A 56,973-nucleotide genomic window follows, 5' to 3' on the forward strand; every position below is an offset into this window, starting at 1 on the left:
ATTGGCGGGCCGCATGACGCAGAGCAATTCGGTTAAATCCGCCGCCAAATCTGCAATCGGCATGGCCGAAATGCTGGCCCATGAGATCAAGAACCCGCTGGCTGGTATCACTGGTGCAGCGCAGCTGTTGTCGATGAACCTCAGCCCTGAGGATCTGGAGCTGACCGACCTGATCGTCGAAGAAAGCCGCCGTATCGTGAAATTGCTGGAACAGGTGGAACAGTTCGGCAATCTGTCGGAACCAGAACGCCAAGAGGTGAATATTCACGATGTTCTGGACCGCGCGCGCCGGTCGGCGCTGTTGGGGTTTGGCGCGCATATGAAGATCGTGGAGCAGTATGACCCTTCGCTGCCGATGGCATTGGGGGATCCTGATCAACTGCTGCAGGTTATCCTCAATCTGGTGAAAAACGCATCGGAAGCGGCGGATAAGGCGGGCGGCACCATTCGGTTGCGCACGTTTTATGAACATTCTTTCCGCCTGCGTCGCGCAGATGGCACCGGCCAGTCGCTGCCGCTGCAGATCGAGATCAGTGATGACGGGCCCGGCCTGCCCGAAGACATCAAGGGCGATATTTTCGACCCCTTCGTGTCGGGTCGCGAAAATGGCACCGGTCTTGGACTGGCGCTGGTGAGCAAGATCATTTCAGACCACGACGGGTGGATTTCGGTCAATTCGGTCCCCGGTCGCACTGTATTCAAAATTTCTCTGCCGATGGCAGAAACGCCCAAGCGGCGTGCGAAAAAGGAGAGCTAGAAAATGGATGGCACCGTTCTTGTCGCGGATGATGACCGCACGATCCGCACCGTTTTGACCCAGGCGCTGACCCGCGCGGGCTGTAAGGTGCACGCCACCTCTTCGCTGACCACGCTGATGCGTTGGGTTGGTGAGGGCAAAGGTGATGTGGTGATTTCGGATGTGGTGATGCCCGACGGGAACGGTTTGGAGATGCTGCCCAAGATCGCACAGGACCGCCCAGGCCTGCCGGTGATCGTGATTTCGGCTCAAAACACCATCATGACCGCCATTCAGGCGGCCGAGGCAGAGGCCTATGATTACCTGCCCAAACCGTTTGATCTACCGGATCTGATGAAACGGACCGCCAAGGCGCTGGAGCAGAACCATCGTAGCGCCCCGGCCGCGCGTGTTGATGAGGGCGAGCGCCCGGATGAGTTGCCGTTGGTGGGTCGCACGCCTGCCATGCAGGCGCTGTATCGTCTGGTGGCGCGTGTGATGAACACCGATCTACCGGTGTTGATTGCGGGTGAAAGTGGGACAGGCAAGTCATTGATCGCGCGTGCTATTCACGATTTTTCTGATCGTCGCACGCTGCCGTTTGTGACAATCACCGCCGCGGACCTGCAGGACATCGAAGGCCCAGCACGGGTTCTGGCGCGGGTCAAGGGGGGCACCGTCCTGATTGACGAAATTGGCGATGTGGACGCCGAAGTACAGGCGCGCATTGTGCGCATGATCGACAATCCCGGGGAACATGTGCCCCGTTTTATGGCCACGAGTCAGACCGACCTGACCGAAGCGTTGGATCGTGGCGATATTCGCCAGGACCTGTACTACCGCCTCAGCGGTGCGACGCTGGTGGTGCCGTCGTTGCGTGAACGGGTTGAGGATATTCCGCTGCTTGCTGAACACTTCTTGCTGCGGGCCGAACGTGATGGTCAACCGTCGCGCCGCCTGTCTGACGATGCGGTGGAGCTGATGCGCAGCTACAGCTGGCCGGGCAATGTGCGTCAGTTGGAACATGCGGTGCGCCGTCTGGTGCTGACGTCGCGTGCGGATGAAATCACCCGCACCGAGGTCGAGATGGTGCTGGGCAACCAGCCCGAGATGGAGCCTGTACTGGGTGGTGGCGATACTGAAAAGCTGTCAGCATCGGTTGCGCGCCATTTGCGCCGGTATTTTGATCTCCATGGTGCGATGCTGCCGCCAGCGGGCTTGTATGCGCGAATCCTGCGCGAGGTTGAACTGCCATTGATCGAAATTGCCCTCGAGGCGACGGGCGGAAATCAGGCAAAATGTGCGGATTTGTTGGGGATCAACCGGAATACTCTGCGCAAGAAGATTACCGATCTGGATATTAACGTGACACGGCGCCGAAAATTGATGTAAAATCGCAACAATGGCGTGGCGCTTTGGTCTGTCGGCTTGATGGCGCCCCCATATAAAGCGGTTTGTCGCAATCAGCGACACATCAGGATGAGGGTAAGGCGTGGCCTTTCAGGCACAGCACAAACGGGTTCCCAAACTGGCGCGCGGGCGCTCTTGGGCGAAAATCAGCCGATTGCGGCGACAGCGGAGGGTGCAGAACATCGCGACCTTCTGTCTTGTGGTGTTGGCGCCGGTTCTGGTGGTGGCCACCTATCTGGTGCTGGGGCCGCTGGATCAGGGCGGATCGTCATTTTCCCTGCGGCTGATCCTGCTGGCAGATTTCGTGTATGCGCTATTGATTGCGGCCTTGGTCCTGCAGCGGATCGTGGCGCTGATTTCGGCGCGCCGGGCCAAGTCGGCGGGGTCAAAGCTGCACCTGCGCCTAACCGGCGCCTTTGCATTTTTGGCCCTGATTCCAACGGTTTCTGTGGCGATCTTTGCGGCATTGACGGTGAACATCGGGCTTGAGGGCTGGTTTTCCGATCGGGTGCGGCAGGTGGTTGGGTCCTCCCTTGCAGCGGCCGAAGCCTACGAGGAAGAACACCGTACAGACCTGACTGTTGATGTGTTGGTTCTGGCCAGCCGGATCGACGGAACGCGCCGCCAAAGTTTCTTCATGACTGATGGCGATGTGCGGGTTGTGCTGACCGAATTTCAATCCCGTATCCAGCGCGGTTTGAAAGAAGCGTATGTAATTGATGGAACAGGTGAAATTCGTGCGCGCGGTGTTCGTAGCTATCTGTTCGACTACGAAGCCCCAAGCGCTGAACAACTGCAAAGTGCCAGCGAAGAAGGTGTGCAGATCATTGCGGATTGGCCCAACAACGAATTTCGCGCCCTTGTCCGGCTAGAGGCCTTTCCAGACCGGTTCCTGTATGTCAGCCGCGAGGTTGACGGCGCGCTGCTGGGGTTGCTGGATGACACCAAGCAAACGGTGCAGGTTTATCAGCAACTCGAAAGTGAACGCGGCCGAGTTCTGTTTGAATTCGGGCTGATCTATCTGGGGTTTGCGCTGATCCTTATTCTGGCCGCGATTTGGCTGGGGCTGTGGTTCGCGGAGCGTCTGTCTGGACCAGTGGGGCGTTTGGCCGGGGCCGCGCAGCGCGTTGGTGCAGGCGATCTGGACGTGCGCGTGATTGAGGAAGAGGGCGACGACGAAATCGCCATGCTGGGGCGCTATTTCAACCAGATGACCCGCCAGTTGAAGGCACAGCGCGTAGAGCTGTTGGACAACACGGAACAGGTAGAACGCCGTCGCCGCTTGTTCGATTCCGTTCTGACCTCGGTGACATCTGGGGTGGTTGGTCTGGATGCAGAGGGACGGGTGACCTTTGTGAACCGCTCAGCAGAACGGCTGCTGGATTGGAGTGGCGAAAACCATGCAACGCTGGCTCTAGCGGTTGCTGTGCCTGAATTTTCGCCCTTGTTTGAACGCCTGACCGCTGATGGCCTGCCCACTGTACAGGGAGAGGTGAAGGTCACGCGCAATGGTCGTCTGGAAAACCTGCTGGTGCGCATGGCCACCCGCTACGGCGAGGATGGAGCGCTTGAAGGATATGTTGTGGCTTTTGATGACGTCAGCGATCTGGTCGCCGCGCAACGCATGGCAGCCTGGGGCGACGTGGCACGCCGCATCGCCCATGAGATCAAGAACCCGTTGACCCCGATCCAGTTGTCTGCCGAACGGATCAAACGCAAATTTGGCCGCCAACTGGATACAGAGAATGCCGATAGTCTGGCACAGTTGACCGAGGTTATTGTTCGTCAAACCAATGACTTGCGCCGCATTGTTGATGAATTTTCCAAATTTGCCCGGATGCCGGAACCCGATCGGCGGTCTGAGGATTTGGTGAAATTGGTACGTGACGCTGTTGTGCTTCAGCAGGCGGGCCAACCGGATGTGACGTTTGATGTCGCCCTGCCGCAGGACACGCTGTTGGCGGATCTGGACGCCACCATGATTTCGCAGGCGCTGACCAATCTAATCAAAAACGCAGGCGAAGCGATTGAAAGTTATAGGCAAAAGCAAGGCGCGCCAGAACATGTCGGGCAGATCCGCGTTGATCTGACCACCGAAGGGCGCGTTGCCACGCTGCGGATCATGGACAACGGTATTGGCCTGCCCGAAGACAGAACGCGCCTGTTTGAACCCTATGTGACGACCCGCAGCGAAGGCACCGGTCTGGGATTGCCCATCGTCAAGAAAATCATTGAGGAACACGGCGGTAGCCTGGCATTGGAAGATGCGCCCGTTTTTGATGGTTCCGCAGATGACAGCGCCCATTTTGGCGCGATGGCGGTGATCCAGTTGACGCTGACACCGCAAGTGGATGCCCACGACCCCAATTCCGAAACTTCACCAGCAGACGATGCACCTTTCGGGGCGGCGGATGCTGACGGACAGATTAAGACGTGAGGATACGATGAGCGATATTCTGATTGTTGACGACGAAAAAGACATTCGAGAGCTGATCTCGGACATTCTGCAGGATGAAGGGTTTAGCACCCGCCTTGCAGGGAACTCCGACGACGCCATGCGCGAAATCTCTGGTGAACAGCCGGGGCTGATCATTCTGGATATCTGGCTGAAGGACAGCCAGATGGACGGGATCGACATTCTGAAAGCGGTGAAGCGGGATTATCCCGATGTGCCGGTGGTGATCATCTCGGGGCACGGGAATATTGAAATTGCAGTCGCAGCGATCAAACAGGGCGCTTACGACTTCATCGAAAAACCGTTCAATATTGATCAGCTTTTGGTGGTGATCCGGCGTGCAATGGAAACGTCGCGCTTGCGTCGTGAAAACCTGGCACTGAAACGCAAGGACGGGGGCGAGGCCGAGATGATCGGCGACACCGCCGCCTTCCGCACCCTGGTCGGTCAGTTGGACAAGGTCACCAAGTCCAACGGTCGGGTAATGCTATCGGGGCCCTCAGGCGTCGGCAAAGAAGTGGCCGCGCGCTACATTCATGCCCAATCCAACCGTGCCAGCGCCCCGTTTGTTACCGTTGGCTGCGCCACGATCGAGCCGGAACGCATCGAAGAGGTTCTGTTTGGCCGCGAAAGCGCAGACCGCGGTGTTGAGCCGGGTCTGTTGGAGCGTGCCGATGGCGGCATCATCTTCTTTGACGAAGTGGCGGACATGCCGCTTGGGTCGCAGTCGAAAATTCTGCGGGTTCTGGTAGATCAACAGTTCCAGCGTGTCGGAGGCGCGGAAAAGGTCAAAGTGGACCTGCGCGTCGTGTCCTCGACCAGTCGTGATCTAGAAGCAGAGATCGCCGCTGGCACTTTCCGCGAGGAATTGTATCACCGCCTGAACGTGGTGCCGATTGCGGTGCCATCGCTGGAAGAGCGGCGCGAAGATATTCCGACATTGGCGCAACATTTCATTGCGATGTTTAACCAGACGCAGGGCCTGCCGCTGCGCGAACTGTCGCAGGATGCGGTGGCTTTGATGCAGACGATGCGCTGGCCGGGCAACGTGCGCCAGCTGCGCAACCTGATTGAACGGGTGTTGATCCTTGGCGATGGTAGCGGCCCGATTGAGGCGCGCGAACTGCCGGAAAGCAGCGACAATAGCGCACCGTCGGATCAGGTGGTGCTGACTGGCACACTGGCGACCCTGCCGCTGCGCGAAGCGCGGGAGGTGTTTGAGCGTGAATACCTGCTGACCCAGATCAACCGCTTCGGCGGCAATATCAGCCGCACCGCCAGTTTCGTCGGCATGGAGCGTTCGGCCCTGCACCGCAAACTGAAATCGCTGGGCGTTGTCACGTCTTCCAAATCCGGTGCTCGGGTTGCCTCGGTCGATAAAGAGGCGGCGGAGGCGGAGTGATTTGATCGCAGGATGGCGTTCCTGGTGGCGCTAAGCGTTTGCAGGCGCAATGTGTAGCTATTTGGTGCGCATTCACGCATAGCATTGGGGCCTGAGTGTCGTTTCAGCGAAGTGAGTTCTTTTAAGTGAATATGAGTGATATAATAAACTATTCCGGAAATACGCATGAGTTGCCGCCAAGGCCCAAGTTCATCGGGTGGTATGAGGAGACGATCCCTATTCGGGGATGTCGTCTTGACCTGGATGGCATCAAAGAATTGTACATTGAACTCAGCTCAATCAATCGCAAGTTTGGGGCCGGCGAAATCGCAGGCTTGGTGCGAGATCCTGAAATGTCTGATGCTGAATGGAACGGGTATCAAGAATATCTCTTGGAGGATGCCTTTTGCTTGGCCATCTTGATCAAAGGTGAAAATGATCAGCAGGTGTATGGGGAAAGTAGTGAAGTTTTCGAGAGTGAGGCTTTGCCAAATCCCATTAAGGCAATCTATTTCGACAATGTGAAAGCTTGGCGGAGGCACGCGCCCAACGTGGATCCACAAAATCGCATCGAAGTGTATTTGGATTTTGGAAAGCCGCCATTGTTAGATCCCACATCGGTGCTTTCAGAACCTACGCCTAATGCAAGCAACGTTAGTGTTCGCGCTGACGATATGACATATTTTCGTGCGGTTCAGAAGGTAGTTGATGATAAGCTTCTAAGTCACCGAACTTGGTATAGTGCCATACATGGCTCGTTTGCGTATGACGTTGGCATTTGGCTTGTCGCTTTGCCCGCGGGTTTGGTCATCGCCACTTTCTATATGGAGAGCCTGCTACCAGTTGGCAGTAGGTTGGAAGTCTATCGGTGGGCGTTCTTTATATATGCGCTTGGATTGACGGTTTTGGGTTATCGGTTTGTGACTGGTTATGCGAAATGGGCTTTCCCTGTTAATGTTCTAGCTGACAACAAAGATCGCAGTGTGCGGCATAGAGTTGCGCTCGGCGGGATTTTCGCGGCGTTGGGCTACAAGGCGTTTGATGCGGTGTATAGTCTGCTGCCTTTCTGACATTAACTTGCAGAGCTTTTGGTAACATGAGTGCCAGCGCCTTCCTTTAGAGAAAGGGCTGGATACTTTGTGTTCAAGGTTTTGATATCACTGAGCTTACACTCGTCCTTAACGCGGCGTGGCGACCTGTGATTGGCCGCTGGCCCCGCGCACGATGCAAGAGTTGGGCGCGATGCCGGTCATGCGCGCTGGCACGGCGACAGATTGGCCGCGTTCGCAGCGCGGCAGCGTCACCTGCGTATAGCCCTTATCGCGGATGCACTGCTCCTTAACGCGTCCGCGCAACTGTTTGTTCACATCCACGGTGTAGGGTTCTGGGTCGGTCCAGTAGTGGTCGGTGATGCAGCGATCCTTGTGGTCGCAGATCTTGCGTTCGCGTTTTACTGGCGGGTGGTAGCGGATTTCGGTTGCCACTGGCGCCTCACGCAGCGCCCTCACATCGCAACGCAACAGGTCGCGGTCGCGGTCCTCGATGGTTTTTCCGGGCTGGTGGTAGACGGTATAGTTACAGCCGCTCAGGACTGCGCCGCACAGGGCGAGCCATGCGAATCGTTGCATATTTGCCTCCTTCGTTCGCTCGCAGGGTGTCTTTTGCGGGCATGTAAGGCAATAACACGTGCATTGATAGGCGATAACAAACCACGCAGGCGGGGGGGTGACAATTCAATTGACCCCCCGCGCGCCCCATGCGAGGAAAGGCGCTGGATTGCAGGGGAACATCTGATGAAGGTCATCATCTGCGGGGCAGGGCAGGTTGGCTGGCAAATTGCCCGTCATCTGTCTGGTGAGAAAAACGACGTAACCGTGGTGGACAACAACGCCGATCTGGTGCGCCGTGCGACAGATACGCTGGATGTGCAGGGAATTGCGGGCTTTGCCTCTTATCCTGATGTGCTGGACCGCGCCGGTGCGCGTGATGCGGATATGATCATCGCCGCCACTCATTCGGATGAGGTCAACATGGTGACCTGTCAGGTGGCGCATTCGGTGTTTGCCATTCCGCGCAAAATCGCGCGCCTGCGCTCACAAAGCTATCTGACGGCGATCTATTCCGACCTATATCGCCGCGATCACATGCCGATTGACGTGGTGATCAGCCCTGAACGCGAAGTGGCAGAGGCCGCGCTGCAGCGGATCGCATCGCCGTCGGCGTTTGATACCGAGACTTTCCTGTCCGGCAAGGCGCATTTGTTGGGGATCAGCATCGAAGAAGGCTGTCCGGTGATCAACACGCCGCTGCGCCAGTTGAACGATTTGTTTTCGACCCTGCGCGCGATTGTGGTGGGCATTCGTCGCGACGGCCGGCTGTTTGCACCGGAGCCCGATGATCAGATCTTCGTCGGAGATGAGTGTTATGTCTTTACCGTGAACGAAGACATCAACCGCACGATGGAGATTTTTGGCAAAGAGACCAAGAAACAGGAACGTGTGGTAATCATTGGCGGCGGCAACGTTGGTCTGGCGGTGGCCCGTTCGTTGGAAGAGCGCGCAGATCGTGTGCGTGCCAAAGTGGTCGAGCGCAATCGTAGCATCGCGGAAAAGGCCGCGGACACGCTGGAAAAAACCATTGTTCTGCACGGCGACGGTTTGGATGTCGCACTGTTGTCCGAGGCAAACGTAGATCGCGCTGATGCTGTGCTGTGCCTGACCGACGATGATAAGACCAACATGCTGGCGGCTGTGCGGGCCAAGGCCGAGGGGTGCCCGATGGCGATTGCCCTGATCAACGATCCGACGCTGGTGCCGATGATGGCGCCCTTGGGCATTGATGCCTATGTGAACCCGCGCGCCACCACGGTAAGTTCGATCCTGCGTCACGTACGTCATGGCAAGGTGCGCAGCGTTTATTCGATTGGCGACGCCGAGGCCGAGATGATCGAGGCAGAGGTGCTGTCCACCTCGCCGATGGCGGGACGCAAGATCCGCGATATCGAGTTCCCCGAAGGGGTGCTGGTCGGCGGGCTGCTTAAAGGGGACAAAGTGGTCAAACCGCTTGCGGACACACGGGTCGAGGATGGCGATGTGATTGCGTTGTTCTCGCTTGCGTCTGATGTGCCAGAGGTGGAACGGTTGCTGCAGGTCTCGATTGACTTCTTCTAGGGTGTGAGGATGGCCTGATGTGGGCACGGATTACCCGCCAACCCCTGTTTTTGCTACTGACCGGTATTGCTGCGATGGCGATGCTGGTGCCTGCTGTGCATGGCTTCCTGCTGGGGCGCGCTCTCGAGGGACGGGCGTTTTTGTATTCCGCGCTGTTGGGGATTTTGGCGGTTGTTCTGGTGTCTATTGCGCGTGACGGATCGGCACGGCGACGCAGTGAGATGGGCGATCTGCTGGGATTGTTTGCAGCGATGTCTGTCTTGCCATTGTTTCTGGCCCTGCCGTTTTACGAGGCTTTGCGCACAACCTCTTTTCTGAACGCCTATGCCGAGATGGTATCGTCGCTGACCACCACGGGTGCTGCGTTTTTTCAGGCTGAACGCCTGAGTGACACACTGCATTTGTGGCGTGGCATGGTCGGCTGGATGGGTGGCGCGCTGATCTGGGTGGCCGCTGCCGCCATTCTGGCGCCGCTCAATCTGGGGGGCTTTGAGGTGACTGCTTCGGCAGAGCCGGGGCAAAGCGATCAATTGCACGGGCGTCATGAACGGATCGACCCGCAACGGCGCATTATCCGTGCGACAAAGGCCCTGTTGCCGATTTATAGTGGGCTGACCTTTGCGCTGTGGCTGATGCTGACAGTGATTGGCGACCCGCCATTGGTGAGTTTGATCCATGCGATGTCTATCATGGCATCAAGCGGTATCACGCCGCTGGCCTCGGCCAGTCAGGCCGAATCTGGCGTCGCTGGCGAAGCGATTTCAGCGCTGTTCATGCTGTTTGCCCTGTCGAGGCTGACGTTTTCCAGCGACACGATCACCACCACCCGCCGCGGTCTGCATGAGGACCCAGAATTCCGATTGGGTATCTTGATCGTACTGGCGGTGCCGCTGGGGCTGTTTTTGCGTCATTGGGTGGGGTCCTACGCCGCCGACGAAGAGCAAAATCTATTGCAGGCGTTGGGGGCGCTTTGGGGCGGGCTTTATACAACGCTGTCGTTCCTAACCACGACCGGATTTGAAAGTGTCGAATGGGAAACCGCGCGCAACTGGTCGGGGCTACCGACGCCGGGCCTGATCTTTCTGGGGTTGGCAATGGTCGGCGGCGGTGTGGCAACCACCGCAGGCGGGGTGAAATTGCTGCGTGTTTGGGCGCTGTATTTGAACGGGTTGCGGGAAATGGATCGTCTGGTCCACCCGTCATCGGTGGGGCGGTCACAGGGGATGTCGCGCCGTATTCGGCGGCAGGGGGCGTTTATTGCCTGGATCTTCTTTATGATGTTTGCCCTGTCTCTGACGTTGTTCACTATGATCTTTGCCGGGTTCGGATCAGATCTGGAAACTGCGCTGACACTGGCGATTGCGGGTTTGTCGACCACGGGCCCCTTGGTGCAGATTGCACCGGACGAAGCGGTCAACTTAGCGGCGCTTGCGCCCATGGCAAAACTGACCTTTGCGGCGGCAATGGTTTTGGGGCGCCTCGAAATGCTGGCCTTTGTCGCGCTGTTTGCCGGACAACTCTTGCGGAGGTGACGCATTCCATTGCGCGAATTCTGGTCACTCATTCGCCACAGTGCGACGTATCTGCGCATAAGGGGATGATTTTTGGGCTGGAAACTCTCTCGCACCCGCGACATAGTGGCAAAGCTAGATAACAGGGATGCCGGAAAGCGGCACAATAATAAAAGGTAACCATACATGGCTTCCGACAAACAAAACCTGCAAGACGCCTTTCTGAACCACACCCGGAAAACCAAAATCCCGGTCACAATCTTCCTGATTAACGGCGTAAAGCTGCAGGGCGTGATCACCTGGTTTGACAATTTCTGTGTGCTCCTGCGCCGTGACGGCCAGTCGCAGCTTGTCTACAAACATGCAATCTCGACCATCATGCCGGCACAACCCATCAACCTTTACGATGGTGAAGAGTCCTAATTGGAAACGCATGAACGGATCGCGACCCGCGCCTGGGTTCTGCATCCCGATCTAAAATCCGACAAGAACCGTCGCGAAGCAGATTACGCCTTGGCAGAGGCGATCTCGCTTGCGGCGGCTTTGCCCGATCTTGAGGTGGTAGGATCCACCAAGGTGCCGCTGCCCCGCGCGCATCCGGGCTACCTCTTTGGGTCCGGCAAGATCGAGGAACTGAAACAGCTGCTGAAAGAAAACGAGGTGGAACTGGTGCTGATCGACGGCCCGGTGACGCCCGTGCAGCAACGCAACCTTGAAAAGGCATGGAAGGTCAAATTGCTGGACCGGACCGGTCTGATCCTAGAGATCTTTTCCGACCGTGCCCGCACGCGCGAAGGCGTGTTGCAGGTGGAAATGGCTGCTCTCAGCTATCAGCGCACCCGTCTGGTACGGGCCTGGACCCACCTTGAACGTCAGCGTGGCGGCCTTGGCTTCGTTGGTGGTCCCGGTGAAACCCAGATTGAGGCGGACCGCCGTGCCATTGACGAACAGCTGGTGCGCCTGCGCCGTCAGCTGGACAAGGTGGTGAAAACCCGCGAATTGCACCGCGCCGCCCGCGCCAAGGTGCCGTTTCCGGTTGTCGCCCTTGTGGGTTATACCAACGCCGGAAAATCTACGCTGTTCAATCACTTGACCGGCGCTGATGTGATGGCCAAGGACATGCTGTTCGCCACACTGGACCCGACCATGCGCCGCGTGGATCTGCCCGACAATGGGCCAGAGGTGATCATGTCCGACACCGTTGGCTTCATTTCGGATCTGCCGACGGAACTGGTCGCCTCCTTCCGTGCGACGCTTGAAGAGGTGCTCAGCGCCAACCTGATCCTGCACGTGCGTGACATTTCCCATTCCGAAACCGAAGGTCAGGCGAAAAACGTGTTGTCGATCATGGACTCCCTCGGTGTGGGCAAGGATACGCCCGTGCTGGAGGTTTGGAACAAGATCGACCTGTTGGATGACGACAACCGCGCCGCGCTGAATGAACGAGCGGATCGTGAAGAGGATATCTTCGCCATCTCGGCCATCACCGGCGAAGGGCAGACCAAGCTACTGGATGCGGTGAAGGCCAAACTGGCGTCGGAAACCCACGAAAGTCAGATCAGCCTGACCTTTGCCGAAGGGCGCAAGCGCGCCTGGCTGTTCCAAGAGGATCTGGTGCTGGAGGAGGAGCAGACCGAAAGCGGCTTCGACCTCACCGTGCGCTGGACCGCCCGTCAGGAAAAACGCTTCCGCGATTTGTGAGGCATCCGGTCTAGCCTGCCCTCAGAAGGAACGACAAAAATACAAAGCGCGCGCCCTCACAGACGTGAAGGCGCGCGTTTTTGTTTGGGTGATCGCAGAGGACTTATTTCGGGGTTAGTATGGTGACACCGACAGCCGCAGCACGGGCCAGATCGGTGTCCAGCGACATAGGGATGTATTCGCCCCGACGCCACAATTCGCCCAGATCGTCATAATACCGCGACAGGAAATGACCTGATTGCCCCGTGGCGATGACAAAGACCGAACTGTCAGGATCGGCGAAATCATAAACCCCGCGATAGCCTGCGCCATGCACATTGCGGTAAGGCGCATCAACCTCGCCTGAGGACAGACCGCGCATCAGGGTATGATCACCGCCGGATGTGGTTTGGCGAATGTTCACAAACGACCGCAGCAGCGGCACATTGCCCAGAACCGGGTGGATATGGGCGGCCTCATGCGCTTCGCCCCATTGCAGGCTTTCCAGTGACAGGCCGTAGGCCTCATCAATCCACAACAGCGCATCATCCAGCGCCAGACGCGCCATGTCAGAACAGCTCTCCACCGGGGCGGATTGGATTACGTCACACCACGCCGAGGCGCCATCCACATCGCGGAACACCCGTTCGATGAACAGCGGCTCCATATGCATAAATTCATCGGCAAGCGGCCCCAGATCGTCACGGATCAGGCGTTCCTGCAAGGCGCGCACCCATGCGGAATAGATCATCGGTTCCGGCAGATGTTCGTTCATTTCGCCGTTCCAATCCGCCAGCAATGCCAGCGCGCGTTGGCGGCGGCGCTCAGTGGTGCCTTCGGGCGCAGCTTCGCCAGTGAACCACAGCTCTGCACCGATTAGCGGCAACAGGGTGCGGGCGGCGGGGCTGACGGTGTCCAGCTGTGTTTCGATGAAGCTGTCACGGGTATGCACCTGACGGCCCTGCATCAGACGGGTCCAGCGCTGAATGCGCTGGGTGTCGCCCCAATCATAGCTGACGTGCAGGGGGAAGGGACGATCTACCGTCTTGTTATTCGTGTTGCCCAGAATACCACCGATCGGGTTCTTGGATTCAGGGTTCGCCGCATAGGACAGGCTGCCCTGCCAGCGGTTTGTGGCAATCCAGCCGGGGCTGGGCATCCGGCCCTTGGTCTGGTGGCTGCTTTGGCGGCGGGGCATCCGGCCAAGGGTTTTCATCGCGATCTGGCGGCTGTCGACCAGCACAAGGTTCAGCGCGGGGGCGATCATCGCCTCACCCGCTTGCATTGCCTCATCCACCGTTTGGGCTGACATCAGATTGATCGCGGCGCTGGCCGATGTGTCCTCGGTTGTTAGCGCACTCCACCCCAGGGCGGCGACATGGTCTTTGGGAGTGACGCTGCCCACATCCTGAAAATCCGGCGGCAGGATCGGGCCATTGTCACTCCACCTGAGGGTCAGGGTAATTGGCTTTTCTTCGGCCACCTGCAGAATGGACTGGCGGGTACGGAAGGGTTTGAAACCAGTTGGGGTGCGATATTCATTGGAGTTTTCAGGGTTTAGCTGTTCGATGAACAGGTCCTGATCATCCATATAGGCAGCGGTGATGCCCCAACCCAGTGCATCCGAACGCCCCGACAGCACTGCAGGAATGCCCGGAATGGTGGCGCCAATGACGCCGCCGCTTTGCAATTCCAGACGGGCCAGATACCATGCACCGGGCGCAGAAAAGCCCATATGTGGATCGCTGGCCAACAGGGTGCCACCCGCCGCCGACCGGCTACCCGCCGCGGCCCAAGCGTTCGAGGCGCCAGCCAGACGGGCCGGGCCGAAGGGTGACAGGGGATCAAATTCGCCATCAATCGCCGCTAGTTGTGGCAACTCGCCCCCCAGCAGCTGCGCATAACGGGGCAGGGCGACTACGCCCGTGCCCGGTGCATCGGGCAGGATGTCGATCAACCGTTCGGCCGGCAAGCGCAGCGATGTTCGGGCGCGCAGCACCTCTGTATCGACCTGACCGCTTAGCCGTAGGGCCATCAGTTTGATCATCGCGATGCTGTCGGCGGGCTGCCACGGCGCGATGGGCATATCAAACAGGAACATTTCCGGCGCGCCACGGCCCAGTGCGTTTTCGTTGATCTCTTGCAGGCGGGCATTGACGCCACGGGCATAGGCCGACAACGCCATCTGGGTGCGTTCGTCCTGATAGGGCACCGCGGCCTGCGCCAACGGGTAGAGATCAAGGTGGCGCATTACGGTGTCAATTTCGACCGTGCGGGTGCCGAACACCTCGGACAGGCGGCCCTGAACGGTGCGGCGTAGGGTCATCATCTGCCACAGGCGGTCCTGCGCATGAGCATAACCAAGGCCAAAGAACACATCCGCATCGGACGCGCCCAGAATATGCGGCACGTTGGCGTTGTCGCGCACAATTTCCAGCCGCGCGTCCAGACCACTGACCGCCAGTTCCTTGTCATATTCAGGCAGGGACCGCGATGCGAGGAAATAGATCCCCAAAACGGCTAGGACCGACACTGCAATCAGCGTGCCTGCCAGTCGCACCATCCAGCGAAAAATCAATACCATCACACTATCCTGTTCACCCTTGCCTTTTGTCCGTTAGCTAGACACAAACCATAGGAAAGACAACGCGAAGACCGATCAAGGGGGGGTAAAATGGCAAAAGTTGCATTTCTGGGCCTGGGTGTCATGGGCTATCCGATGGCTGGGCATCTGGTCAAAGCTGGTCATGAGGTGACCGTTTACAACCGTACCGCCGCCAAGGCAGAGGCTTGGGTGGCTGAACACGGCGGCGCGATGGCGCTGACCCCGCGCGAAGCGGCTGAGGGTGCGGAGTTTGTGATGGCCTGTGTGGGCAACGATGACGATCTGCGGTCCGTCTGTGTGGGCGACGATGGCGCCTTTGCTGGTATGGCATCGGGCAGTGTGTTCGTTGATCACACCACCGTGTCGGCCAAAGTCACGGCAGAGCTGTGTGATGTGGCTAAAGGGCAGGGCGTGGCTTTTGTTGACGCACCTGTGTCTGGCGGTCAGGCGGGCGCGGAAAATGGTCAGTTGGTGGTGATGTGTGGCGGCGATCAGGCTGATTACGACCGGGCAGAGCCGGTGATCGGCGCCTATGCCAAACTGTGCAACCGTCTGGGCGACAGCGGCGCGGGGCAGAAGACCAAGATGGTCAATCAGATCTGCATCGCCGGTCTGGTACAGGCCCTGTCCGAAGGTTTGAATTTCGCTGAAAAGGCGGGCCTTGATCCCCGCGCAGTGGTTGAAGTGATCGGCGGCGGTGCCGCAGGTAGCTGGCAGATGGTGAACCGTGTGGGCACCATGGCGGATGATGAGTTCGAGCACGGCTTTGCCGTTGACTGGATGCGCAAGGATCTGGGCATCTGTCTGGACACCGCCGATGAAATTGGCGCCTCGCTGCCGGTCACGGCGCAGGTCGATCAGTATTACAAAGACGTGCAGGCGCTTGGTGGTGGTCGTTGGGATACATCGAGCCTTATCAAGCGCCTGCGCGCACTGGGGTAAGGCGAAAAGGGCCGCGCCTGACCCTCGGGTGGGCGCGGCCCTTATTGGTTTTCAGATTAATGCGCCGCGCAAGAACCGCAGGGGCGAAGCGAAGCGCCCGCCCCGTTGGGGGCGGTTCGGGAGCTGCCAAGTCTTTGATTTGGCAATTGTCGTGATTGACGGTTCCGCCGCTCAATGCCCAGCCGTTTTGGAAAACAGGTTAATCACCACAATCCCTGCAAGGATCATCGCGATCCCCAGAACCGCAGGCAGATCCAGCTTCTGGCCAAAGACCAGATAGCCGATCACGGCGATCAACACGATGCCTAGACCACTCCACAACGCATAAACAATGCCCACCGGCAGCGTTTTCAGGGTCAGGGACAACAGCCAGAAACTCACCCCATAGCCCAGAACCACAACCACCGACGGGATCAGCCGCGTGAACTGTTGGCTGGCCTGCAGGGCTGTGGTGGCGATGGTTTCCGTCATCACCGCCAAGAGGAGGATCAGGTAGGTTTTCGGCATTTTCAGGCTCCGGCCAGTTAGCTGGCGATATACCAGTCTTTGCGGTGGTTCACCGCGATGTTCAGGTTCAGCACCACTGCGCCCAACAACGAATAGAGCACCAGCGGCACATCAATCACAAAAAACGCGGCCGCAAACACACAGACATCGAACAGTAGCTGCGTGTAACCCGCGCGAAATCCGGTTTTGTCCTGCAGATACAGTGCCAAAATGCCCACGCCGCCCAGCGATGCGCCATGACGAAACAGCGCCAGCAGTGCCATCCCCGACAGCATGCCCACCAGCACAGCACCGACAACAGGGTTCACCGCATCAAAGCTGACATAGTCCGGCAGCAATTCTGTCATCAGCGACATCACCGCAATCGCGGCAAAAGTCTTGGCCGTGAAAACCCAACCCATACGTTTGATCGCCAGCCAGTAAAACGGCAGGTTCACCACAAAAAAGATCGGCCCGAACCCATAACCCGTCACATATGACAGCAGCACGGCCAAACCGGCAGTTTGGCCGGTGACCATGCCCAGATGGGTCAGCAATACCAGTGAAAACGACGCCATTGTCGTGCCAAAGAGAAACCCCTGAACATCAGCCAGAAGAGTGTGTTTTTGCGGGTTTTGGTTCGGAATATCAGCCATACAGCGCCTTTAGCGCCAACATCGCCAAAGGTCTAGCCCTGTAGTTTAACGGGGTCCGCCGTGTGGAGGACCCCGCGTGGTCCGCCGGTGATCTGTGCGGCCAGATCCGGCATTTCGTCAATCGCGCCGGTGTCCGGCGCGGTGTTTCTTTTTGGCGTTACCGCAAAGATCAAGGTTAGCCGACGAGGGACTTGTTTAGGTTTTCGTCGATTTTTTCCAGGAATCCCATTGTGGTCAACCAGCCCTGATCAGGACCAACCAACAGCGCCAGATCCTTGGTCATATGGCCGCTTTCGACGGTGTCGATGATCACCTTTTCCAGTGTCTCTGCGAAACGTGTCAGCTGAGCGTTGTCGTCCAGCTTTGCTCGATGTTTCAGCGCGCCAGTCCACGCATAAATCGATGCGATCGAGTTGGTCGAGGTCGCCTGTCCCGCCTGATGCTGGCGATAGTGGCGGGTCACGGTGCCATGTGCCGCTTCGGATTCGACGATTTTGCCATCCGGCGTCATCAGCTGGCTGGCCATCATGCCCAGGCTTCCAAAGCCCTGCGCAACGGTATCTGATTGCACGTCGCCATCGTAGTTTTTGCAGGCCCAGACAAATTTCCCGTTCCATTTCAGCGCACAGGCCACCATGTCGTCAATCAGGCGGTGTTCGTACCAGATGCCAGCCTCTTTAAACTTGTCGGCAAATTCAGCCTCATAGATTTCCTGAAACAGATCCTTAAAGCGCCCGTCATAAGCTTTGAGGATGGTGTTCTTGGTGGACAGATAGACTGGCCAACCGACATTCAAACCATAGTTCAGAGAGGCGCGGGCAAAATCGCGGATGCTTTCGTCCTGATTGTACATGCCCATATAAACGCCAGCGTCGGGGGCGTCATAGACTTCGCGCTCGATCACCTCGCCGTTGGCGCCTTCCCATTTCATCGTCAGCTTGCCTGCGGATGGGAAATGGAAATCGGTGGCCTTGTAGTGGTCGCCAAAGGCATGGCGGCCCACCACGATGGGCGATGTCCAGCCGGGGACCAGACGGGGCACGTTTTTGCAGATGATCGGCTGGCGAAAGACAACGCCGCCCAGAATATTGCGGATCGTGCCATTGGGGCTGCGCCACATCTTTTTTAGGCCGAACTCTTCTACGCGGGCCTCATCGGGCGTGATGGTGGCACATTTGACTGCAACGCCGACCTCTTTGGTTTTTTCGGCAGCATCAATGGTGATCTGGTCATTGGTGCGATCACGTTCTTCGATGCCCAGATCATAATAGAGCAGGTCAACATCGAGGTAAGGCAGGATCAGCTTGTCCTTGATGAACTGCCAGATAATGCGGGTCATTTCATCGCCGTCCATTTCGACGATTGGGTTTGCGACCTTGATTTTCGTCATATGCGCCTCTTTCGTGTAAAATCTGGGTGCAGAATTATCGTCTTGTTACCCTAGGGAATCCGAGAAATCAAGAATTGTATGCAATGGTATACTAAGTGATGTTTGCGGCGGTGGTGCGCTGTAGGGATCAGCGCCCCGACGAAAAACGGCGCGCCGTGATGGCGCGCCGTTTGATGTTGGGTGGGGCTATTCGGCGGCTACCTCGCCAGAGGTGTCAAACCGCTGCATGCTTAGCATCACCCACAAGGCCAATCCCATGGAAATGCTAACGCCCAGTGTCAGCGGCAGGGGCGTTCCGTTAAAGCTAAGGCCAACAGGTGCGGCAATGGCGGCAGATATGACCGTTGCCAGACCGCCGGATACCGATGCGGCTGTGCCCGCAATATGGCCGAGTGGTTCTAGTGTGATGGCGTTCAGGTTGCCCAGTGTCAGACCGGCATTGAAAAACACCGATGTGACCCAGGCCACAAAAACATAAAACATCATATCGCCTAGACCGTCAGCGCCGAATTGGAACCAGATCAACGACATCGAAACAGACAGAAACAGCTGCGCCGCAATCGCCAGCGTTACCATGCGGCGCATACCCAGTCGCATGACCAGCGTCGCATTCAGCAGGCTGGCCGACCCTGAGGCAAGCGCAACAAAGGCGAACCAGAACGGGAAACTGTCAGCGCGATCAAACACATCGTCAAAAATAGGATGGATCAGACTGATCGACATGAACAGCGTTGCGAAACACAGGGTTTGGGTCATCACCGACAGGCGCACGGTCTGATGAGACAGCATTTCACCGACCGCTGCCCAGATCCGGCTCAATTGGAAGGGACGACGCGACTGCAGGGGCAGGGATTCCGGTTGGCGCCATGCCAGCCATCCGGTGGCAAAAATCGAAAACAGGATGAAGGATCCAAAAATCCCGCGCCATCCGACAAGCGCGATAACCCCCGCGCCCAAGAGAGGGGCGACCGCAGGAACCAGCGTAAAGATCATCATCGCAAAGCTCATGATGCGGGCCATGTCGCGCCCCGAATAGAGGTCGCGCACAATCGCCAACCCCACGATACGTGGCGCCGCGGCGCCCAGGCCTTGGACCACACGGGCCAGCAGCAGCACCTCTAGCCCTTGGGTGAACAGCGCCACAGCTGAGGCCACAATATAAAGGACCGCCCCTAGCACGATTACCTTTTTGCGGCCAAAACTGTCAGACAGTGGGCCAGTAAAGAATGTGCCCAAACCCATGCCAAAGACAAAGGAGGTCAGCACCAACTGTGCTTGGTTGGGGTTTTCGGGGCTTAGGGCGCGACCGATTTCGGGCAGCGCAGGTAGCATTGAGTCGATGGAAAACGCGACGGTGGCAAACAGCATTGCCAAAAGAGCGATGAATTCCACGCGAGACAAGCGGGCGGGTTCTGGGTTCGGGGCGAACATAAAATGACTTTCAGCGGGAACGGACCATAGCGAACGGCGTGGTAAATCCACTGCACAGCTGGCTGGGACCGTTGGATCTGGCGTCGTCGGAATAGGCGCGCCACCTGTTATGGTAGCGCAATTTCAGCGACAACACCAATTGTGTTACTACGGTACGGGTTCTGTACCGTATTGCATGTGGGTGCGAAAGTGGATTTTTTCGCACATCATTTTTATCTGGGAGGCGGCGTAAAATTGCCCACCAGCGGCGGGCAACCCTTCGCGTCTGCACAGGGCGCATTTGGCTGTGCTGTTAGCCTTGCTGTGCCTTGGTGTGATTTTCGATGATCTCATCAATCACTTTCAGCCACAGATCTGTGCCCTGTGCGCCGGGTACGGCGTGCTGGCTGGCAATGATAAAGGTCGGAACCGAACTTACACCCATTTGACGGGCGGATTGGTCGCGCGCCTGAATTTCTTCGGCATCCGCATCGCCCTGCAACAGGCGGCGCACAACGGCGGCATCCATCCCTTGGGTGTCTGCAATGTCTGCCAGCACCTCGACGTCACCAATATCGCGGCCGTCGACAAAGTAGGCCTTGAACAGCGCCGATACGATCGGGGTCTGTTTGCCTTCTAGGCCGGCCCAGTGGATCAGGCGGTGGGCGCGCAGTGTGTTGGGGGTGGTTTTGATGCCTTCGAGGTTGATTTTGATCCCCGCTGCCTCGGCATGTTGATGCACGGGCATATAAGCTTGCACGGCGCCTTTCTGGCCGCCGAACTTACCTTCAAGATAGGCGCGGCGATCCATGCCATCGGCGGGCATGTCTGGGTTCAGCTGGAAGGGATGCCATTCCACCACAAACGGATGCCCCGGGCGTTGTTCCAGTGCGCGGTCCAGATAGGTTTTGCCGATATAGCACCACGGGCAGATTGGGTCAGACAGAATGTCCAGCTTTACGGCCTGTTCCATGTTTTCGAGGGTATCCATCGCGCGCGTTCCTCATGCTGTTAGAGGCGGGGATTTACCCGTGATCGCGACAAAAGGAAAGCTGCATCCGCGCACAGCGCCCTCAGCACTGGCGCGCGGGTGCCGTTGTTTTGCCCAGACAAAACCGTCACCGACGATAAAGCGCGCGCAGCGCCTTGCGCGACAGCTTGCCGTTGGGGTTGGTTGGCAACTGATCCAGATGAACCCAGTCGCGGGGCTGTTTGTAGCGCGCCAGACGTTCGGCCGCGCATGTGGAAAGCTTCGACTTATCAATAGTTTTGGCGGCGGTGTAAAAGCCGATGATTAGGCGCGTATCTTCTTTCACCTCAACATCAGTAACTGCGATCTGCGTCACGCCCGGCATGTCATGTAGCGCTGCTTCCACCTCCAGCGGGGAGACGCGGTAGCCGCCTGCGTTCATCATATCGTCACCGCGCCCCGCATAGTCGATCCGCCCATCTGCGCGCATGACGCCGTGGTCACCGGTTTTGAACCAATCGCCATCAAACCGATCTGCCGTCGCCTCTGGCGCGCCAAAATAGCCCAGCATCAGGCCGGGATCAGAGCGGTGAATGCAAATCTCTCCATCTTCTCCGATGTTTACCGCACCATCCTCATTGCGCAGGGACAGGCGGCGACCTTGTTGTGGTCGCCCCAGCGCGCCATCTGTGGCAGGATGATCGGGGCTAGCCGAAATGAAGGTAGAACATTCAGACATGCCATAGGCCTCATAAATCGCGGCACCGCCTGTGGCCTCAGCCCAATGAGTGCGGATCGCCTCTGACAGCTTTTCACCGGCGGCGAGACCATGGCGCAGCGCAGGCAAATCCAACGTGTTGTGATGCTGTAGGATTTTCCGATAAACCCCCGGCGCCGCTGCAAAAAGCGTCGCCTCATGCTGTGCTAGCAGATCTGGCAGCGCCTCAATCGCAACGTCAGCGGCAGGGATCAAAGCAGTGGCGCCAACAGACCACGGATCCATCAGCCCTGTGCCCAGGGTAAAGGTCCAGTTAAACGCGCCCGCATGCAACAGCCGGTCCTTATGCGTCAGCCCATACCATCCCTGATGCATCATCTGACGCGCCCAAATAGCACGGTGGGCGTGCATCACCGCGCGCGGCTGGCCTGAGGTGCCCGAGGTATAGACCAGATAGGCCGGACGTTCAGGGTCGCCCATATGGAACGCGGCAGCGGGCAGGCCGTGCATGGCGTCCAGTTCGGCTGTGCTGACCTCTTCGCACGCTAAATCGGCCAAGTCAGGACAGGCCACCGCCGGATCGCGCAACACTGCGCGGGGGCTGAGCTGTGTGATCATTTTGGCCACCTCTGGTGCGGTCAGCATGGCCGATGTTGGCACCGGCACCATTCCAACAGCAATCGCGCCAAGGTATGCGATGGGAAACTCCACCGTATTGCCCAACCGCATCAACAAGATGTCACCCGGCTGATAGCCGCGCTGTAGCAATCCCGTGCCCACACCCAGAACCGCCTGTTTCAGCCGCCCGTAGGTCCAATCATCACTGCTATCGCGCGACAGCACGCTCAACGCGATTTTGTCTGCGTTTTCATTAGCCTTCGCCAGAACATGAGCGGCCAAATTGAACGGTGCGGGGCAGGGTGCAAAGGCACCTTGATCATAGATAGCTTTCATGGGCTCTTGGATACGCGGGGGTTGCATGTGTTGCAAGCTGCGCCGTTGCGGCGTAAGAGAAACGCCATGACTGATCAGAAACCGCAAGGCTCCATCGTTCAGATTGCCCGTGAAAACGGCACGCAGGACAGCCCCGAACCGCTGGATCTGCCCAGCCGCGTGCGCGAGCTGCGCAAATCGCGTGGGATGACATTGGAACAGGCCGCATCGCAGGCAGGGTTGGCGCGCTCCACCTTGTCGAAGATTGAAAACGGCCTCATGTCCCCGACCTATGAGGCGCTGAAAAAGCTGGCCTCGGGCCTTGAGATTTCAGTGCCGCAGCTGTTCACCCCGCCGCAGCGTGAAAAGGTGAACGGCCGTATGGCTGTGACCCGCAGTGATGAGGGCACCAGCCAAGCCACCACCACCTATGAGCATGAAATGCTGGGCGGCAGCCTGACCAAGAAGCAAATGCTGCCCTACCGCGCCCGCGTGCGCGCCCGGTCCATGGATGAGTTTGACGGTTGGGTGCGCCATGACGGCGAAGAGTTTTTGTATGTTCTGACTGGTGTTGTGCGGCTGTACACCGAGTTCTACGAGCCGGTGGAAATGAAGCGCGGGGATAGCGCCTACTATGACGCCACGATGGGGCATAACGTCATTTCGCTGAGTGCCGAGGATGCGACGATCCTTTGGGTGACATCCCTAACGTAATAGGCTGAAATCGCTTTAATTTTCCCCAAATACTCCCGCCGGAAGCGTAGAAATGCGAAAGCCGCGACCTATATGGCGCGGCTTTCTTGTATTTTATTTTTATCAGTGGCTTAGAGCCAGCTTTGCACCCTGCGCGAGCCACCGGAGATATCTTGGCCGATGCCCTCGATTGTGGCACATCCTGCCAGCAGGGTCAGGGTTGCGATGACAAACAGTTTTTTCATCTCTTACTCCTCAAACCACCAGACGTCAGGGGTCCAGCCGATGCGATCCCCGTAAATTGGGGTGTTTTGCGGGAAGTGCAAGTCTTTGCGGTGCGCCAATCGTGCCGGACCACCGGCCCAGAGCGGGATCACATAGCGCCCAGCCATCAGTTGGCGATCCAGCGCACGGGTGGCAGCGGTGAAATCATCGCTGGATTGCGCGGTCAGCATCGCGGTGATGGTGGCGTCAATGGCGGGGGATTTGACGCCCATCAGGTTGCGCGACCCTTCGATATCGGCCTGCGCCGATCCCCAGTAGAGGTTTTGTTCGTTGCCCGGGCTCAGCGACAGGTAGCGCACATAGGGCATCATGTCGAAATCCTGCTTGTCGCGGCGTTCGGCAAACTGGGCGTTGTCGACCTGCGCGATCTCCATCTTGATGCCTAGACGATCAAGCGAGGTGCGGTAAATCTCCATAATTGTCTGGGCCTCTTTGTCGCCCTGACGGATCACGGTTTCAAAGGTGAACGGCGTGCCACTGACATCCGTCATCACGCCGTCCTGCACCGTCCAGCCCGCCTGTTCAAATAGATCCATCGCCGCGCGCACGTCTTTGCGGTTGCGCGGGCTACTGTCGCCTGCGGGCAGGGTGATGCCCTCAATCGTGCCGGGCAGTAGCTGATCCTTGAACGGTTCCAGTACCGCCAGAACCTTGCCGGTGGCCGCACCCGGCTGCGCGCCAAGGTGCGAGTTGGAGAAATAGGAGGGAATGCGCGACTGTCGCCCGCCGGTGACGGTGTCGTTCACATAAGGGAAGTTGAAGGCCGTGATCATCGCCTGACGCACGCGCCAATCCGCAAACTGCGGGCGGCGGCTGTTCATTACATAGCCTACCATGCCGCTGGGGCGTTGATGCTGCACCTCTGATTTCACCACATCCCCATTGGCAACGGCGGGGAAATCATACTGGCTGGCCCATTTTTCGGCGTTGCCTTCGCGGTAGAAATTCATTTCGCCCGCTTTAAACGCCTCAAACAGCACCGCTTGATCGCCAAAAAATTCGATCCGCAGCTCGTCAAAGTTGCCGGTGCCACGGCGGAAGTTCAGATCCTTGCCCCAGTAATCAGGATTGCGCTTCAGCGACACATACCGCCCCGCCTCGTAGCTATCGACCACATAGGGGGCCGAGGTGATCGGCACATCCTGCAGCGTGCCCTCGGTCAGCGCTTTATCCTGCCACTGCCCCTTTTTCAGGATCGGACGCAGGCCAGCGATCAGCGCCAGTTCGCGATCTTCGACGTTAAAGGTGATCTTCACCTTGCGATCACCGGTCTGTTCAATCTTGTCGATCTTCTTCCAGAAGCCGTGGTAGCGCGGGTGGCCGATGGTGCCTAGGGTTTCATAGGACCAGATCACATCCTCAACGGTCAGCGGGGTGCCATCGCTGAAGCGTGCCTCTTCGCGCAGGGTGAACTCGACCCAGGAACGATCTTCGGGCACCTCGATGGTTTCGGCCAGCAGACCGTAGAGGGTAAAGGGTTCATCCCAGCTACGCCCCATCAGCGATTCAGAGGTGAAGAAGCGCAGCTGCCACGGCACCGTTCCCTTGCGCACATAAGGGTTCAGCGAGTCAAAGCCGCCTGTGTTGCCCTCAATAAATCGGCCGCCCTTGGGGGCGTCGGCGTTCACATAGGGCAGTGCGTCAAAATCAGCGGGTAGGGCCGGGTCGCCATACATGGCGATGCCGTGCTTGGGGTCAGCCTGAGCGCTGGTGCCCAGCAAAACAAGTGCCGCGGCGGCACTAAGCCATTTGGAACGGGGGAAAATCACTGGTCGCATTCTGGCAACAATCCTACTCTGCCTTATATTATTTGAGGTTAGCCTAATGCGGCTTTTTTGTGATTTCAATTTTTTAGCTTGGAACCCAGCGCAGTATTGCTTATAAAGGGGGCACTGCTCGATAGGTTTCTTGCCTGTATGAAACCTGCCTCAATAACTTTACGCCGGCCTTGTGCCGGCGTTTTTTTTGGCTGCAGCCTTACCAATAAGCGATATTTTGCTGGGCCTTGCACGGGGTTCGCATCACCACTTGTCTGCAACATTCTGCGGAATGCTGCGCCCTGGCCACACGGCGAATCATCGTAGTTTTGCAGACTCGTCGCAGTGCGGAGCATGGGGTATGCTGCATGTGCAAAGCAAAGGCCAGAGCAAAGGTGACACAAAAATGACTTTATTGCAAAAAACTGCGGTGGTTACAGGATCAAACTCAGGCATTGGACTAGGTGTGGTGCGCGAACTGGCCCGCGCGGGGGCGAATGTGGTGCTGAACTCCTTCACGGATCGCGATGAGGATCACGCGCTAGCCGCTGATATTGCTAAGGAATTCGGCGTTGAGGCGCGCTACATCAAGGCCGACATGTCCAAGGGCGATGAGTGCCGCGCGCTGATCGAAAAGGCGGGCACCTGCGATATTTTGGTCAACAATGCGGGTATTCAACACGTGGAGCCGATCGAAAGTTTTCCGGTTGATAAATGGGATGCGATTATCGCGATCAACATGTCGTCGGCCTTTCACACCACGGCGGCCGCTTTGCCGGGCATGCGTGCGGCAGGTTGGGGCAGGGTGATCAACATCGCTTCAGCCCACGGATTGACCGCATCGCCGTTCAAATCGGCCTATGTTGCCGCAAAACACGGCGTTGTTGGCCTGACCAAAGTGACAGCGCTTGAAACAGCGCGTGAGCCGATCACCTGCAACGCGATTTGTCCGGGCTATGTGTCGACGCCGCTGGTGGAATCGCAGATTCCCGATACGATGGAAAAATACGGCAAATCCCGCGAAGAGGTGTTGGATATGCTGCTGGAGCGCCAGCCGTCCAAGGAAATGGCAACGGTCGAACAGCTGGGCGGCACCTGTGTGTTCCTGTGTTCGGACGCTGCCGCGCAAATGACCGGCACCACATTGTCCGTCGATGGCGGCTGGACCGCGCTATAACGTGTAGCCTTCGGAGGGCGCAGATATGAAACGGATCAATCTGGCCCTTCAGGGCGGCGGGGCGCATGGTGCCTTTACCTGGGGCGTACTGGATACGTTGCTGCAGGATGAAGGGATCGAGATTGCGGGCATCACCGGCACCTCGGCCGGCGCGATGAATGGCGCGGCGCTAAAGGCGGGGCTGCTGAAAGGCGGGCGCGCTGGCGCGATTGAGACGCTTGACTGGTTCTGGGGGCAACTCGGCGCCAGTAGCCTGCCGGGACTGGACCTGTGGTTGGGCGCGTTGCCGCCCGGCTGGGTCAGTCAGGGGATGGAGCTGAGCTGGCCATTCATGGCGATGGATATGCTGCAAAGCATGACATCACCCTATGCGATGGGGCCGTTTTACAGCCATCCACTGCGCGACACAGTGGATCAGCTGAGCTACGATCTGGTCTGTTCTGGCGACGGCCCGGCGCTGTTTGTCTGTGCCACCAATGTGCGCACTGGTAAGGCGCGGGTGTTCAGCGGCGCCGAGATTTCGACCGATGCGCTCTTGGCTTCGGCCTGTCTGCCGACGCTGTTTCAGGCGGTGGAGATGATCGACCCCAAAACCGGCGCGAAAGAGGCATACTGGGATGGTGGCTATACCGGCAATCCACCGCTGTGGCCGCTGTTTGATCGCGATCTGCCAGAGGATGTGGTGATCATCAACATCAACCCGATGCGCCGCAATGAACTGCCCGTCACGCCACAGCAAATTAGCAACCGTATCAATGAGATAAGCTTTAACTCTTCGCTATTGAGTGAGCTGCGCGCCGTGGCCTTTGTGCAGCGTCTGATCGCGCAAGGTGCGCTGCAAGCCACCGACATGCGCGACGTGAAGGTGCATATGATCGCTGATGATGAGCTGATGAACAGCCTGTCGGTGATGACCAAAAGCTATCCGATTGCATCGGTTTTGACACAGCTGAAAGAGGCAGGTCAGATCGCTGCGAAACAGTTCCTGAGCGCCCATAAAGATGATCTGAATAACTCCTCCACCGTGGATCTGGCGCAGATGTATGGTGGCTAAATAAAGATTTTAAGTCAGCTGCTTGCAGGCTGACTTGGATCTTTTTCATTCGGATAAACCAGGCCGGCAGAGATGACCAGTTTTGCCGCATCTTCGACGGTCATATCCAATTCCATCACGTCCTTGCGCGGAAAATACAGCAAAAAGCCGGAGGTGGGGTTCGGGGTGGTCGGAACAAAGACGCTGACCAGATCATCGTCATCACCGCCTGCGCGCAGTTTGATTTCACCTTTGGCTGCGGTTGATACAAACCCAATCGCCCAGATGCCCTTCCGTGGGTATTCAATCAGGCAGGCGCGTTCAAAGCTGCGCTCAGACTGGGCAAAAACCGTCTCAGCAATCTGTTTGACGCCTGAATAGATCGACCGCACGATCGGCATGCGGCTGACGATGCTTTCACCAAAACGGATCAGCGAACGGCCCATCAGGCCCTTGGCGATCCAGCCGATCAGGACGGTGAAAATCAGGAAAAAGACAATCCCGACGCCGCGTAGGTTGATGCCGATGTAGGGCTGGGGTTTGAACTGTTCAGGCACCAATGGCAGAACAAAGCTGTCAACCCAACCAGCAAAAGTCCACAAAAACCAAACGGTTAGGGCGACAGGTGCAATCACCACAATCCCCGTCAGAAAGGACGATCGGATGCGTGCAAACAGCCCCGGTTTGCGTGGTGGGGGCAGGTCGTCGTCAAAAGGAGTGGTCATTGCTGCGGCTCTACCGGATGTCGTGAAATTAACAAGGTTAGCCGATACTTAGGAATTTTCCCCCGCCATCACAATGCAGGATCGCGCAGGACGGGGGAAAACATAGCAATTATCGCATTCAGCGCATCGCTTTGGCGATTTCGGCAGCCAGCCGGGCATTGTTCAGCACCAGCGCGATATTGGCGATCAGCGAACGGCCCTCGGTCAGCTCAAAAATGCGCTGTAGCAGGAAGGGTGTGACGGCCTTGCCGGTGATACCCTGCGCGTCGGCCTCTGCGGTGGCTTGGTCGATGATCGGGTTCATTTCCGCCTGCGGGATCTCTTCCTCGGCGGGAATGGGGTTGGCGATCAGTTGGCCGCCGGGCAGGCCCAGCTTGGTGCGCATTTTTTGCGCTTTGGCGATTGCGACCGGATCATCCATGCGCAGGGGCGATGCCAGCGGTGACGTGGCAGACCAAAACGCGGGGAAGCTGTCCTGACCATAAGTGATCACTGGAACCCCTTGAGTTTCCAATACTTCCAGCGTTTTTGGGACATCCAGAATGGCCTTGGCGCCCGCGGCGACAACGGTCACGGGGGTGGCGGCCAGTTCCATCAGATCGGCCGAGATGTCGAAGCTGTCTTCGGCACCCTTATGTACACCGCCAATGCCGCCGGTGGCGAACACATGGATGCCCGCCAGATGCGCTGCGATCATTGTTGCAGCCACTGTGGTGGCGCCAGTGCGCCCCTGTGCCATGATCACTGCCATATCGGCGCGGCTGATTTTGGCCACGTCTTTGGCTTGTGCCAGATCTTCCAGTTGATCGTCGGTCAGGCCTGCATGCAGCACGCCGTTCAGCACCGCGATGGTTGCGGGAACTGCGCCAGCTTTGCGGATTTCTTCCTCGACCATGCGGGCAGTTTGCAGGTTCTGCGGGTAGGGCATGCCGTGGGTGATGATGGTGCTTTCCAGCGCCACAATTGCCTGACCGGTGGCCAGTGCGTCGGCCACTTCGGGCGAAAGGGTCGGGGTCAGAGCGGTCTTTTTGCTCATGAGGGGAGTTCTCCAGATACGTAGATAGCGGCGGCTTCCAGTGCGCGGGTCAATGCCGCGCCGCGGGCCATGCCGGAAATTTCAGCGGCCATATGGGCGGCCATAAAGGTGTCGCCAGCGCCGGTGATGCGGGTGACCAGCACCTCTGGCGGGGCGGCGGTGATGACACCATCCGCATTGCCGTCGCTACAGGGATTGGCACCATTTGTGACCAATGCCCTTTTGGCGCCACGGGCGACCAATGCGCTTGCGGCCTCTTCGGAGGTGTCGAAGATCTGCTGGCACAGCAGTCCCGCCTCTTCGAGGTTCACATAAAGCGTTGCGCGGCCATGACGCAGAAATGGCAGCAAACGCTCCGCCTTACCTGGCGAGGCTGGCGCGACACGCAGGTCGGCACGCGCGAAGGCCGGATCGGTTGCGATCTCTTCCAGCAGCGCATGGGTCAGATTGCCATCAAGGGCAATGGTGCCTTCATAAGGTGCCTCACTGGTGCCAAGCGGCCCGTCGCGCAATGGCGATAGAATGCGCGCGCCGGCGGCCTCCAGCGAATGCGCATCGGCAATGGCCGCAATCAGGCCATTCGCGCCCTCAATCGCCATATATTGATCTGTAGGCAGATCTGGCGAGCGATAGGCATGCGTGGTGTCCACACCCAGACGGGTGCAGGCGGCCATCAGCTCTTCACCCTCGGGGTCAATGCCAATCGCGGTGAGGGCAGAGGGCTGCAAGCCAAAGCGCCCCAGCGCCATTGCGATATTCATGGCGACGCCCCCCGGAATGCGCTGAATGCGCCCCGGCACGTCTGAACCTGCGCGCATCGCAATGGTTGCCCGGCCCACAACGTCCCATAAGACAGAGCCGATGCACAGGATTTCCTGTTTGTTTTCTGTTGATTGATCCATGCCTGTTGTCACCTTGACAGTAGGGGTTCACGCTAAGGGTCGTGGGCGAAACACCCGCACCCTTTCCGCTGGTTTGACTGTTGGATCTGTTGTATCAGTCAGCAGGCGAAGCGTCACACCATAGACAGATTTTTTCCGGCCTCAAGCGGGTTTTCGCAGATGGAGGGATCAGAGGCCCCGGATCAGGTCCGGGGCGCGAGGGGCACAAAAATCGCCCCGGACTTGATCCGGGGCCTCTGGCTGATTTTGGCGTGTATTTCTGCCAGTTTTAGCGCTTTCTGTCTTGCCTCCCTAATCATTCCCGTTTATACGCGCGGCACTTCACAGGCGGGGTTGGGCCTTGCGGGGAGAAATCCTGCACAGGTCCGCCGGTTGGGCGAATGCCCTTGAAAGCCCCGCTTAGGCATAAACCGGAAAGGAACTAGACATGGCTCTTCCCGAATTCACTCTGCGCCAGCTGCTGGAAGCCGGCGTTCACTTTGGTCACCAGACCCAGCGTTGGAACCCCCGCATGGGCGAGTACATCTACGGCTCGCGCAACGGCATCCACATCATGGATCTGACCCAGACCGTTCCGCTGCTGGACCAGGCTCTGAAAGTTGTACGTGACACCGTTGCCAAAGGCGGCCGCGTTCTGTTCGTAGGCACCAAGCGTCAGGCCGCTGGCCCGGTTGCTGAAGCCGCAGAAAAATGCGCACAGTACTACATGAACCACCGTTGGCTGGGCGGCACGCTGACCAACTGGCAGACCGTTTCCCAGTCGATCAACCGTCTGAAAGAGATCGACGAGAAGCTGGCATCGGGCGCCGAAGGCCTGACCAAGAAAGAGCGTCTGAACATGGAACGTGACCAGGGCAAGCTGCAGGCTTCGCTCGGTGGTATCCGTGACATGGGCGGCGTTCCTGACCTGCTGTTCGTCATCGACGTTAAGAAAGAGTCGCTGGCCATCGCAGAAGCCAACAAGCTGGGTATCCCGGTTGTGGCTGTTGTCGACACCAACTGCTCGCCCGCAGGCGTTGACTACATCATCCCCGGCAACGACGACGCGGCCCGCGCGATCGCTCTGTACACCGACCTGATGAGCCGCGCTGCTCTGGACGGTATGTCGGCACAGATGGACGCCGCTGGCGTTGACCTGGGCGCACTGGAAGAAGCGATGGTCGAAGAGGTCGTCGCCGAAGAAACCGCCGAAGCGTAAGCTTCGTCATCACAGTGACACGGGGCGCGGCTAAAGCCGCCCCCGGACATTTCATTTTATACCTAAGGAGATCCTCCCATGGCGATCACTGCAAAGATGGTGAAAGAACTGCGCGACTCGACCGGCGCAGGCATGATGGACGCGAAAAAAGCGCTGACCGAAACCGATGGCGACATGGAAGCTGCGGTTGACTGGCTGCGCACCAAAGGTCTGGCGAAAGCCGCCAAGAAATCCGGCCGTACCGCTGCTGAAGGCCTAGTTGGCCTGTCCGTAGAAGGTGGCAAGGGTGTTGCCGTTGAGGTGAACTCGGAAACCGACTTCGTTGCGAAAAACGCCGAATTCCAGGAAATGGTTAAAGGTATCGCAGCAGCTGCAATCAACGTTGCTGACGTTGAAGCGCTGGCCGGTGCAGACATGGGCGGCAAAACCGTTGCCGACACCATCACCGACAAAATCGCCACCATCGGCGAAAACATGTCGCTGCGCCGCATGGCATCCGTTGAGGGTGACATCGTTGCGTCCTACGTACACAACGCAGCCACCGCTGGCATGGGCCAGATCGGTGTTCTGGTTGCCCTGAAAGGCGGCGACGAAGCGTTCGGCAAGCAGGTTGCAATGCACATCGCAGCAGCAGCACCGCTGGGCCTGGGCGAAGCAGACCTGGATCCGGCCGCTGTTGAAAAAGAGCGTCAGGTTCAGATCGACATCGCGAAAGAATCGGGCAAGCCCGACGCCGTGATCGAGAAAATGATCGTTGGCCGCATGAAGAAATACATCGCCGAAAGCACCCTGCTGGGTCAGGCGTTCGTTGTGAACCCCGACCTGACCGTTGAAAAAGCGGCTGCAGAAGCTGGCGCTGAGATCCTCGGCTTCGTGCGTCTGGAAGTGGGCGAAGGCATCGAGAAAAAAGAAGAAGATTTCGCAGCCGAAGTGGCAGCAGCTGTTGCAGGTTCCTAATTTGGCCTGACAGTCCTGAATTTTCAGGGTCTTTTATGAAACGCCCCGTGCATATCGCGCGGGGCGTTTTCTTTTGCGTTGTCAGGATGTCGATCTGATCGCTAGATGATTTACGAGGTCGGGTTTCGCAGGGGCAGGGCGCGTCGAGCAGAGGCACTGCCTGTGCAAACAAAAACGGCGCCGCTGTAATAGCGACGCCGTCTCTTGAAACACCGGTGCCCCCAAGGACGATTGGGGATGAGTTGAGGGCAACCGATACGCCGGTCCGTACGTGATCAATAAACGCACGGGCCGGTAGTCCGGTAAAACCGGGTGAGCATCAGAGCCACCGAATAAGGCGGTTTACACTCACATGTCCCAGGCTAAAGCCACCACTCACGGAACGGTTGCACAATGCCAAATATGCTGCATATGCGAAAGTATGGTTTTCCGTACCTTGCGTGGTTAACGTGGTCTTTCGCGCTATAACGTGTTGAGTCTACGTGTTTAATTTCCTGAGAAATCAGGCTTCGACCACGAACATTTGGTTCTGCAGTGCCGCCTTCAGGACGGCCTGTGCCGTAGTTTCCACATTCAGAGAGTCACGCGCCAGGCGCAGGTGCTTTTCGACTGTTGCCGGTGTCAGACCCATCAGAAGCGCAATGTCTTGCGTTGTTTTGCCATCGCCAACCCATTGCAGTGCTTCGCGTTGGCGGCGTGTCAGCGTCTGGTTCGGTTGGGCGTAGGGCAGGGTCATGATTTTAAGGTGGCAGACGTTGTTCATCACCATGATGTCGTCGCCGTGGTCCGCCCAGATTGCGTCAATTTCTTCTTGTGAGATGTCCGCGCGCGCAGTCAAAGCGATGGCGCCCTTAGCCCGTGGCGAGATGGATTTGAAGCTGATCGAATAGCCGGCTGTGACGTTCATCTTGCGATTAAACTCAAGCACTTTGCGTTCGCTTTCAGTCAGCGCGCCGGTTTCCAGCATTTCGCCCAAGATCTTCCAACTGGCAGCGCCTTCGTTTTCTAGCACCCATTTCATCATTGGGCCGTGAAAATACAGACCTTTGCCGATGAATGTATCGGTGTAAGCCGCGTCGTGGTTGGTGAGCATGATAAAATCATCCGGGTCACCCAGCGACGTTGAGGTGCTGAAGTGGGTGAACCCATAAAGCAGTCGGTCAAACCCGTAGGTCGCCATCTGCCGCGTATGCATGTCCCACAGCTCTTCGATTGACTGAGCGTTCGTCAATGCCCGAAGGTACTTACTGTTACGCATTACTGTCCCAATCTGTTCTGTCTGTTCATCGCCGTGCAGAAATTTCACGTCTAGAACGGGCAACTATGTTTGCTTGGTAAAACTTTACATCGCACACTCGGGAATTGTCGAGAGGTGGTGTAGATCAACAATGCAGTAACATATGGGGGTGGTATGGCCGTTTTATTTACATAATATTTATTATACAATTTTTATAAATTGACATTTAGGGCCGTGTTTTGCGCATCTACGACTACGCTTTTTGTTTCAAATCAGCACCCTATTCGACGCTGTTAAACGAAAACAGGCGCCGTGGCGCCTGTTTGGTGTTGCGTTTTGATCGTCAGATTTAGAAAAACGCCTGCAATCCGGTTTGTGCGCGTCCCAGGATCAGTGCGTGTACGTCATGGGCGCCCTCGTAGGTGTTGACCGTTTCCAGGTTCACCATGTGGCGGATCACACCGAATTCCAGGCTGATGCCGTTGCCGCCGTGCATGTCGCGGGCGTGGCGTGCGATGTCCAGTGCCTTGCCGCAGTTGTTGCGTTTCACGATCGAAATCATCTCCGGCGCTGCTTCAGCGCGGTCCATCAGGCGGCCCACTTGCAGGCTGGCCTGCAGGCCCAGTGCGATCTCGGTTTGCATGTCGGCCAGTTTCTTCTGGAACAGCTGGGTTTGCGCCAGCGGTTTTTTGAACTGATGGCGGTCCAGACCGTATTGGCGCGCCGCGTGCCAGCAGAATTCAGCCGCGCCCATCGCGCCCCAGCTGATGCCGTAACGGGCGCGGTTCAGGCAGCCGAACGGACCTTTCAACCCTTCAACATGTGGCAGCAGCGCGTCTTCACCGACCTCAACATTGTCCAGCACGATCTCACCAGTGATCGAGGCGCGCAGCGACATCTTGTTGCCGATCTTGGGCGCGCTCAGTCCCTTCATGCCTTTTTCCAGAACGAAGCCGCGGATCTTGCCGCCGTGCGCTTCGGATTTGGCCCAAACAACGAAAACGTCTGCGATCGGGCTGTTGGAAATCCACATTTTCGAACCGGTCAACACATAGCCGCCATCGGTCTTCACCGCGCGGGTTTTCATGCCAGCGGGGTCCGAACCAGCGTCAGGTTCGGTCAGGCCGAAACAGCCGATCCATTCGCCGGACGCCAGTTTAGGCAGGTATTTCTTGCGCTGCTCTTCGCTGCCGTAGGCATAAATCGGATACATCACCAGCGAGCTTTGCACAGACATCATCGAGCGGTATCCGCTATCCACACGCTCTACCTCGCGGGCGACGAGGCCGTAGGCCACGTAACCGGCGGCGATCCCGCCGTATTCCTCGGGGATGGTCGAGCCGAGGAGGCCCATCGCGCCCATTTCACGGAAGATCTCTGGATCGGTTTCTTCGTTTTCAAAGGCGGACAGAACACGTGGCTGCAGTTTTTCCTGACAATAGGCCGCCGCGCTGTCGCGGATCATGCGTTCGTCTTCGGTCAGCTGCTGGTCCAGTTTGAACGGATCGGCCCAGTCAAAGGCCCCCAGATCCGGGGCATCTTTGGCGCGCAATGTGGGGCGGTCGGTCATGTGATGATCCACTTCATGAGTATTTCGTTCAATTTCCCCTTGGTTACACGGTGATTTTGTCAGATAACAGCAAGTGTTTGGTATTATGTCATGAGGAAAAGTCATATATGAGCGCCCCTCGCCCCACAGCCCGCCGCTATTTGCCGTCGATTGCGTCCTTACGCGCGCTGGAGGCGTTGGATCGGCTGGGGAGCGCCACGGCCGTGGCGGAGGAGCTGTCGCAAACCCAAAGCGCCGTCAGCCGTCAGTTGCAGGCACTGGAAACGCAGCTGGGCACCACTTTGATCATTCGTGACCGCAAACAGATGAAGCTGACACCCGCCGCCGCCGATTATGCCGCCAGCGTGCGTGAGGCGTTGGATATTATCGCTAAATCCTCGCTCAAGGTGCAGGTCAATCCGGATAGCGGTTCGCTTAATCTGGCCATTCTGCCGACCTTCGGAATGCGCTGGCTGGTCCCGCGACTGGCGGAGTTTGCCAAGCTGCACCCAGAGATCACCATCAACATGTCAACGCGGATCAAGCCGTTTAGCTTTTCCGATGAACCCTTTGATGCGGCGTTACATTTTGGATCTGGCGATTTGCCGGGATGCGAGGCGTTGCTGCTGAAACCTGAACATGTTGTTCCGGTTTGTGCGCCATCCTTACTGGCGGATGAGGTGGTCGCGCATCCCCGCGATCTGCTGTCCCTGCCCTTGCTGCACATCGAAACCCGGCCCGATGCCTGGGCGCAGTGGTTTGCCAGCTACGGCGTCGCGGAAACGGGCATCGCAGGCACGCTGTATGATCAGTTTTCCACCATCACACAGGCGGCCATTCATGGTCTGGGGGTGGCACTGTTGCCGGATTATCTGGTGGCGCAGGATTTGGCACAGGGTCGGTTGGTGCATGCCTATGGGGCTGCGACACGGTCGCTGGGGTCCTATTATCTGGTCTGGCCGGTGGAACGGTCCCGCGATCCGGCGCTGCGCACATTTTGTGATTGGTTGGCGACGCAGGCTGAAGATGAGGATGCCTTGCCTAGATAAAGAAAAGGCCGCGGAAAACCGCAGCCTTATGCCGTTTTGTCATGCAATCAGGTGGGCAACCGCCCTGCCCTCATTTAGCCAAGCGCATAGCCCGCGCCACGCACCGTGCGCAGCGGATCGGTGCCGCCGGTCTTGGTCAATGCCTTGCGCAGACGGCCAATGTGGACGTCCACAGTGCGGGTATCCACATAGATGTCACGGCCCCAAACACGGTCCAAGAGCTGTTCACGGCTCCAGACGCGACCCGGTTTTTCCATGAAGGTGGACAGCAGACGAAACTCCGTCGGGCCCAGCTTCAACGCTTCACCATCGCGGGTCACGCGGTGGGTTTCGGCGTCCAGAATGATATCATCATATTCCAAACGTTCGCCCACAGTGGCCGGACGGGTGCGGCGCAGCTGCGCACGCACGCGGGCCATCAACTCGACGATCGAATAGGGTTTCACCACATAGTCATCGGCGCCGGTTTCCAGACCACGCACCTTGTCCACCTCTTCGGAACGGGCCGAGAGCATGATGATCGGAATGTTGCGCGTTTCGCTGCGGGTTTTCAGCTGGCGGCAGACCTCAATCCCCGAAACTGCGGGCATCATCCAGTCCAGCACGATGATGTCAGGGCTTTCCTCGGCCACCGACATCAACGCCTCTTCGCCGTTTTCGGCCTTCACCACGCGGAAACCTTCGGCCTCAAGGTTGTAGGCCAACACCTCACGCTGTGCCGGCTCATCCTCGACCACCAGAACGGTTGGTTGACTGGCAGCCATGGCTTAGACCTCACCCAGTTCCGCGTCGAGGGATGTTTTATCACCCTTCGGGCGGCCATCCTCGGGCAGCGCACCTTCGACCAGATAGACCACCTGTTCGGCGATCGCGGTCACATGGTCGCCCATGCGTTCGGTGTTCTTGGCGATGAAATGCAGGTGCATACAGGCAGTGATGTTGCGCGGATCTTCCATCATGAAGGTCAGAAACTCGCGGAACAGCGCGTTATACATCTGGTCCACTTCTTCGTCGCGCGCGATGACGTCACGGGCCAGATCGGGGTCACGCTGAATATAGGCGTCCAGCGCGTCCTTCAGCATCAGCTGCACTTCGCGCGCCATGCGACGGATCGCGGCGTGGCTGTCGTTGATCGGGGCCATTTGCACCAGAACGCCGGTCCGCTTGGCCATGTTTTTCGCATAGTCGCCAATACGTTCCAGGTTGCCCGAGATTTTCATCACCGACAGTACCACCCGCAGGTCAGACGCCGCGGGCGAGCGCAGGGCGATCAGCTGCGCTGCCGCTTCGTTGATCTGGTTTTCCAGGGCATCAATGGCCTTGTCGCCCTTGCGCACCTTTTCGGCGGCTTCTTCGTCGCGGTCGTTCAGGCTCTGTGCGGCTTTCAGGATCGACTCTTCGACCAGACCACCCATTTTCATGATCTGGGCCTGAATGGTTTCCAGATCGCGGTCAAAGGCGGTGACGATGTGGCTTTCGTCCATAATGTTGTCGCTGTTCATAATACTAGTCCTTAACCGATACGACCGGTGATGTAGCTTTCCGTGCGCGGATCCGTCGGGTTGGTAAAGATCTGGCCTGTGTCGCCAAATTCCACCAGATTGCCGAGGTGGAAGAAGGCGGTTTTCTGGCTGACGCGCGCCGCCTGCTGCATGGAGTGGGTGACGATCACCACCGCAAACTTGTGGCGCAGCTCGTCGATCAGCTCTTCGACCTGGGCGGTTGCGATTGGGTCCAGCGCCGAACAGGGTTCGTCCATCAGCAGAACCTCTGGCTGGGTGGCCACCGCGCGGGCGATGCACAGACGCTGCTGCTGACCGCCGGACAGGCCGGTGCCGGGCGCGTGCAGGCGGTCCTTCACCTCATCCCAGATGGCGCCGCGACGCAGGGATTTTTCAACGATTTCATCCAGATCAGCCTTGTTCTTGGCCAGACCGTGGATACGGGGACCATAGGCGATGTTGTCATAAATCGACTTGGGGAACGGGTTCGGTTTCTGGAACACCATGCCCACTTTGGCGCGCAGTTGCACCGGATCGACGCGTTTGTCGTAGATGTCTTCGCCATCCAAGAGGATGTCGCCCTTCACGCGGCAGATGTCGATGGTGTCATTCATCCGGTTCAGGCAGCGGAGGAAGGTCGACTTGCCACAGCCCGACGGGCCGATGAAGGCAGTGACGGTTTTTTCGGGAATGTCGATCGAGACATCCTTGATCGCGTGGGTATCCCCGTAAAAGACCTGTACGTCTTTGGCGGCGATTTTACTTTCTTTCTGGTCCAAGGCGGCCTCCAGAGCAGGTGAGTCATACATGGCGAAGATCCCTTTCTCGCACGTATTACCAGCGACGTTCGAACCGGCGGCGCAGGATCACCGCAATCGTGTTCATGGTCACAAGGAAAATCAATAGGATGATGATGCCGCCCCAAGCGCGTTCATAGAACGCCGGTTCGGCACGTTTGGCCCATTCGTAGATCTGGGCCGGCATGGCGGAGTTGGGCGACAACAGGCCAGCGCTGATGCTGTCCGGCGCGTTCGAGGCGATGAAACCAATCATCCCGATCAGCAAGAGCGGTGCGGTTTCACCCAAAGCCTGTGCCAGACCGATGATGGTGCCGGTCAGAATGCCCGGTGCGGCCAAGGGCAGAACGTGGTGGAACACCGACTGCATTTTCGACGCGCCCAGACCCAGTGCGGCGTCACGGATCGACGGCGGCACGGCCTTCAGCGAGGCGCGGGTGGAAATGATGATCGTCGGCAGGGTCATCAGCGTCAGCACCAGACCACCGACCAGCGGCGCGGATTGCGGCAGGTGCATGTAGTTGATGAATACCGCCAGACCCAGAATACCGAACACAATGGACGGCACCGCGGCGAGGTTTGAAATGTTCACTTCGATCAGATCGGTGATCCAGTTTTTCGGTGCAAACTCCTCTAGGTAGATGGAGGCCGCAACACCGATTGGCAGCGCCAGCACCAGAACCACCAACATCATAAAGAAGCTGCCCATCATCGATACACCGATGCCTGCGGCCTCTGGCCGTTGATCGGAGGCGTCAGCGCCAAAGATGAAGTTGGCGTTAAAGCGTTTTTCAACCACACCTGCGGCGACCAGTTGATCAACAAAATCCAGCTGCGCGGCCGAGATCTTCTTGTCATTCGCGATGCTTTCGCGTGTCACGCGGCCTTTCATATAGCCATCAACACGGCTGTTGGTCAGGAAGGTAAATTCGACAGTGGTGCCGATGCGGCTGGTGTCTTCCAGTACGAACTCGCGCAGCTCTGCGGCGGCGGATTTCGACAGGATGGCGGCCATGTCTTTGGACTTCAGGCCGGTTTCCAGACCCAGCTCTTCAACCTTGGCTTCAAACGCAGTCTTCATCAGCGGCGCGTAGCCGAAGGTGGACACCTTCTTGATGTCGTCGATGTTGCGGTTGCCCTTTTTGTCCAGCTTGGCCTCTGCCAGCTCAACGTTCAGGGTCACAAAGGTTTGCTGAAACGCACCCAGACCGTTGTTCAGGATGGTGCCAACCAGCACGACCAGAACCAGCAGACCGGCGGTGATGGCCGCGATGCCGTAGGCCTTGAACCGACGTTCAGCAGCGTTGCGCTTCTTGGTCCGCTCATCCGTTTTGTGGATCGAGGTTTTCGGCGGATTGGACGGGGTTTGCGAAATGTCGGTCATTCGTACTGTTCCCGGTATTTGCGCACGATGTAGAGCGCGAGGACATTAAGACCCAGGGTCAAAACAAAGAGCGTCAGGCCAAGGGCAAAGGCCACCAGCGTTTCGGGCGATGCAAAATCGCCGTCGCCGGTCAGCTGGCTGACGATACGGGTGGTGATGGTGGTCAGTGCCTCCAGCGGGTTAACGGCGAGGCGGGCAATGGCCCCTGCCCCCAGCACCACGATCATGGTTTCACCAATCGCACGGCTGGCGGCCAGCAGGATCGCACCAACGATGCCGGGCAGCGCGGCGGGCAGCACCACCTGACGGATGGTTTCCGATTTCGTCGCGCCCAAGCCGTAAGAGCCATCGCGCATCGCCTGCGGTACGGCGTTAATGATGTCGTCTGACAGCGAGCTGACGAACGGGATCAGCATGATGCCCATCACGATACCAGCTGTTGCAACCGAACGTGCATCGGTCATCCAATTCACACCAAACGTACCACCCTCACCAAACATGCTGAGGAGGAAGGGACCGAAGGTGACCAGCGCAAACAGACCGTAAACGATGGTTGGGATACCGGCGAGGATCTCGAGGAGCGGTTTCGCGAAGCCACGCACGCCTTTGGACGCATATTCGGACAGGTAGATCGCCGCGAACAGACCGATCGGCACTGCAACCAACAGCGCGACCACCGAAATATAGAGCGTCCCCCAGAGCAAAGGCAGGATCGCCAGTTCTGAGTCACCGCGGAAGTTCGGCGCCCAGACGGTGCCGAAGAAGAAGTCTTTCCAGTCGTGCAGGCCGAAGAAGTTCACCGTTTCAAACAGCATCGAGAACACGATGCCCACGGTGGTCAGGATCGCCAGCGACGCAGCGCCGATCAGCAGGGCCAGCACACCGCGTTCCACCACGTTACGGGCGCGGTAATGCAGGTTGGTCTTGCTGTAGGAAATGGCAAAACCGACCAGTGCGGCGAGTAGGACAACAATGGTCATCGCCATGGTGCCGGTGGAAGCCATCGCGCGGTAATCCTGCGCGGCCTGCAGCACCTCAGGGCGGACATCGCTGCCAAGGGCCACACCAATATCGGCCAACGTGGCACGTACGTCGGTTTGACCTGCGTCCAGTGTACGTGCATCTGCCGCACTCATCGCGCCGGAAGATACCGCAAAATCAAGACCTTCTGCTACGCGCTTCACGTCGCTCATCACCAGATCAAGGCTAGATCCTTCGGTGATTGCACTGGCGGGAATGGAACCGGACACCGTTGTGTTGATCAGGCTGGGTTGGGCCAGCAGCCAAACACCCAAAATGGCGGCCGCAGGCACCAACGCGCTCATCGCGACGTTCATGCCATAAAAATTCGGAAGAGAATGCAGCGCCCGGCTGTCGCCGCCCGCCGAAGCAAGCGCACGCTGGCGCCCGAGGATGTAGCCGATCACCGATAGTCCGATCAGCAGTAAGACAAGCCACGAAACAGGCATGATCTCTCCGATAGTAGAGGAAAAAAAGGATGGGGGCCGCGCCGGAACGCAGCCCCCTTTGTCGTGTCGACCAGGGGGCCGATATTACATGTTGGCGCCCAGAACCTGCTCTGCCGCGACCGCTTCTTGGGTGTCGGCCAGTTCAGGGTCAGCAACCAGGCCGTATTCGGCCAGCGGGCCGTCGGAGCCTGCGATTTCGTCAGCGATGAAGAATTCTGCGTATTCTTTCAGGCCGGGGATCACACCGATGTGGGCTTTCTTCACGTAGAAGAACAGCGGGCGCGATACCGGGTATTCGCCGGTTGCGATCGATTCAGTCGAAGGAACGATGCCCGACATGGTCGCCACTTTCAGCTTGTCGGTGTTGTTTTCGTAGAAGGACAGACCGAAGACGCCGATGCCGTCTTTGTTGCTTTCGATGGAGGCCAGGGTCTCGGTGTAGTCACCGTCGATGTCGACCGATACGCCGTCGGTGCGCAGAGCGATACAGGCTTTTTCGGCTGCTTTGTGCTTGGCTTTGTCGGTGTCACCTTCTGCGCCAGCCAGGAAGGCGTCGAATGCGCCGGTGGCTTCACAGCCTGCCAGGATCACTTTGTCTTCGAACACTTCACGGGTGCCGTGCTTGGTGCCGGGGATGTAAGCGGCCAGGTTCTGCGCCGGGAAGTTGGCGTTTACGTCGGCCCAGGTTTTGTTGGGGTTGGCAACCAGTGCGCCGTCAACCAGGACCTTGTCGGACAGGGCCAGGAACCAATCGGTCGGGGTGAATTCAAAGGTTTCGCCCTGAATGTCAGAGGCAAATACGATGCCGTCGTAGCCGATGCGGACTTCGATGATGTCGGTCACACCGTTTTCGGCACAGGCTTTGATTTCTTTGTCTTTGATTTTGCGCGATGCGTTTGCAACGTCGACGGTGTTTTCGCCAACACCTTCACAGAAACGCTTCAGGCCAGCGGAGGAACCGCCCGATTCAACAACGGGGGTCGGGAAGTCGAAGTTTTCGCCAAAGGCTTCGGCAACGATCGAAGCGTAGGGCAGAACGGTGGAAGAACCGGCAACCTGTACCTGATCACGTGCAGCTGCGGCGGTTGCGGATACGGCCGCGATGGCCAGGGTCGAGGCGGTCAGTTTCACGAACGACATGAAAAACTCTCCTGATTTCAGTCTTTGGGTCGTCCCCACGACGACCTCTGACTGGCGATCTAAGCGTGTTGCACGATGCTTTTGTGACGCTTGTGTAACAGGGATATGACAGTCGAGGGTTTTCACCGGCGTCATTGTCACAAAAAGTCGCAGTGAGCATGTAACTATTTGTTTTGGTGCGATTATTTTAATTTGCTGTTTTGCGCGCAAAGCTGTCCAGTTTCCGTTGTCGGGCAGAAAAATAGACAAGTCAGGCTGGTTGTTGTGACAAAAACCCGAAAACGTCACAGAAATTAACCCTTTCGTAGGGCTTTTGTGACAATCACATAGATTTCCGAATCTCAAAACCGTGAGATTTGTGTGATCGGGCGGGCCAAGCCCGCCTTCAAGATCATACGTCTAATGGCAGCAGGACGGAGAATGTGCTGCCCTGCCCCTCGACACTTTGGATTTTCAGGCGGCCACGGTGGCGGTTGACGATGTGTTTCACAATCGCCAGCCCCAAACCCGTGCCGCCCATTTCGCGCGATCGGTGACTGTCGATGCGGTAGAACCGTTCGGTGAGGCGCGGCAGATGCACACCCTCGATCCCCGGGCCACGGTCGATCACATCAATACGCACGCCAGGGCCGCGCAGCACAGGATCGCGCGGGCTTTGTGACAGGCGCAGGGTGACTGTGTTGTCACGGCCACCGTATTTGATCGCGTTTTCGAGTAGGTTGGTGAAAACCTGCCGCAGTTGGTCGTGATCACCTGGCACCATTGCGCCGCCTTCTGGCAGGTGGCGTTCGATAGTGACATTCGCAGCCTCGGCCACGGGCCCCAGCCCGTTCAGCGTTTCCACCAAAAGCGTGCCCAGATCCACCTGCTGCGATGGGCGCAGGCGTGCCTCTGCCACCACTTGGCTCAGCGACAACAGGTCACTGACCAGACGATTCATGCGGCTGGCCTCATTCGACATGATAGATAGGAAGCGATTCCGCGCATCAGCATCCTCTGCCGCTGGACCTTGTAGCGTTTCGATGAACCCCATCAGTGCCGTTAGCGGCGTGCGCAATTCATGGCTGACGTTGGCGACAAAATCGCGGCGCATCTGGCCCATTGCCTCGGCTTGGCTGATATCTTCGAAACTGACTAGAACACCACGGATGTCCCGCGTGTCGACATAGCCGCAGGTGACGCGATAGGTCAGTTCGTTGCGCACGTCCTGACCCAGATACCGCGCCTCTTGCTTGGTGCGGGTCTGATCGCAGCGCTCAATCGCCTCCAACACCGATGGCTGGCGGATCACCGTGATCAGGTGCCGCCCCGAGAGCCCCTCACCCAAGAGCGCCTCTACCTTGGCATTGGCGCCAAGGATCCGGTCGGTGCCGGTGATCAACAGCGCCGGTTGCGGCAGCGCCGCGAGGAGGGAATGCGCAGCTGCGCTGGTGTCGTTAGATCGCATGGAAATGGGGCCTGTGTGAGAGGTCAGAGAGGATCAGACGGGTTTCAGACTGGTTTCAGGCCAGCGCGGAACCGGCGCATGTTGTCCTGATAATGCTGTGCAGACCGGGTCAGGCCGGCAATCGCCGCCTCATCCAGTTGTCGTACCACCTTGCCCGGTGCGCCCATGACCAGTGATCCGTCGGGGATTTCCTTGCCCTCGGTGATCAGCGCCCCTGCCCCGATCAGGCAGTTCTTGCCGATCTTGGCTCCGTTCAGCACCGTCGCGCCCATCCCGATCAGGGAATTGTCACCAATGGTGCAGCCATGCAGCATCGCCTTGTGACCGATGGTGCAGTTCTGGCCGATGGTCAGCGGGCAACCGGGGTCCGTGTGCATCACGCTGTTTTCCTGCACGTTGCTGCCAGCACCAATGCGGATTTCCTCATTGTCACCGCGAATGGTGCAGCCAAACCAGACCGACGCGCCGCTTTCGACCACCACATTGCCGATCACATTGGCATCGGGCGCGATCCAAAAATCGCCATCCTCAGGCAGGCGCGGGGCAAGGCCATCAAGAGCGTAGAGTGTCATTGCTAATCCTCACTGCAAATCTTCAAATTCCGCCTGAAGGCCGCGCACATGATCCATCAGCGCAGGTTGCTGCAACCGGCGCAGGCGGGTGGCGGCGACGATGGTTTTCAGATCCTCAGCGGTTTTTTCCAGATCGTCATTAACCAGCACATGGTCATAGCTGCCCCAATGGCTGATCTCATCCCAGCTTTTCTGCATCCGCTTGGCGATCACCTCTTCGCTGTCCTGACCCCGGCTGACCAGACGGCGGTGCAACTCTTTGATCGAGGGCGGCAGGATAAAGATCGACAGCGTGTGCGGCGCCAGCGAGGATTGGCGGATCTGCTGGGCACCTTGCCAGTCGATGTCAAACAGCACGTCTTCGCCCGCTTCAATCGCGGCCTGCACTGGCCCCTTGGGCGAGCCGTAGAAATTGCCAAACACATGTGCATGTTCCAACATTTCGCCATCCGCCACATCGCGTTTGAAGTGGTCTTCGGTCAGAAAGTGGTAATGCACCCCGTCCTCTTCGCCCGGACGCGGCTGGCGGGTGGTGGCGGAGACTGAGAAACGGATCGTCGGATCCCATTCGCGCAGGTGGCGCGTCAGGGTGGATTTGCCTGCGCCAGAGGGCGAAGACAGGATAATCAGCAGGCCGCGGCGGGTTTTGGGGGTAGTCATTTCGGGTTATTCCACATTCTGTACTTGTTCACGCATCTGGTCGATCACCGTTTTCAGGTCCAGACCAATGCGGGTCAGCGCGGTGTTCTGGGATTTGGAACAAAGCGTGTTGGCTTCGCGGTTGAACTCCTGCATCAGGAAGTCCAGCTTGCGGCCAACGGGTTTCGTTTCACTTAACAGATCGCGCGCAGCGTTAATGTGGGCGCGCAGGCGATCCAATTCTTCGGTCACGTCAGATTTCACCGCAATCAGCGCCAGTTCCTGCGCCAGGCGGTCCTCATCCATCGTATCAACATTTTGCATCACGCGGGTTAGCGCGCCCTTCAGCGCCTCCTCCATCGCGGCTTTGCGATCGCCAATCGCGGCCTCTGCCTGATCGGTCAGCGCCTCAATCTCATCCACCGCGCGAGTCAGCACCTGATGCAGCGCCTTGCCTTCGGTCGCACGCATATCGGTGAAGGCTTGTAGGATTGCCGGAAATTCCGCCAGCAACGCGGCAGACAGTGCCTTGGTCTCATCTTCGCTGCTGGCCTGTTCCATCACGCCACGTTGCGCCATCAGATCAGCGGCGGTCATCGGGGCCAGTTCGACGCCCTGTGCGGCGGCGCGGGTGGCGATCTGTGATAGGGCGGCCAGTGTGCTGTCCAGAACGGCGGGATTCAGCACCTGCGCGCTGCCGGTTTCCTCACGCTGAATGCGCAGGGACAGGGTGACGTTGCCACGTCCCAAAGCGGCGCTGAGTTGGCTACGCAGGGCAGTTTCCAACCCCTCGATCCAATCGGGCACCCGCAGGCGCAGGTCCAGCCCCTTGGCGTTGACCGAGCGCAGTTCCCACGTCCAGCTGTGTGGCGCCAGCGCGCCCTTGCCTGAGGCAAATCCCGTCATCGATTGCAACACCTGCGATCTCCTTCTTAGTCGCGCCCGTTATGGCCCCGTTACGCAAGGTCGGGCAAGGGGATTGCGTGGACAGGCGGGATTTATCTGCACCCCTGTGGCGGTTCATGGGGCATTGGGCGCGCGCGCGATTAACCAGCCGCACCGATTTGCCACAAATTTACGGAAAATCCTGTCACATTAACCCCCCAGTAACCTTTGCTGCGTTAGGCCTTTGTTAACCGCCTTTTCAAAGGGCGATTGTCAGATGCCGTCCGTGGTGCGGCTGGCGCGCTTGGTATCGCGTGTGTCTGATAATCAAAGGAGGGCGGTAAAGTTGGAAGCCACAGGGTTAACAGGGAACGTACTGGACATGACACCATTTCTGAACACAGGACGTTATGCGCACCTCGCCGAAGTGGAGGCCTATTGGCACGCCAAGCGTCCAAGCGGCCATTTGCCAGCACGGGCTGATCTGGATCCGCGCGGGATCAGCGGTGCGCTCGACCATTGTTTTATTGCCGAACGTCTGGACGCAGGGATGTTCCGGTTGCGTCTGGCGGGTACGGTTTTGAATGATTTGATGGGCATGGAGGTGCGTGGCATGTCCCCAACGGCCCTGTTCGCCCCCCATTACGAAGAACAGATCAGCGCACTATTCGAAGCGGTCTGTGCCCGACCGGCGATTTTACAGGCTGATGTCAGTGCCACACGGGGCAATGTCAAACCTATGCTTGAGGGGCGGTTGGCGCTTTGGCCTTTGCGGGATGATGATGGCTTTACCACGCGGTTGCTGGGCGGTCTGTCGTATCGCGGCGACATCGGGCGTGCGCCCCGTGCGTTGCAGGTGGTGTCGCACCGTTTGCGCATGTTGCAGGTGGCAAGCGCCCTGCCCGCGCCTGTTGCGGATAGTGTGCAAGACCCGTCTGAGGTGCCGGTGATCACGCAGGACGGGCCGGAAGAAACCGGTTTTGCCGAGGCGACAACACCATTTTCCCCCGCACCCAAGGGCGCGGTAGGTCGCGCAAGGTCTGCATCTAGGTCTGCAGTTGGACATCTCCGATTGGTGTCTGTGGCCGATCAGCCAGAGTGAAGCTATCGCCAAACCCCAGCTAATGGCGCTGGGCCTATTTCATCGCGTGGGTGCAAAAATGAAAAACGCCCCGAGTGTTTCGGGGCGTTTTCATCATGTTTGCAAAGGTTGCGCTGCGGATCAGCTGGCTTTCGCCACCTTGTCCTGACGCAGTGCCGACAGTTCTTCGGCCACGAGGAAGGCCAGTTCCAGCGACTGGCTGGCGTTCAGGCGCGGATCACAAGCGGTGTGGTAGCGGGCGGACAGATCTTCCTCTGTCACGGCGCGGACACCACCGGTACATTCGGTCACGTCCTGACCGGTCATTTCAAAATGCACACCGCCGGGCACTGTTCCTTCGGCGCGGTGGATCTGGAAGAATTCCTGAACCTCTTGCAGCACCGATTGGAACGGACGGGTTTTGTAGCCGGTGGCCGATTTGATGGTGTTGCCGTGCATCGCGTCACAGGTCCACAGGACGTTCGCGCCCTCTTCCTCAACCGCTTTGATCAAGCGTGGCAGGTGGTCGCCCACTTGACCGGCACCGAAACGGGCGATCAGGGTCAGACGCCCGGCCTCGTTTTCGGGGTTCAGCTTGGCCATCAGCACTTTCAGATCCTCGGCGGTGGTGGTCGGGCCACATTTCAGACCGATCGGGTTCAGAACACCGCGGGCAAATTCTACATGCGCACCGTCAGGCTGACGGGTGCGGTCGCCAATCCAGATCATGTGACCGGACCCTGCCAGCCAGTTGCCAGAGGTCGAATCTTCGCGCGTCAGCGCCTCTTCGTATTCCAGCAGCAGCGATTCATGGCTGGTGTAGAAATCAACGGTTTGCAGCGTATGCGCCATGTCGCTATCGACGCCCGCCGCGCGCATGAAGTCCAGCGTGTCACTGATGCGGTTGGCCATATCGCGGTATTTGGCTGCGTTTTCACCTTCGGTGAAGCCCAGCGTCCATTTGTGCACCTGATGCACATCCGCATAGCCGCCGGTCGAAAACGCACGCAGCAAGTTCAGCGTTGCCGCCGCCTGAGTGTAGGCCTGCAGCATCTTCTTGGGGTCGGGAATACGCGCCTCTGGGGTGAAGTCCAGTTCGTTGATGATGTCACCACGGTAGCTGGGCAGTTCTACGCCATCGACGGTTTCTGTGGGGGCCGAACGCGGTTTGGCGAACTGACCGGCCATGCGGCCGACTTTGACCACCGGCACCTTGGCGCCATAGGTCAGCACCATCGCCATTTGCAGCATCACCTTAAAGGTGTCGCGGATGCCGTTTGCGGAAAATTGTTCAAAACTTTCGGCGCAATCACCGCCCTGCAGTAGGAAAGCTTCGCCGCGCGATGCGGCCGCCAACTGCGATTTCAGCTTGCGCGCCTCACCGGCAAAAACCAGCGGCGGATAGTTCGACAGCTGCGCCTCTACAGCATTCAGAGCGGCCTGATCCGTGTAGTCGGGCATCTGGATGCGCGGTTTGCTGCGCCAGTTGGATTTTTGCCAGTCGTTCATCCTATCCTCCGGTCGGGTATTGGGGCATTGCGGTTCTATAGCTGCAATGCAGAGATATGACCATGAAAAATAGCGTGAAAACCAGATATGAAATTTCTGTAAAATTCTCGCTGGAAACGTTCGAGAATCGCGGTTAATCGGCGCCAAACGCAGGTGTGAACCCTTGGGGTCAACTGCTCTATTGTGCGACATCTCTGGTCTGGCTAAGCTGCTCCGTTACGTGGCGTCCTTTTCTGAATGGGGCGCATGGTATAGGCTATGCTTAACGGATCTTTAGCCCACTCTAAGGACGACTAAATGGAAACAACCCGCCCCGCCCGTGCTGGCCGTAGCGATGGAAGCACCCCGATCAAGGTCGTGTTTGTATTGCTAGAGCAGTTTACATTGCTGCCTTTTGCGTCGGCATTGGATTGCCTTCGGATTGCTAACTACACCGCTGGCAAGGAACTCTATTCATGGGAGTTGCAGGGCGAAGGCGGCGAAAGCGTGACCTCTTCTGCAGGTGTGGCATTCCAGCTGGACAGCGATCTGGGGGAATTGGGGCGCGATGATCGTTTGTTGCTATGTGGGGGCGTGAATGTACGCCAGAACACATCCAAACGGCTGGTGTCCTGGCTGCGCCGCGAGGCGCGCAAGGGGATTGCGGTCGGCAGTCTATGTACCGGTGCCTATTCGCTGGCGCATGCGGGTTTGCTAGATGGCAAGCGGGCAACAATTCACTGGGAACATCAAGACAGCTTTGAAGAAGAGTTTGTTGATGTCGAACTGACCAAATCGGTCTTTGTCGTTTCCGGCAACCGGATGACTGCGGCAGGCGGCACGGCCTCGCTGGATTTGATGCTGTCGCTGATTGCGTCTGACCACGGTGAAGAGCTGGCGAATGCGGTGGCGGATCAGCTGATCTATTCGTCGATCCGTACAGACCAAGATCCGCTGCGCCTGTCGGTGCCCACCCGTATCGGCGTGCGCCACCCCAAGCTAAGCCAAGTCATTCAGATGATGGAAGCCAACATGGAAGAGCCGATCAGCCCCTCCCTGCTGGCCAAAGACGTGGGTATGTCCACCCGTCAGCTGGAACGGCTGTTTCGCCGCTATCTGAACCGCAGCCCTAAGCGTTATTATATGGAGCTGCGCCTGCAGAAAGCGCGGAACCTGTTGATGCAAACGGATATGAGTGTGATTAACGTCGCGCTGGCCTGTGGCTTTGCCTCACCTTCGCATTTCTCCAAATGCTACCGGTCGCATTACAACACCACGCCATACCGTGAACGCGGCAGCCAGATGGCGCGCTTGCCTGATTGATCACTTTTCTAAGTGATATCGGTCGGGCCTATTTTATGGCGAACCCTGCTAGAATAATGGGGCAGTATTGCCCCATCTCTTCAGTGCAGAAACAACAGCTTAGCGGCGCGATAACCGATATAGCGCGCCGTTCCCCTCACTAAGAAACCACAGGGCCCCATCAGGACCGACGCGCACATCGCGCACCCGATCGGTTTCCGGTGTTTGAATGCGGCTTTCGGTGATGCCCGTCGCATTTTGCCCAAAGGCGCTGCCAAAGACACCGCCGACCTGTCCCCGATTGCGCCCGCTGAGGTGGGCGATGTGGTCCAGCTTCAGCGATCCGATGAACAAATCGCCGCGCCATTCAGGGAACATTTTGCCATCATAGATCGCCAAGCCCGATGGGGCGATAGAAGGGTCCCAATAGTGTTGCGGTTGTTCCATCCCGCGCTTTGCAGTGCCCTGCCCGATCTTGCGGCCGTTGTAGTGGCGGCCATATGAAATCACTGGCCAGCCGTAGTTCAGCCCCGGGCTAAGCCGGTTTATTTCATCGCCGCCACGTGCGCCATGTTCGGATGTCCACAGCTGTCCGCCCGCGTCCAGTGCTGCGCCCTGCGGATTGCGATGGCCCAGAGACCAAATTTCGTGGCGCCCTTTGCGGCGCATGTTGAAAGGGTTCCCGTCGGGAATTGCGCCATCCTGCGTTAGGCGCAACACCTTGCCCCACAGCGATGATGTATTCTGCGCTTCGTTGCGTGCGCCCATGTCACCGATGGTTAAAAACAGATGGTCGCGCCCCTGCAACGCCAGCCGCCCGCCGAAATGGCGACCCGTGTCGTTGCCGCGGGTGTCGCTAAATATCTGGGTGACGTTTTGCAGTGTGTTTTCTGTAGGGCGCAGCTCCGCACGGCTAACGGCAACCCCGATCCCGCCGGGCAACTGACGTGTGTAGCTGATGAAAATGTGGTGGCTCGTGGCATAATCAGCAGCCACGGCAACATCCAGCAGGCCACCCTGCCCCACGGCTTCGATGTCGGGCAGTCCGCCTATATTGACTTTGCTCCCTTGTGGGCTGACCCGTAGCAGTTCACCACTGCGTTCAGTGATCAGCATGTTGCCGTTCGGTAGGAATGCCAGGGACCAAGGGACATCAAAACCCTCTGCCATCTGTTCGATGCGATACTCCACACCTGTAGCGGCATGGGCGCTGGGCGCACCAATAGGTGTGGTCACAGCTGCCGTGGTGAACCCCAGTCCGACGATCATCCCCACGCGCAACGCATTGCGCAATATCGTGCGACGATTTTGCGGGCGGTCATTGTTGCGGGGTAGCATCTGATTCTCCTGTAGCTTGGCTTGCGTTGCGGTGTTGTTGCGTCAGATAGTTTAAATGTCAGACATTTCAAACCTACGCTGTCGTATACGCCCGACACGCATCGGTAGCTGGGCGACAGTTTTGGTCGGCTGTGCGACATGTGCGCGGTCGTGGATCGATTTCGGCCCCAGTAGCGTAAGGAGCAGAGATAAATTTGCACCCCATGATACCCGATTTTTACGGTGTTTTCATGCTGCTCTGCGCTTTTCTTTTCCGAAATCGAGGGATAGTGTCGACTCGATAATTACACTGCCAACTTGGGAGAAGATCATGAAAAAGTTTTTGATGGCATCGGCCGCGACCGCATTGATGGCAGGCGGCGCAATGGCAGATGGCCACAGCGTAAAGCTGGGCGTTATGCTGGGCTTCACTGGCCCGATTGAATCGCTGACCCCTGCAATGGCTGCGGGCGCCGAACTGGCGATGAGCGAAGTCAGCGAAAGCGGCAAGCTGCTGGGCGGCAAGAAAGTCATGCCCGTACGTGCGGACTCGACCTGTGTGGACTCCGGTGCAGCGGCTGCAGCGGCTGAACGTCTGGTCACTTCTGACGGTGTCAAAGGTATCATGGGTGCTGACTGTTCCGGCGTGACCGGCGCCGTTCTGTCGAACGTTGCCCTGCCGAACGGCGTTGTGATGATTTCGCCCTCGGCGACCTCGCCGGCGCTGTCGACTGCCGAAGATGACGGCCTGTTCTTCCGCACCGCGCCTTCTGATGAACGTCAAGGTCAGGTTCTGGCTCAGGTTCTGCAAGAGCGCGGCATCTCCGAAGTTGCCGTGACCTACACCAACAACGACTACGGCAAAGGTCTGGCTGACAGCTTCTCGGCGGCGTTTGTTGCTGCTGGCGGTTCGATCACCGCAACCACTGCACACGAAGACGGCAAAGCAGACTACTCTGCCGAAGTTGGCGCACTGGCCGCCGCTGGTGGCGACGCACTGGTCGTTGCTGGTTACGTTGACCAAGGTGGCCCCGGCGTGATCCGCGCTGCACTGGACACCGGTGCGTTTGACACCTTTGCTCTGCCCGATGGCATGATCGGTGCAGCACTGGAAGAAACCTTTGGTGACGAAATCGACGGCTCCATCGGCACCGTTCCCGGTTCCGACGCGGCTGACGCATCGATGGTTGTTGAAAAAGTGACCGCCATGGGCGTTGACGCTTCCGGTCCTTACGTCGGCGAAAGCTATGACGCAGCTGCGCTGATCATGCTGGCCATGCAGGCCGCTGGTTCGGTTGAGCCGGGCGACTACAAAGCCAAAGTTGAAATGGTTGCCAACGCTCCGGGTGAAAAAATCTACCCGGGTGAGCTGGCCAAAGGTCTGGAAATCCTGGCCGCTGGTGGCGACATCGACTACGTCGGTGCGACCGCTGTAGAACTGATCGGTCCCGGTGAAGCCGCAGGCGGCTACCGTGAGATCGAACTGAAAGGTGGCAAGATCGAAACGGTTAAGTTCCGTTAATCTAACCACTTTCTTTTGAACCAAGTCAGCCCGGCCACTGTGCCGGGCTGTGCTATATCAACAACGGTGCAAAATGCACCAAGACGGGGGACTGCTGATGATCGTCGTAGAAGACGTCCATAAGCATTTCGGGGGATTTCGCGCCGTGGATGGCGCGTCACTCACCATTGAGAAGGGCTCCATCACCGGGCTGATCGGCCCGAATGGCGCGGGCAAGACCACATTGTTCAACACCATTGCCGGTGTTCTGCCGCCGACATCGGGCCGTATCCTGATGGATGGTGAAGATATCACCGGGCTGGCACCGCATGAGTTGTTCCACAAGGGGCTACTGCGGACCTTCCAGATCGCGCATGAGTTCCATTCGATGACCTGCCGCGAAAACCTGATGATGGTGCCGGGTGGCCAGTCGGGCGAAACGCTGTGGAACACATGGTTTGGCCGCAAACGCATCGCGGATGAGGAGCGCGCGCTGCGTGCCAAGGCCGACGAAGTGCTGGAATTTCTGACCATCAGCCATATCGCAGATCTGAAGGCGGGTGAGATTTCGGGCGGTCAGAAAAAGCTGCTGGAACTGGGCCGCACCATGATGGTGGATGCCAAAATCGTCTTTCTGGACGAAGTGGGCGCCGGTGTGAACCGCACCCTGCTGTACACCATTGCAGACGCGATCAAGCAGCTGAACGAAGAACGTGGCTACACCTTCGTGGTGATTGAACACGACATGGACTTCATCGAACGCCTGTGCAACCCGGTCATCTGCATGGCCGAGGGCAAGGTTCTGGCCGAGGGAACCCTGGCCGAGATCAAGGCGAACGAACAGGTGATCGAGGCCTATCTGGGTACCGGCCTGAAAAACAAGGACAAGGTGGGCGCATGATCGGTTTAGGTCGAATTGCGCTGTTGCTCGGTGTTCTGAGTACTCCTGCGGCTGCAAGCGCGCAGGAGGTTGTTGGAACGTCTGCTGTCGGCGGAAAACGTGTGCACCTATACTCTGACGGAACGTGGGAATACGCCAAGGAAAGCGGCGAAGTCTCTAGGTGTGTTGCTTTGCACAAGAGCGTCGATTTTTGCGGCAGCATCTTGAATTGGCGACCGGTCAAGGCGCGCGGCGACTTTAGCAACATGTTCCTTCACTCGGATCGTATTCAATCAGGTCTGCTGATCGAAGAACTGGGCACCAATGATGGGTTTTCGGTTGAATATATGCGAACCGTCGCGCTTGAGGCTGCCGCCGAAGCAAGCGGTGTCGATGTCAGCCAGATCCCTGTATTGGGCTTCTATGACGTGCAAATTGGCGAAACGGCCGCGGAAAACATGGTTTATGGCGCCAGCATTGATGGCCTCAAAATCGTTTATTCCAACACTATCATCGTCGCAGATACCCTGACATTGCAGGCAATTGTCTGGTCGATTGGCGACGACTACACAGAAGAACACCAAAAGTGGAACGCCGATTTTCTTGAAAATCTGCGTGTACGCACTGAAGGCGAAAAACTATGACGAACAATCCCTACCAGGATGATCGTGGCAACAAGGATGCGACGATCACCAAACCAGGCACGGGCACGGTTGTCGAAGCAACCGGTACCGATCATGCCATGAGTACAGAAAACGCCTTTCTGATCGGCGACAGCATGACTGGCGGCTATGGCAAATCCGGCCCCGACATCCTGCACGATTGCACCATCGCGGTGAACAAGGGCGAAATCGCCGTCATCGTCGGCCCGAACGGCGCTGGCAAATCGACCGCGATGAAGGCCACCTTTGGCATGCTGCATCTGCGTCAGGGCTCGGTCCGGCTTGATGGTCGCGACATCACCGACCTGACGCCGCAGGCCCGTGTGGCCGCTGGCATGGGGTTCGTGCCGCAGACATCGAACATCTTCACCTCGATGACGGTGGAGGAAAACCTTGAGATGGGTGCTTTCATCCGCAAGGACGATTTCCGCGACACCATCGCGCAGATCTATGACCTGTTTCCGATCCTGAAGGAAAAACGCAATCAGGCAGCGGGTGAACTCTCTGGTGGTCAGCGTCAGCAGGTGGCCGTGGGCCGCGCACTGATGACCCAGCCCAAGGTTCTCTTGTTGGATGAGCCGACCGCAGGCGTATCCCCCATCGTGATGGATGAGCTGTTTGATCGAATCATCGAGGTGGCGCGCACCGGTATTTCCATCCTGATGGTGGAACAGAACGCCCGCCAAGCGCTTGAAATCGCTGACAAAGGATATGTCCTCGTCACCGGCCGCAACGCCCACACCGGAACCGGCAAAGACCTGCTGGCCGATCCGGAAGTGCGCCAATCTTTCCTAGGGGGTTAAAACATGGACTTCCTGAACGCCCTTGTGGTGCTTTCCAACTTTGTGCTGATCCCAGCCGTTGCCTATGGCAGCCAGCTGGCGCTTGGCGCGCTTGGCGTGACGCTGATCTACGGCATCTTGCGCTTTTCCAACTTTGCCCATGGCGACACCATGGCCTTTGGCACCATGCTTGTGGTGCTGATCACTTACCTGTTCCAGAGCTGGGGCATCAGCCTTGGCCCGCTGCCAACCGCGCTTTTGGCCCTGCCCTTCGGGATCCTCGGCTGTATGCTGCTGGTGCTGTTCACCGACCGCGCGGTTTACCGGTTCTACCGCCAGCAAAAGGCGAAGCCGGTTGTGCTGGTGATCGTGTCGATGGGCGTGATGTTTATCATGAACGGTCTGGTGCGTTTCATCATTGGCCCGAACGATCAACGCTTTGCCGATGGTGAACGGTTCATCATTTCTGTGCGTGAATTCAAACAGTTGACCGGCCTGTCCGAAGGTCTGGCCATTCGCACCACCCAAGGCATCACCGTTGTCACGGCGATCATCGTGGTGGCGCTGCTGTTCTGGTTCCTGAACCGCACCCGTACTGGTAAATCCATGCGTGCCTATTCCGATAACGAGGATCTGGCGCTCTTGTCCGGTATCAACCCGGAACGTGTGGTGCTGTACACTTGGCTGATCGTTGCGGCACTGGCCACGGTTGCGGGCACGCTTTACGGTCTGGATAAGACGTTCAAACCCTTCACCTATTTCCAGCTGCTGCTGCCCATCTTTGCCGCCGCCATCGTGGGTGGGCTTGGCAACCCGCTGGGCGCCATCGCAGGTGGCTTTGTCATCGCCTTTTCCGAGGTGACGATCACCTACGCCTGGAAGAAAGTGCTTAAATATCTGCTGCCGGAAAATCTGGAACCCTCCAGCCTGATGCAGCTGATCTCTACCGACTATAAATTCGCTGTCAGCTTTGCGATCCTGGTGATCGTGCTGCTGTTCAAGCCGACCGGTCTGTTCAAAGGAAAATCGGTATGAGCGAGACAACCAAAAACATCGGGCTGTTTGCCCTTGTCGCCTGTCTGTTTGTGCTGACAGGTTTCATGCAGAGCTGGAACGCCTCGCTGACCATCCTCAACATGGCGCTGATCAGTGCGATCATGGCCTTGGGGGTGAACCTGCAATGGGGCTTTGCTGGTCTGTTCAACGTGGGTGTCATGGGTTTTGTCGCCCTTGGTGGTCTGGCGACTGTTCTGATCGGTGCCAAACCGGTTGAGGGGGCGTGGTCCGCAGGTGGTTTCCAGATTCTTCTGGCACTGGTGCTGGGTGCGGCGACCGTCGTGGCGGCCATTCTGGCCTATGCAAAGCTGACCAAAGGTCGAATGCGCAACATTGGTGTCGTGGCGATTCTGTTGGTCGGCTTCTTCATCTATCGTGGTGTGTTCGATCCCGGTGTTGCGGCGGTTGAGGCGATCAACCCTGCCACCAACGGCAACCTTGGTGGTTTGAACTGGCTGGCAGCTGCGCGTGACAGTGACGTGCGTAGCGCTGACCTGTTTGTTCTGCTGGCATGGCCCGTCGGTGGTCTGCTGGCCGCTGGGGCTGCGTGGATCATCGGTAAAACCGCGCTTGGTCTGCGATCAGACTACCTTGCCATCGCGACGCTGGGCATTGCCGAGATCATCATCGCCATCATGAAGAACGAAGATTGGCTGGCCCGCGGCGTGAAAAACGTATCCGGCTTGCCGCGTCCTGTACCCTATGAGGTGACGTTGCAGGACAGCGCCAGCTTTGTAGAACGTGCAAATGCGCTGGGTCTGGATGCGACCACCGCCTCGACCCTCTGGGTTAAAACGCTCTATGCGGGGCTGTTCGCTGTTGTGCTGATCCTGATGCTGATCATGGCGCAGGCGGCGTTGAAATCGCCCTGGGGCCGGATGATGCGCGCAATCCGCGACAATGAGGTTGCGGCGCAGGCGATGGGCAAGGATGTCACCAAGCGGCACCTGCAAATCTTCATCCTCGGCTCTGCCATTTGTGGCATTGCGGGCGCGATGATGACGACGCTGGATGGTCA

General features: G+C 58.1%; 51 protein-coding genes (2 of these 51 running past the window's edge). 24 read left to right on the forward strand and 27 right to left on the reverse strand.

Annotated features, from left to right (window positions below):
• The 5 genes from TM5383_RS01635 to TM5383_RS01655 form a co-directional block, all read left to right on the forward strand.
• Positions 1 to 757, forward strand: the 3' portion of a protein-coding gene (locus TM5383_RS01635; RefSeq protein WP_058317314.1) for a two-component system sensor histidine kinase NtrB. 341 nt of this gene lie to the left of the window's left edge; the window shows 757 of its 1,098 coding nt (coding positions 342–1,098); its start codon lies beyond the left edge, outside the window; its stop codon occupies positions 755 to 757.
• A gap of 3 nt (positions 758 to 760) precedes the next feature.
• Positions 761 to 2,128, forward strand: a complete 1,368-nt coding sequence (locus tag TM5383_RS01640) for a response regulator (RefSeq protein WP_058317315.1) — start codon at positions 761 to 763, stop codon at positions 2,126 to 2,128.
• A gap of 100 nt (positions 2,129 to 2,228) precedes the next feature.
• Positions 2,229 to 4,583: a sensor histidine kinase gene (locus TM5383_RS01645; protein ID WP_327192094.1), complete on the forward strand. Its 2,355-nt coding sequence runs from the start codon at positions 2,229 to 2,231 to the stop codon at positions 4,581 to 4,583.
• 7 nt (positions 4,584 to 4,590) lie between these two features.
• Entirely contained in the window at positions 4,591 to 6,003 is a 1,413-nt protein-coding gene (ntrX, locus tag TM5383_RS01650) for a nitrogen assimilation response regulator NtrX (RefSeq protein WP_058317316.1), read from the forward strand.
• 125 nt (positions 6,004 to 6,128) lie between these two features.
• Positions 6,129 to 7,052, forward strand: coding sequence for a hypothetical protein (locus TM5383_RS01655; protein WP_143570283.1), 924 nt, complete (start codon positions 6,129 to 6,131; stop codon positions 7,050 to 7,052).
• Between the two features lie 108 nt (positions 7,053 to 7,160).
• Here TM5383_RS01655 and TM5383_RS01660 read toward each other — a convergent pair whose 3' ends face one another.
• Positions 7,161 to 7,610, reverse strand: coding sequence for a hypothetical protein (locus TM5383_RS01660; RefSeq protein WP_058317318.1), 450 nt, complete (start codon positions 7,608 to 7,610; stop codon positions 7,161 to 7,163).
• Positions 7,611 to 7,775: 165 nt separating this feature from the next.
• Here TM5383_RS01660 and trkA point away from each other — a divergent pair, with 165 nt between their 5' ends.
• The 4 genes from trkA to hflX all read left to right on the forward strand — a co-directional run bounded on the left by trkA (position 7,776) and on the right by hflX (position 12,364).
• Complete coding sequence (trkA, locus tag TM5383_RS01665; protein ID WP_058317319.1) at positions 7,776 to 9,152, forward strand: Trk system potassium transporter TrkA; 1,377 nt, start codon at positions 7,776 to 7,778, stop codon at positions 9,150 to 9,152.
• A 17-nt stretch (positions 9,153 to 9,169) separates the two neighbouring features.
• A complete protein-coding gene (locus TM5383_RS01670; protein WP_058317320.1) occupies positions 9,170 to 10,684 on the forward strand; it encodes a TrkH family potassium uptake protein in 1,515 nt (504 codons plus the stop codon).
• A gap of 165 nt (positions 10,685 to 10,849) precedes the next feature.
• Positions 10,850 to 11,086, forward strand: a complete 237-nt coding sequence (gene hfq, locus TM5383_RS01675) for an RNA chaperone Hfq (protein ID WP_058242056.1) — start codon at positions 10,850 to 10,852, stop codon at positions 11,084 to 11,086.
• Complete coding sequence (gene hflX / locus TM5383_RS01680; RefSeq protein ID WP_058317321.1) at positions 11,087 to 12,364, forward strand: GTPase HflX; 1,278 nt, start codon at positions 11,087 to 11,089, stop codon at positions 12,362 to 12,364.
• A 103-nt stretch (positions 12,365 to 12,467) separates the two neighbouring features.
• Here the strand turns inward: hflX and TM5383_RS01685 are convergent, their stop codons facing one another.
• Positions 12,468 to 14,927 carry a penicillin acylase family protein gene (locus TM5383_RS01685; RefSeq protein WP_058317322.1) on the reverse strand — a complete coding sequence of 820 codons (2,460 nt, stop codon included), beginning with the start codon at positions 14,925 to 14,927 and terminating at the stop codon, positions 12,468 to 12,470.
• A 90-nt stretch (positions 14,928 to 15,017) separates the two neighbouring features.
• Between TM5383_RS01685 and TM5383_RS01690 the strand changes: the two genes are divergently transcribed.
• The gene (locus TM5383_RS01690; RefSeq protein WP_058317323.1) at positions 15,018 to 15,890 is read left to right on the forward strand and encodes an NAD(P)-dependent oxidoreductase; all 873 of its coding nucleotides are present in this window, start codon (positions 15,018 to 15,020) and stop codon (positions 15,888 to 15,890) included.
• 171 nt (positions 15,891 to 16,061) lie between these two features.
• Here the strand turns inward: TM5383_RS01690 and TM5383_RS01695 are convergent, their stop codons facing one another.
• From TM5383_RS01695 to TM5383_RS01720, 6 genes are all read right to left on the reverse strand, one after another.
• Positions 16,062 to 16,397, reverse strand: coding sequence for a DMT family transporter (locus TM5383_RS01695; protein ID WP_058317324.1), 336 nt, complete (start codon positions 16,395 to 16,397; stop codon positions 16,062 to 16,064).
• A gap of 17 nt (positions 16,398 to 16,414) precedes the next feature.
• Positions 16,415 to 17,032 (reverse strand): YitT family protein, encoded by a 618-nt coding sequence (locus TM5383_RS01700; protein ID WP_058317325.1) that lies wholly within the window; start codon positions 17,030 to 17,032, stop codon positions 16,415 to 16,417.
• A 175-nt stretch (positions 17,033 to 17,207) separates the two neighbouring features.
• Positions 17,208 to 18,422, reverse strand: coding sequence for an NADP-dependent isocitrate dehydrogenase (locus TM5383_RS01705; RefSeq protein ID WP_058317326.1), 1,215 nt, complete (start codon positions 18,420 to 18,422; stop codon positions 17,208 to 17,210).
• A 186-nt stretch (positions 18,423 to 18,608) separates the two neighbouring features.
• Positions 18,609 to 19,853, reverse strand: coding sequence for a multidrug effflux MFS transporter (locus TM5383_RS01710; protein ID WP_058317327.1), 1,245 nt, complete (start codon positions 19,851 to 19,853; stop codon positions 18,609 to 18,611).
• Between the two features lie 292 nt (positions 19,854 to 20,145).
• Positions 20,146 to 20,805: a DsbA family oxidoreductase gene (locus TM5383_RS01715; RefSeq protein ID WP_058317414.1), complete on the reverse strand. Its 660-nt coding sequence runs from the start codon at positions 20,803 to 20,805 to the stop codon at positions 20,146 to 20,148.
• 145 nt (positions 20,806 to 20,950) lie between these two features.
• Positions 20,951 to 22,474, reverse strand: a complete 1,524-nt coding sequence (locus TM5383_RS01720) for a class I adenylate-forming enzyme family protein (protein WP_058317415.1) — start codon at positions 22,472 to 22,474, stop codon at positions 20,951 to 20,953.
• Between the two features lie 66 nt (positions 22,475 to 22,540).
• Between TM5383_RS01720 and TM5383_RS01725 the strand changes: the two genes are divergently transcribed.
• Positions 22,541 to 23,167, forward strand: a complete 627-nt coding sequence (locus TM5383_RS01725) for a helix-turn-helix domain-containing protein (RefSeq protein WP_058317328.1) — start codon at positions 22,541 to 22,543, stop codon at positions 23,165 to 23,167.
• A gap of 110 nt (positions 23,168 to 23,277) precedes the next feature.
• Here TM5383_RS01725 and TM5383_RS01730 read toward each other — a convergent pair whose 3' ends face one another.
• Positions 23,278 to 23,391 carry a hypothetical protein gene (locus TM5383_RS01730; protein WP_058317329.1) on the reverse strand — a complete coding sequence of 38 codons (114 nt, stop codon included), beginning with the start codon at positions 23,389 to 23,391 and terminating at the stop codon, positions 23,278 to 23,280.
• A gap of 3 nt (positions 23,392 to 23,394) precedes the next feature.
• Positions 23,395 to 25,209 (reverse strand): extracellular solute-binding protein, encoded by a 1,815-nt coding sequence (locus tag TM5383_RS01735; RefSeq protein WP_058317330.1) that lies wholly within the window; start codon positions 25,207 to 25,209, stop codon positions 23,395 to 23,397.
• A 385-nt stretch (positions 25,210 to 25,594) separates the two neighbouring features.
• On the opposite strand from TM5383_RS01735, the gene TM5383_RS01740 reads away from it, so the two are divergent.
• Positions 25,595 to 26,365, forward strand: coding sequence for a 3-hydroxybutyrate dehydrogenase (locus TM5383_RS01740; RefSeq protein WP_058317416.1), 771 nt, complete (start codon positions 25,595 to 25,597; stop codon positions 26,363 to 26,365).
• 25 nt (positions 26,366 to 26,390) lie between these two features.
• Positions 26,391 to 27,419 carry a patatin-like phospholipase family protein gene (locus tag TM5383_RS01745; RefSeq protein ID WP_058317331.1) on the forward strand — a complete coding sequence of 343 codons (1,029 nt, stop codon included), beginning with the start codon at positions 26,391 to 26,393 and terminating at the stop codon, positions 27,417 to 27,419.
• Positions 27,420 to 27,433: 14 nt separating this feature from the next.
• On the opposite strand, the gene TM5383_RS01750 is transcribed toward TM5383_RS01745, so the two are convergent.
• The 3 genes from TM5383_RS01750 to TM5383_RS01760 form a co-directional block, all read right to left on the reverse strand.
• The gene (locus TM5383_RS01750) at positions 27,434 to 28,123 is read right to left on the reverse strand and encodes a DUF502 domain-containing protein (protein WP_058317332.1); all 690 of its coding nucleotides are present in this window, start codon (positions 28,121 to 28,123) and stop codon (positions 27,434 to 27,436) included.
• A gap of 118 nt (positions 28,124 to 28,241) precedes the next feature.
• Positions 28,242 to 29,159, reverse strand: a complete 918-nt coding sequence (locus TM5383_RS01755) for a pseudouridine-5'-phosphate glycosidase (RefSeq protein WP_058317333.1) — start codon at positions 29,157 to 29,159, stop codon at positions 28,242 to 28,244.
• The gene (locus TM5383_RS01760; protein ID WP_058317334.1) at positions 29,156 to 30,061 is read right to left on the reverse strand and encodes a PfkB family carbohydrate kinase; all 906 of its coding nucleotides are present in this window, start codon (positions 30,059 to 30,061) and stop codon (positions 29,156 to 29,158) included. Before TM5383_RS01760 ends, TM5383_RS01755 begins: the two co-directional genes overlap by 4 nt.
• A 427-nt stretch (positions 30,062 to 30,488) precedes the next feature.
• On the opposite strand from TM5383_RS01760, the gene rpsB reads away from it, so the two are divergent.
• Positions 30,489 to 31,259 carry a 30S ribosomal protein S2 gene (gene rpsB / locus TM5383_RS01765; RefSeq protein ID WP_058317335.1) on the forward strand — a complete coding sequence of 257 codons (771 nt, stop codon included), beginning with the start codon at positions 30,489 to 30,491 and terminating at the stop codon, positions 31,257 to 31,259.
• Between the two features lie 78 nt (positions 31,260 to 31,337).
• On the forward strand, positions 31,338 to 32,216 hold the full coding sequence (gene tsf / locus TM5383_RS01770) for a translation elongation factor Ts (protein ID WP_058317336.1): 879 nt from the start codon (positions 31,338 to 31,340) through the stop codon (positions 32,214 to 32,216).
• 502 nt (positions 32,217 to 32,718) lie between these two features.
• Here tsf and TM5383_RS01775 read toward each other — a convergent pair.
• Positions 32,719 to 33,474 (reverse strand): helix-turn-helix transcriptional regulator, encoded by a 756-nt coding sequence (locus TM5383_RS01775; RefSeq protein WP_058317417.1) that lies wholly within the window; start codon positions 33,472 to 33,474, stop codon positions 32,719 to 32,721.
• A gap of 328 nt (positions 33,475 to 33,802) precedes the next feature.
• Entirely contained in the window at positions 33,803 to 35,023 is a 1,221-nt protein-coding gene (locus TM5383_RS01780; protein WP_058317337.1) for an acyl-CoA dehydrogenase, read from the reverse strand.
• A gap of 107 nt (positions 35,024 to 35,130) precedes the next feature.
• Here TM5383_RS01780 and TM5383_RS01785 point away from each other — a divergent pair, with 107 nt between their 5' ends.
• The gene (locus TM5383_RS01785) at positions 35,131 to 36,051 is read left to right on the forward strand and encodes a LysR family transcriptional regulator (RefSeq protein ID WP_058317338.1); all 921 of its coding nucleotides are present in this window, start codon (positions 35,131 to 35,133) and stop codon (positions 36,049 to 36,051) included.
• Positions 36,052 to 36,125: 74 nt separating this feature from the next.
• Here the strand turns inward: TM5383_RS01785 and phoB are convergent, their stop codons facing one another.
• The 10 genes from phoB to TM5383_RS01835 form a co-directional block, all read right to left on the reverse strand.
• On the reverse strand, positions 36,126 to 36,815 hold the full coding sequence (gene phoB / locus TM5383_RS01790) for a phosphate regulon transcriptional regulator PhoB (RefSeq protein ID WP_058317339.1): 690 nt from the start codon (positions 36,813 to 36,815) through the stop codon (positions 36,126 to 36,128).
• Positions 36,816 to 36,818: 3 nt separating this feature from the next.
• The gene (gene phoU, locus TM5383_RS01795; RefSeq protein ID WP_058317418.1) at positions 36,819 to 37,535 is read right to left on the reverse strand and encodes a phosphate signaling complex protein PhoU; all 717 of its coding nucleotides are present in this window, start codon (positions 37,533 to 37,535) and stop codon (positions 36,819 to 36,821) included.
• 29 nt (positions 37,536 to 37,564) lie between these two features.
• Entirely contained in the window at positions 37,565 to 38,362 is a 798-nt protein-coding gene (pstB, locus tag TM5383_RS01800) for a phosphate ABC transporter ATP-binding protein PstB (protein WP_058317340.1), read from the reverse strand.
• 25 nt (positions 38,363 to 38,387) lie between these two features.
• Positions 38,388 to 39,734: a phosphate ABC transporter permease PstA gene (gene pstA, locus TM5383_RS01805; protein ID WP_058317341.1), complete on the reverse strand. Its 1,347-nt coding sequence runs from the start codon at positions 39,732 to 39,734 to the stop codon at positions 38,388 to 38,390.
• The gene (gene pstC, locus TM5383_RS01810) at positions 39,731 to 41,203 is read right to left on the reverse strand and encodes a phosphate ABC transporter permease subunit PstC (protein WP_058317342.1); all 1,473 of its coding nucleotides are present in this window, start codon (positions 41,201 to 41,203) and stop codon (positions 39,731 to 39,733) included. The genes pstA and pstC overlap by 4 nt, the downstream gene beginning before the upstream one ends.
• Before the next feature lie 84 nt (positions 41,204 to 41,287).
• Positions 41,288 to 42,343: a substrate-binding domain-containing protein gene (locus TM5383_RS01815; protein ID WP_058317343.1), complete on the reverse strand. Its 1,056-nt coding sequence runs from the start codon at positions 42,341 to 42,343 to the stop codon at positions 41,288 to 41,290.
• Positions 42,344 to 42,734: 391 nt separating this feature from the next.
• The gene (locus tag TM5383_RS01820) at positions 42,735 to 43,790 is read right to left on the reverse strand and encodes a sensor histidine kinase (RefSeq protein WP_058317344.1); all 1,056 of its coding nucleotides are present in this window, start codon (positions 43,788 to 43,790) and stop codon (positions 42,735 to 42,737) included.
• Between the two features lie 44 nt (positions 43,791 to 43,834).
• Positions 43,835 to 44,362, reverse strand: a complete 528-nt coding sequence (locus tag TM5383_RS01825) for a gamma carbonic anhydrase family protein (protein ID WP_058317345.1) — start codon at positions 44,360 to 44,362, stop codon at positions 43,835 to 43,837.
• 9 nt (positions 44,363 to 44,371) lie between these two features.
• Positions 44,372 to 45,022, reverse strand: coding sequence for a guanylate kinase (gene gmk, locus TM5383_RS01830; RefSeq protein ID WP_058317346.1), 651 nt, complete (start codon positions 45,020 to 45,022; stop codon positions 44,372 to 44,374).
• Between the two features lie 6 nt (positions 45,023 to 45,028).
• Entirely contained in the window at positions 45,029 to 45,907 is an 879-nt protein-coding gene (locus TM5383_RS01835; protein WP_197407352.1) for a YicC/YloC family endoribonuclease, read from the reverse strand.
• Between the two features lie 361 nt (positions 45,908 to 46,268).
• Between TM5383_RS01835 and TM5383_RS01840 the strand changes: the two genes are divergently transcribed.
• A complete protein-coding gene (locus TM5383_RS01840; RefSeq protein WP_058317348.1) occupies positions 46,269 to 46,988 on the forward strand; it encodes a PAS domain-containing protein in 720 nt (239 codons plus the stop codon).
• 120 nt (positions 46,989 to 47,108) lie between these two features.
• Here the strand turns inward: TM5383_RS01840 and TM5383_RS01845 are convergent, their stop codons facing one another.
• Positions 47,109 to 48,476, reverse strand: coding sequence for a class II 3-deoxy-7-phosphoheptulonate synthase (locus tag TM5383_RS01845; RefSeq protein ID WP_058317349.1), 1,368 nt, complete (start codon positions 48,474 to 48,476; stop codon positions 47,109 to 47,111).
• Positions 48,477 to 48,773: 297 nt separating this feature from the next.
• Between TM5383_RS01845 and TM5383_RS01850 the strand changes: the two genes are divergently transcribed.
• Positions 48,774 to 49,778: a GlxA family transcriptional regulator gene (locus tag TM5383_RS01850; protein WP_082645360.1), complete on the forward strand. Its 1,005-nt coding sequence runs from the start codon at positions 48,774 to 48,776 to the stop codon at positions 49,776 to 49,778.
• Between the two features lie 99 nt (positions 49,779 to 49,877).
• Here the strand turns inward: TM5383_RS01850 and TM5383_RS01855 are convergent, their stop codons facing one another.
• A complete protein-coding gene (locus tag TM5383_RS01855) occupies positions 49,878 to 51,095 on the reverse strand; it encodes a PQQ-dependent sugar dehydrogenase (RefSeq protein WP_231724989.1) in 1,218 nt (405 codons plus the stop codon).
• A gap of 310 nt (positions 51,096 to 51,405) precedes the next feature.
• Between TM5383_RS01855 and TM5383_RS01860 the strand changes: the two genes are divergently transcribed.
• From TM5383_RS01860 to TM5383_RS01885, 6 genes are all read left to right on the forward strand, one after another.
• Positions 51,406 to 52,596 (forward strand): ABC transporter substrate-binding protein, encoded by a 1,191-nt coding sequence (locus TM5383_RS01860; protein ID WP_058317350.1) that lies wholly within the window; start codon positions 51,406 to 51,408, stop codon positions 52,594 to 52,596.
• A gap of 97 nt (positions 52,597 to 52,693) precedes the next feature.
• Positions 52,694 to 53,476, forward strand: a complete 783-nt coding sequence (locus TM5383_RS01865) for an ABC transporter ATP-binding protein (protein ID WP_058317421.1) — start codon at positions 52,694 to 52,696, stop codon at positions 53,474 to 53,476.
• The gene (locus TM5383_RS01870) at positions 53,473 to 54,099 is read left to right on the forward strand and encodes a hypothetical protein (RefSeq protein WP_143570284.1); all 627 of its coding nucleotides are present in this window, start codon (positions 53,473 to 53,475) and stop codon (positions 54,097 to 54,099) included. Before TM5383_RS01865 ends, TM5383_RS01870 begins: the two co-directional genes overlap by 4 nt.
• Entirely contained in the window at positions 54,096 to 54,920 is an 825-nt protein-coding gene (locus tag TM5383_RS01875) for an ABC transporter ATP-binding protein (protein WP_197407349.1), read from the forward strand. The genes TM5383_RS01870 and TM5383_RS01875 overlap by 4 nt, the downstream gene beginning before the upstream one ends.
• A gap of 3 nt (positions 54,921 to 54,923) precedes the next feature.
• Positions 54,924 to 55,934, forward strand: a complete 1,011-nt coding sequence (locus tag TM5383_RS01880; RefSeq protein ID WP_058317352.1) for a branched-chain amino acid ABC transporter permease — start codon at positions 54,924 to 54,926, stop codon at positions 55,932 to 55,934.
• A protein-coding gene (locus tag TM5383_RS01885; protein WP_058317353.1) for a branched-chain amino acid ABC transporter permease crosses the window boundary here: on the forward strand, positions 55,931 to 56,973 show its 5' portion. It continues 304 nt past the right edge of the window; only the first 1,043 of its 1,347 coding nucleotides appear in the window; it begins with the start codon at positions 55,931 to 55,933; the stop codon falls past the right edge of the window. The genes TM5383_RS01880 and TM5383_RS01885 overlap by 4 nt, the downstream gene beginning before the upstream one ends.

Origin of the sequence: Thalassovita mediterranea, from assembly GCF_001458435.1 — a bacterium.
In the GTDB taxonomy this organism is placed as follows: domain Bacteria; phylum Pseudomonadota; class Alphaproteobacteria; order Rhodobacterales; family Rhodobacteraceae; genus Thalassobius; species Thalassobius mediterraneus.

What these genes read in the sequence shown, in the direction of transcription:
- TM5383_RS01820 (WP_058317344.1), bottom strand. Translation starts at nt 43,790, where the DNA reads ATGCGATCTAACGACACCAGCGCAGCTGCGCATTCCCTCCTCGCGGCG.
- TM5383_RS01660 (WP_058317318.1), bottom strand. Translation starts at nt 7,610, where the DNA reads ATGCAACGATTCGCATGGCTCGCCCTGTGCGGCGCAGTCCTGAGCGGC.
- phoB (WP_058317339.1), bottom strand. Translation starts at nt 36,815, where the DNA reads ATGGCTGCCAGTCAACCAACCGTTCTGGTGGTCGAGGATGAGCCGGCA.
- TM5383_RS01815 (WP_058317343.1), bottom strand. Translation starts at nt 42,343, where the DNA reads ATGTCGTTCGTGAAACTGACCGCCTCGACCCTGGCCATCGCGGCCGTA.
- TM5383_RS01850 (WP_082645360.1), top strand. Translation starts at nt 48,774, where the DNA reads ATGGAAACAACCCGCCCCGCCCGTGCTGGCCGTAGCGATGGAAGCACC.
- TM5383_RS01700 (WP_058317325.1), bottom strand. Translation starts at nt 17,032, where the DNA reads ATGGCTGATATTCCGAACCAAAACCCGCAAAAACACACTCTTCTGGCT.
- TM5383_RS01875 (WP_197407349.1), top strand. Translation starts at nt 54,096, where the DNA reads ATGACGAACAATCCCTACCAGGATGATCGTGGCAACAAGGATGCGACG.
- TM5383_RS01640 (WP_058317315.1), top strand. Translation starts at nt 761, where the DNA reads ATGGATGGCACCGTTCTTGTCGCGGATGATGACCGCACGATCCGCACC.
- hfq (WP_058242056.1), top strand. Translation starts at nt 10,850, where the DNA reads ATGGCTTCCGACAAACAAAACCTGCAAGACGCCTTTCTGAACCACACC.
- TM5383_RS01690 (WP_058317323.1), top strand. Translation starts at nt 15,018, where the DNA reads ATGGCAAAAGTTGCATTTCTGGGCCTGGGTGTCATGGGCTATCCGATG.
- TM5383_RS01865 (WP_058317421.1), top strand. Translation starts at nt 52,694, where the DNA reads ATGATCGTCGTAGAAGACGTCCATAAGCATTTCGGGGGATTTCGCGCC.
- TM5383_RS01860 (WP_058317350.1), top strand. Translation starts at nt 51,406, where the DNA reads ATGAAAAAGTTTTTGATGGCATCGGCCGCGACCGCATTGATGGCAGGC.
- gmk (WP_058317346.1), bottom strand. Translation starts at nt 45,022, where the DNA reads ATGACTACCCCCAAAACCCGCCGCGGCCTGCTGATTATCCTGTCTTCG.
- TM5383_RS01845 (WP_058317349.1), bottom strand. Translation starts at nt 48,476, where the DNA reads ATGAACGACTGGCAAAAATCCAACTGGCGCAGCAAACCGCGCATCCAG.
- TM5383_RS01730 (WP_058317329.1), bottom strand. Translation starts at nt 23,391, where the DNA reads ATGAAAAAACTGTTTGTCATCGCAACCCTGACCCTGCTGGCAGGATGT.
- TM5383_RS01740 (WP_058317416.1), top strand. Translation starts at nt 25,595, where the DNA reads ATGACTTTATTGCAAAAAACTGCGGTGGTTACAGGATCAAACTCAGGC.
- rpsB (WP_058317335.1), top strand. Translation starts at nt 30,489, where the DNA reads ATGGCTCTTCCCGAATTCACTCTGCGCCAGCTGCTGGAAGCCGGCGTT.
- TM5383_RS01870 (WP_143570284.1), top strand. Translation starts at nt 53,473, where the DNA reads ATGATCGGTTTAGGTCGAATTGCGCTGTTGCTCGGTGTTCTGAGTACT.
- TM5383_RS01695 (WP_058317324.1), bottom strand. Translation starts at nt 16,397, where the DNA reads ATGCCGAAAACCTACCTGATCCTCCTCTTGGCGGTGATGACGGAAACC.
- TM5383_RS01880 (WP_058317352.1), top strand. Translation starts at nt 54,924, where the DNA reads ATGGACTTCCTGAACGCCCTTGTGGTGCTTTCCAACTTTGTGCTGATC.
- TM5383_RS01720 (WP_058317415.1), bottom strand. Translation starts at nt 22,474, where the DNA reads ATGAAAGCTATCTATGATCAAGGTGCCTTTGCACCCTGCCCCGCACCG.
- TM5383_RS01670 (WP_058317320.1), top strand. Translation starts at nt 9,170, where the DNA reads ATGTGGGCACGGATTACCCGCCAACCCCTGTTTTTGCTACTGACCGGT.
- TM5383_RS01775 (WP_058317417.1), bottom strand. Translation starts at nt 33,474, where the DNA reads ATGCGTAACAGTAAGTACCTTCGGGCATTGACGAACGCTCAGTCAATC.
- phoU (WP_058317418.1), bottom strand. Translation starts at nt 37,535, where the DNA reads ATGGACGAAAGCCACATCGTCACCGCCTTTGACCGCGATCTGGAAACC.
- pstC (WP_058317342.1), bottom strand. Translation starts at nt 41,203, where the DNA reads ATGCCTGTTTCGTGGCTTGTCTTACTGCTGATCGGACTATCGGTGATC.
- pstA (WP_058317341.1), bottom strand. Translation starts at nt 39,734, where the DNA reads ATGACCGACATTTCGCAAACCCCGTCCAATCCGCCGAAAACCTCGATC.
- TM5383_RS01780 (WP_058317337.1), bottom strand. Translation starts at nt 35,023, where the DNA reads ATGACCGACCGCCCCACATTGCGCGCCAAAGATGCCCCGGATCTGGGG.
- pstB (WP_058317340.1), bottom strand. Translation starts at nt 38,362, where the DNA reads ATGTATGACTCACCTGCTCTGGAGGCCGCCTTGGACCAGAAAGAAAGT.
- TM5383_RS01725 (WP_058317328.1), top strand. Translation starts at nt 22,541, where the DNA reads ATGACTGATCAGAAACCGCAAGGCTCCATCGTTCAGATTGCCCGTGAA.
- TM5383_RS01715 (WP_058317414.1), bottom strand. Translation starts at nt 20,805, where the DNA reads ATGGAACAGGCCGTAAAGCTGGACATTCTGTCTGACCCAATCTGCCCG.
- TM5383_RS01835 (WP_197407352.1), bottom strand. Translation starts at nt 45,907, where the DNA reads ATGACGGGATTTGCCTCAGGCAAGGGCGCGCTGGCGCCACACAGCTGG.
- TM5383_RS01760 (WP_058317334.1), bottom strand. Translation starts at nt 30,061, where the DNA reads ATGGATCAATCAACAGAAAACAAACAGGAAATCCTGTGCATCGGCTCT.
- TM5383_RS01685 (WP_058317322.1), bottom strand. Translation starts at nt 14,927, where the DNA reads ATGGTATTGATTTTTCGCTGGATGGTGCGACTGGCAGGCACGCTGATT.
- TM5383_RS01825 (WP_058317345.1), bottom strand. Translation starts at nt 44,362, where the DNA reads ATGACACTCTACGCTCTTGATGGCCTTGCCCCGCGCCTGCCTGAGGAT.
- TM5383_RS01755 (WP_058317333.1), bottom strand. Translation starts at nt 29,159, where the DNA reads ATGAGCAAAAAGACCGCTCTGACCCCGACCCTTTCGCCCGAAGTGGCC.
- TM5383_RS01735 (WP_058317330.1), bottom strand. Translation starts at nt 25,209, where the DNA reads ATGCGACCAGTGATTTTCCCCCGTTCCAAATGGCTTAGTGCCGCCGCG.
- TM5383_RS01840 (WP_058317348.1), top strand. Translation starts at nt 46,269, where the DNA reads ATGACACCATTTCTGAACACAGGACGTTATGCGCACCTCGCCGAAGTG.
- TM5383_RS01705 (WP_058317326.1), bottom strand. Translation starts at nt 18,422, where the DNA reads ATGACGAAAATCAAGGTCGCAAACCCAATCGTCGAAATGGACGGCGAT.
- trkA (WP_058317319.1), top strand. Translation starts at nt 7,776, where the DNA reads ATGAAGGTCATCATCTGCGGGGCAGGGCAGGTTGGCTGGCAAATTGCC.
- TM5383_RS01855 (WP_231724989.1), bottom strand. Translation starts at nt 51,095, where the DNA reads ATGCTACCCCGCAACAATGACCGCCCGCAAAATCGTCGCACGATATTG.
- TM5383_RS01745 (WP_058317331.1), top strand. Translation starts at nt 26,391, where the DNA reads ATGAAACGGATCAATCTGGCCCTTCAGGGCGGCGGGGCGCATGGTGCC.
- TM5383_RS01785 (WP_058317338.1), top strand. Translation starts at nt 35,131, where the DNA reads ATGAGCGCCCCTCGCCCCACAGCCCGCCGCTATTTGCCGTCGATTGCG.
- TM5383_RS01710 (WP_058317327.1), bottom strand. Translation starts at nt 19,853, where the DNA reads ATGTTCGCCCCGAACCCAGAACCCGCCCGCTTGTCTCGCGTGGAATTC.
- ntrX (WP_058317316.1), top strand. Translation starts at nt 4,591, where the DNA reads ATGAGCGATATTCTGATTGTTGACGACGAAAAAGACATTCGAGAGCTG.
- TM5383_RS01750 (WP_058317332.1), bottom strand. Translation starts at nt 28,123, where the DNA reads ATGACCACTCCTTTTGACGACGACCTGCCCCCACCACGCAAACCGGGG.
- tsf (WP_058317336.1), top strand. Translation starts at nt 31,338, where the DNA reads ATGGCGATCACTGCAAAGATGGTGAAAGAACTGCGCGACTCGACCGGC.